The following is a 54,471-nucleotide window of genomic DNA, read 5'->3' as shown; positions in this document are numbered from 1 at the left end:
ACCAATGATTTCATGAATAAAAGAATAATGAAAGAAAATATCATCTGGTCGCACATAAGATCCTCGCAACGCCCCAAGCCCGGGGCCATCGAGAGGAAAGAACCATGTGTGGAATCGTCGGTGCGGTCGCGCAGCGGGACATCGTCCCGGACCTGGTCAATGGCCTGAAGCGGCTGGAGTACCGTGGCTATGACTCCTGCGGCGTGGCCGTGCACCAGGACCGGAGCCTGGCGCGGGCCCGCAGCGTGGGGCGCGTGGCGGGGCTGCAGCAGGACGTCGCCGCGCGCGCCCTGGCGGGCGCCACCGGCATCGCGCACACGCGCTGGGCCACCCACGGCAAGCCCGTCACCGACAACGCCCATCCCCACTTCTCGCCGCGCGAGACGGGCGCGCGCATCGCCCTGTCGCACAACGGCATCATCGAGAACTATGAGGAACTGCGCGCCGGCCTGGAGCGCAGCGGCTATGTGTTCGCCAGCCAGACCGACAGCGAGGCCATCGCCCACCTGATCGACCACCTCTACGAGGGCGACCTGTTCGAGGCCGTGCGCGCCGCGGTGGCACGCCTGCGCGGCAGCTTCGCCATCGCCGTGCTGTGCCGCGACGAGCCCCACCGGCTGGTCGGCGCGCGCGACGGCATGCCGCTGGTGGTCGGCGTCGGCGCCGGCGAGAACTTCCTCGCCTCCGACGCCATCGCCCTGGCCGGCGTGACCGACCGCATCGCCTACCTGGAGAACGGCGACGTGGTCGACGTGCAGCTGCACCGGCACTGGATCGTCGACGCCGCCGGGCAGCGCGTCGAGCGGCCGGTGCAGCAGGTAGCCGCGCACGGCGCCAGCGCTGAACTGGGCCCCTACCGCTACTACATGCAGAAGGAGATCTTCGAGCAGCCGCGCGCGGTCGCCGACACCCTGCAGGACGTCACCGCGGTGATGCCCGAACTGTTCGGCGACACCGCCTGGCGCGTCTTCGACGCCTGCGACCGCGTGCTGCTGCTGGCCTGCGGCGGCAGCTACCACGCCGCGCTGACGGCCAAGCACTGGATCGAAAGCCTGGCGGGCGTGCCTGCCGCCGTCGAGATCGCCAGCGAATTCCGCTACCGCGAAGGCGTGGCCGACCCGCGCACGCTGGTGGTGGCGGTGTCGCAGAGCGGCGAGACGGCCGACGTGCTGGGCGCGGTGGCCGAGGCCAGGCGGCAAGGCATGGCCCACACCCTGGCCATCTGCAACGTGCCCACCAGCGCCCTGGTGCGCGAATGCGCGCTGCAGTTCATCACGCGCGCCGGCGTGGAGATCGGCGTGGCCTCGACCAAGGCCTTCACCACGCAACTGGTCGCGCTCTTCCTGCTGGCCCTGGCGCTGGCCCAGCAGCGCGGCCGCCTCGACGAAGCCAGCGAGCAGGAACACCTGCGCGCGCTGCGCCACCTGCCCGACGCCATGCGCCAGGTGCTGGCGCTGGAACCGCAGATCATCGACTGGTCGGAGCGGCTGACACGCCGCGAGAACATCCTCTTCCTCGGACGCGGCATGCACTACCCGGTGGCGATGGAAGGCGCGCTGAAGATGAAGGAGATCTCCTACATCCACGCCGAAGCCTATGCCGCCGGCGAACTCAAGCACGGACCGCTGGCGCTGGTCAGCGACGCCATGCCGGTGGTGGCCGTCGCCCCCAACGACCGCCTGCTGGAAAAGCTCAAGAGCAATATGCACGAAGTCAGCGCGCGCGGCGGCCAGCTCTTCGTCTTCGCCGACAGCGACTGCGGCATCGCCCCCAGCGCGGGCGTGGAGGTGCTGCGCATGACCGAATACTACGGGCCGCTCTCGCCCATCCTGCACACGCTGCCGATGCAGTTGCTGGCCTACCACGCGGCGCTGGCGCGCGGCACGGACATCGACAAGCCGCGCAACCTAGCGAAGTCGGTGACGGTGGAGTAGGGGTGATCCCTGGGCGTGCCGCCGGCAGGTGCTTCACATGACGGGCGTCGCTTCGGCAAGGGTGGGGCAGAGACTGACGTTGCCGACCTACTGCCCTGTATGCGCTCGCCTCGCCGTGGGAACTCGATAGGAAGATGCCGTAGGGCGACTACTCCGAAAGCGGCGCATCGACGAGAACCCGGTTCCTCAGCCTGCGGATGCGCGGGTCGACGAAGTATCCTCCGCCTTCCACGTAGCGCAAGTACACCCGCCCGCAAGTGCGGCACTGCCACACGGTGCATCGATTGCAGGGATAGTAGCGCGGTGCAATCGGTGCCTCGACGGACCAGAGGCCGGTGTCCTGCGGGTGGTATTCCTCGAATGTCGCCTCGGTGTAGAGGTCGCGAACAAGGGTGCCGAGTTCGCTGAGCTGCTGCTCGGGGAAGGAAACCGGCAGGCTCGTCCAGGCATCCAAGGTGGGCGCGCTGCAGGCGCAGTCGGTGGTGACGGCATCCGTCTGACGGGCAAGGGCCTGCAATGCGTCAAACGAGAGGTAGGCGTTGTCTTCCATGGTGTTTCGAAGTCTTGGCGCGGGCTCGCGGCCGGATGTACCGCATCTTACAGAGGCGGCCGTGAGCCGGCCACCCGGAGCGCTGGCCACGCTCGGCGCGGTGACAAAGGTCTCGATCCGCCGCCACATTGCCACCGGATCGAGGTCCATCGGGGAGTGGGCGCAGTCGCTGGTTTCGGCGAGTTCCGTAACAGTGAACAACGGCGAAGAACGGCGAAGAACGAGCGGACGGTCATGGCCGAGACCGGTACCGGTACCGGCCCCGCTACACCTTGCCGGCATCGGCGAGCAATGCCACGAGATGGTCGCGGATGATGTTCGGCACGACGGGATCGCGCTGGATGCAGATATGCAGATGGCGCATCGACCAGGGTTCGTCGATGGTGACGGCCGCCAGCTCGCTGAGGTCGTCAGGCTGCAGTGCCGAGCGCGGCACGATGCCGATGCCTGCGCCGGAAGCCACCAGCCTGGCGATCGCGCGATAGCCCGAGACCTGGACCATGACATCCAGGCGGCCGCCCAGGGCCGTTGCATGGTTCATCAGGAAGGTATGCAAGGCCGCGCCGTGCCGGAGGCTGATGAAGGGCTGTTTGAGGCAGGCGGAAAAATGGGCACTTTTCTGCCTGGATAGCTCGGTGCCCAGCGGGGCGAGGATGATGAGTTCGTCATCGCGGTAGGGGATGAACTCGAGGGCCGTGTGCCGCGGTGCGTCCACCGCGACGATGCCGATATCCGCGCGTCCGGCGGCGACGGCTCCGATGATGTCATGGCTCATTCTTTCCTCGAGCGTCACCCGCGCGTTCGGATGTGCCTGGAAGAACCTGGACAGGTCATCGGGCAGGAAAGAGCTGATCGCATTGTTGTTCGCAAAGAGCGTGACGTGGCTCGGCAGGCCGTTGCCAAAGGGCAGCAGGTCCGCGTGCATCTGCTCAAGGTGTGCGAGACAGCGCCTGCAGTGTTCAAGCAAGACCTGCCCTGCGGGGGTGATTCCCACGCCACGCGCCTGGCGCGTCAAGAGCGGGGCGCCAATGGTGTCCTCGAGCGCCTTGATGCGCAGGCTGACGGACGACGGGGCGAGATGGACCCTGGCGGCGCCGCGGGTCAGGTTACCTTCCTCGGCCACCGCGAGAAAGACCCGAAGGTCGGTGAGGTCGTAGTGAAACATCGTTGCAGGTTGACAAAGTCTTGCTAATTCTAGCCCGCATCAGGGCCGGATTCCGGCCAGAAGTGCCGTCGCTCCCCGATCTTCGTTTGTAGCAGGCAAACGGTAAGTTCGGGACATCTCAATTCTCCAGGGGGCGCCCCTTGGCCATACTGCCCGGCATCGAAGGCAAGCAACGAAGGGCTATGGAAACGGTTGAAGAGACGAAAAAGCCGCTGGAGGGCATCCTGGTGGTGGCAATCGAGCAAGCGCTGGCCGCGCCGCTCTGCACGAACAGGCTCGCGGAGATGGGGGCCCGCGTCATCAAGGTGGAAAGGGCGGAGGGCGACTTTGCGCGAGGCTACGACAGCGCAGCGAACGGGGAGTCTTCCTATTTCGTCTGGACCAACCGTGGCAAGGAATCCATCGTCATCGATTTCAAGCAGCCAGACGATGCGGCGCTGCTCCATCGCATCATCGGCGCGGCCGACATCTTCATCCAGAATCTGGCGCCCGGGGCATTGAAACGTGCCGGATTCTCTAGTGCTTCGCTTCGCGAGCGCAATCCGCGCCTGATCACCTGCGACATCAGCGGCTACGGTGACGGGGCCGAGGTCAGCCATCTCAAGGCCTATGACATGCTGGTGCAGTGCGAGAGCGGGCTGGCGGCCATCAGTGGCGCCCCCGAAGCCTACGGCCGCATCGGCGTATCCATCTGCGATATCGGCGCCGGCATGAACGCCACGATCGGAGTATTGAGCGCTCTCGCGCAGCGTGACCGCACGGGCCAGGGACTGGGTATCGAGGTCTCGCTCTTCGACGGCGCCGCCGACTGGATGACGATTCCCTACCTGCACGAGACAGTTGGCGCGGGGGCTCCGACGCGGCAAGGCCTGCGCCATCCCTCGATTGCGCCCTACGGGGCCTTCGCCACGGCGGACGGCGGTGAGATTGTCATCAGTATCCAGAACGAGCGCGAGTGGACGGCTTTCTGCCGGGTCTTCCTGCGACAGCCCGAACTCGCAAGCCGCGCAGAGTTTTCCAGTAACAACGCGCGTGTCAGGAACCGGGACGCGTTGGAAAGCAGGATTGGCCAGGTTTTCGGTGCGCTCAGCACCGAGCAAGCGCTGCAACGGCTGGCCGAGGCCCAGACGGCTTTCGGACAGGTACGGAGCGTGGCTGAGTTCGGGGCGCATCCGGCGCTTCGCACCTGGCCGATGCCTGTGAACGGCAGGATGCTGGAGATGATTGCTCCTGCCGTACGCACGCCGTGGGACGAAGGATTCTTCCGCGGCGCCCCCGCACTCGGTAGCGATACCGCTCGCATTGCGGCCGAGTTTGCCGCTGCCACAGAGGAGACAGCATGACCCAGCTTGATCTGGCCCACCTGGAACAGTGGATTGGCAAAGTGCAGAAGGACCAGGACCTGCTGTCCGCTCGCCACGCGAGGTTGATGGCCGCCACGGTCGGCATTTCCGGCGAGGGGCTTGTCGGTGGCGCACCACTTCCCCCGTTGTGGCACTGGATTTTCTTCCTGGAAGGCCAGCCGCCACAATCGCTCGGCCGTGACGGTCATCCGGCCCGCGGTGGATTCTTGCCACCGGTGCCCCTGTCCAACCGGATGTGGGCGGGAGGGCGTCTCGAATTCCATGAGCCTTTGCGCATCGACAGCGTTGTCGAGAAGACGTCGCAGGTCGTCTCGATCCAGCACAAGCAAGGTCGCAGCGGTGACCTGGTCTTCGTCAGCGTTCTGCACGAACTGAGCGCGGGCGGCAAGCTGGCCATTCGTGAGATACACGACATTGTCTATAAAGAGGCGACCCCGCCCGGCGCGAAGAAGGAGAAGCTGATTGCGCCGGGAATCGCGACGCACAGCCGCCGGTTCAAGCCCGACTCCACGACACTGTTTCGCTATTCCGCATTGACCTTCAACGGTCACCGTATCCATTACGACGCCGACTACTGCCGGCAAGTCGAAGGCTATCCGGACCTGGTTATCCATGGGCCGCTTCACGCCACGCTTCTCGCGAACTACGCGGAGGAGGTGGCGGGCAAAGCGCTGAAGCGGTTCGAATACCGCGGGCTGCAGCCCAGTTTCCTGGGGGAGCAACTCTCCATCAACGCCCGACCTGGCGACGAGGGCCTGCTGCTCTGGACGGCGCTGGCCGACGGTCAACCGGCAATGAAAGCCGAGGCCAGCTTCTAAGCATCCGCGGAATATTCAGAACCAGGAGACATGCAATCAGGTCCAGCTCATGTTCTCCACCATTCCCACCGCATTGCCGTTCATCAAGGCCGGGAAGTTGCGCGCCATCGCGGTGACCGGCTCCGAGCGTTCGCCGGTCTTCCCGCAGCTTCCAACGGCCAAGGAGGCGGGTTATCCCGGGATGGTGGTCGACTCGTGGTTCGGTGTGTTCGGTCCGAGGGGCGTCCCCGCCGAAGTGCGAGCCCGGTTGGAAAAGGCCGTGAAGGACGTCGTCAACGACCCATCGGTGGCAGACCGGCTGCGCGCCCAGGGTGCGGAACCGAGGAGTTCCACCTCCGGCGAGCTTGGGGCAACGCTGGCGGCGGATCTGCGCAACTGGAACAAGGTGATCGCTGCCGCCAAGGTCAGCCTGGAGTAGGGCTTCCGGTTTCCGTTGCCTGCCGGCTCAGCGGCCCCCGAGTTTCCCGGTGTCGAATCCCGTCACGAAGAAGTCAATGAGGCCATAGCCGAAGATCCACTGGTTCCGCTCAAAGAAGAACTGCCGTGGCGCCTCGCCGCCTTTGACGCCCTTCGTCGTCTTCGCCTGTTCAATGAACGCGGGACCCCTCCAGAAACTACCGAAGGCCGCCGACTGCCCGCCGGTTGCCGCTTGAGGTAGCCGAGCGCAACGGCGTCTTCTTTTGAGATCTTCTGCCTGGCCTCGTGGCCCATGGCGCCGAGGGTGCGTTGCGTTGGCGCGCTCTCCAATGTGTGCCGGCCCCGTTCATCGACGAACGGGGCCAGCCTTGCGCCGGTGGGCGGTGCTCGCCGTTCAGGCCTGGATCGCCACAGGACTGCCAGTGCTCCCAGGCGGATCGCTCTGGCTTAGCGCGCCTGTCGCTGTGCCTTGCGCCGTGCCTTGCGCCGCAGTCAGCAATGCCGGTACCCACTCTTCAAGCCAGGCCAGGGCTGGCTCGTCAGGGAAGGACGTTCTGGATGCATCGATCTCCAGGCGGCTTCCGATTCGCACGGCCCTCTTCGCCGCCAGCGCTTCGTCGATCCTGCGGCCTCCCCCGCAGAACGTCTCAGCATAGGTCCGGTCGCCCAGCGCAATCACGCCGTAACGCATGTGGCCCAGCTCAATGGTGGCGTCCAGCAACTGTGCGTAGAAGCTGCGAATGGGATCCGGTACATCGCCCGCGCCGTGGGTGGCGCAACAGACGAGCAGGGCCGAGGCCTGGGCAAGGATAAGGGGGGTGTCCCGCTGGGGATCGACGAAGCGGCTGGCCAGGCCGAGCTCCTGTAGCCGCTCCGCGGCGAGGTCGGCAACGAGGGAAGCGTTGCCGGATTGAGAGCCTGCAAGGATGAGAACGCCTGCCATGGGTGAGGTTCCGTAGTTCACTGAGTTCTTGCAATGTAATACAAAAACGGATAACGTGGAACTTAAATATGTATTGCATTATCGGGTCGATCGATTGGGGGAGGCAGATGGAATCACGAAGCCATGCTGTGCCGGGGCTCGCGTTGTCGGCCGTCCTGCCATGCGTCGGTCGATCTCGGCATATGCGACGAATGGTACGGGAGTGCCGTGTGTGATCTATCTGCTAACGCATTGAGAAAGGAGCGCGTGCCTGTGTTGAAAGAAATCCTGGATGGGGTGGCTATCGTCGAGTTGGACAATCCGCCGATGAACAGTCTCAACCTTGCGTTGAGGCGCCGGCTGATCGAAACGATCGGGCGTATCGCCGGCATGCCGGAGGTGTCGGCAATCGTTCTGGTTGGCGCGGGAGGCGTGTTCAGTGCCGGCGCGGACATCGGCGAGTTCGATACGCAGCAGGCCTTCGTGGAGCCGTCGATCCATGCCGTGATGGCAGCTGTCGAGTCCAGCACCAAGCCTGTGATAGCGGGTATCGAAGGGCTGGCCATGGGCGGTGGGCTGGAACTGGCCATGGCCGCGCACTGCCGCGTGGCGATGGCGGGGAGCCGTATCGCGCTGCCGGAGATCAAGCTCGGTCTGATTCCCGGCGCCGGCGGCACGCAACGCCTTCCGCGTGCGATCGGCCTTGAGGCGGCCGCGCGGATGATCTGCAACGGGGATCCCGTCAGGGCCGATGCGCCGAGCCTGGCCGGCCTGTTCGACCTGGTGGTCGAGCAGGATCTGCTGGAGGCTTGCCTGGGCCTGGCGCAGCGGATCGTGCGCGATGGCATGAAAGCGTCTTTGTTGCGCGACCGCGCCATGCCGGCGCCGGCGTCGCCGCTGTTCTATCAGGAGTTGGAGCAGCGGGCCGGCAGCAAAGGACAGTGGCCCGCAGCCGTGAATGCGTGTATCGCCTGCCTGCGGGCGGCGGAGGCCATGCCTGTGGAGGCGGGCCTGGCATTCGAACGCGAAGCGTTCATGAAGCTGTTCGACAGCCCGGTTTCCGGCGCACTCAGGCATGCGTTCATCGCCCAGCGGACGGCCGCGAAGATTGCCGGCCTGCCGGCGCAGACCGGGATCCGCCCGCTTCGCGCGGCAGCCGTCGTGGGCGCCGGCACCATGGGCGCGGGTATTGCCATGACGTTTGCCAACGCCGGCATTCCGGTCCGTCTGCTGGAGATGAAGGAAGACGCGCTGGAGCGCGGATTGGCGGTGATCCGTGCGAACTATGAAGGGTCGGTACGGCGCGGCAAGCTCTCGCGGGCCGATTGCGACCAGCGCCTGGCGCTGATCCGGCCCACGCTGTCCTATGAAGAACTGCGCGATGCCGACGTGGTGGTGGAAGCTGTCTACGAAGACATGGATGCAAAAGCCGGTGTCTTCCGGCAGCTGGATACGTTTTGCAAGCCTGGTGCCATTCTTGCCAGCAATACTTCGACGCTGAACCTCGACAAGCTCGCCGCGGTAACGTCGCGGCCGGCCGACGTGGTGGGCATGCACTTCTTCGTGCCAGCGAACGTGATGCCCCTGTTGGAGGTAGTCAAGGCAAGGGAGACCTCGGCGGAGGTCCTGGCGTCAGTGATGAAGCTCGCCAAGCGTCTGAAGAAGACAGGGGTCGTGTCCGGCGTCTGCGACGGCTTCATTGGCAACCGGATGATCGACCCGTATCTGCGCCAAGCCTATTTCCTGCTGGAGGAAGGGGCGCTGCCCGAGCAGATTGACCGCGCGCTCGAAGCCTGGGGGATGGCAATGGGACCGTTCCGCGCAGGTGACCTGACCGGCTTGGACGTGTTGTGGAGTGTACGCAAGCGCCGCTACGTCGAGGTGCCCGGCGTGGTGTATTCCCGCTTGCCGGATCGCCTGTGCGAGCTGGGGCGTTTCGGCCAGAAGACCGGGGCTGGCTATTACCGCTACGAGCCGGGCGCCCGGGAAGGCAAGCCGGACGACGCTGTCCGCGCACTGGTGGAGGGTTACTCCGCGGAGATCGGCCGGGCCCGCAGGCAGATCTCCGACGAGGAGATCGTCTCGCGTTGCATGCTTGCGCTCGTCAATGAAGGCGCGGCGATCCTGGACGAACGCATCGCGCAGCGGGCTTCGGACATCGATGCCGTCTATCTGCTCGGATACGGATTCCCGGCATTCCGCGGTGGCCCCATGTACTACGCGGACACGCTGGGCCTGCGCGAAGTCATCGCATCGATGGCGCGATTCCAGGAACAGGCCGGCTCGGACCCGGCGTTCTGGCAGCCGCACCGCTTGCTGCTCGAATTGGCCGAAAGCAACGGCACTTTTAACTAAACGAAGGGAGACAGTGAACATGAAGGATGCAGTGATCGTTTCGACCGCACGCACGGGTTGGGGAAAGGCATGGCGCGGCGCTTTCAATATGACGCACGGCGCGACCATGGGCGGGCACGTGGTCAGGCACGCAGTGGAGCGCGCCGGTCTCGACCCGGAGGAAGTGGAAGACCTGGTTCTCGGATGCGGCAATCCGGAGGCTGCAAACGGCCTCAATATCGCACGGCAAAGCGCGCTGCGCGCGGGCTTGCCGGTCACGGCCAGCGGCGTCACGGTCAACCGCTTCTGCTCCTCCGGCTTGCAGGCCATTGCGATGGCCGCGCAGGGCATCGTGACCGATGGCGTACCGGTGATCGTGGCGGGGGGCGTCGAATCGATCTCTTGCGTGCAGAACCAGTTGAATACGCACATGCTGCACGAAGCGTGGATCGCGGAGCACAGGCCGTCGGCCTATCTCTCCATGCTGCAGACCGCGGAGATCGTGGCGAAGCGATACGGCATCTCGCGCCAGCGCCAGGATGAGTATGGTGTCAGCAGCCAGCTCCGCGCCGCCGCCGCGCAGCGGGCTGGAAAGTTCGCCGACGAGATTGTCCCCATGACAACCGTCAAGCAGCTGACCGACAAGGACACTGGAGAAACGGCGCAAGAGTCGGTCACGATCTCGGCCGACGAGGGCATCCGTCCGGATACCACCTATGCCAGCGTTTCCGGTATCAAGCCGGCCTTCGAGGGGGGCGTCGTGGCGGCGGGGAACGCCAGCCAGTTTTCCGATGGCGCCTCAGCGTGCGTGATGATGGACGGGGTGCTGGCGCAGAGAAAGGGCCTTGAACCGCTAGGTATCTACCGCGGCTTCGCAGTCGCGGGGTGCGAACCTGACGAAATGGGGATCGGGCCAGTGTTCGCCGTGCCGCGCCTGCTCCAGCGTGCGGGCCTCAAGATGGACGACATCGGCCTGTGGGAGTTGAACGAAGCGTTTGCGGTTCAGGTGCTGTATTGCCAGGATCGACTTGGCATTCCGGAGGAGCGCCTGAACGTCAATGGTGGCTCGATCGCCATCGGCCATCCCTATGGCGCCACGGGCGCGCGCCAGGTCGGGCATGCGCTGATTGAAGGCAAACGGCGTGGCGTGAAGTATGTCGTCGTCACCATGTGCGTCGGCATGGGCATGGGTGCCGCGGGTCTTTTCGAAGTCTGCTGACCGCGCAAGGCAAGGCACCGGGCCGGGCTCAGCACAGGAGACGTGGAGCGCCTCCGCAGGCTGATGGGACGGAAAGGCCGCTGCAATGCGAAAGAAAAGCCATGGGCCGCGGCAACGACGGATCGGCGGATTGCCGACTCGCACCGGCCGGAAGCGGAGGCATGAGTTTGCGCGTGGTCCCATGGCTTCATGAGAGCGGGAATGGAAGAGTAAAAAATGGAGACATCGCAAATGGAACAGAATGCCTGGAACAGGTACTATCCAGCCGGCGCCTTGGCGTCCTATCGGGAGGAAGCAGGATCGCCGGTGACATTGTTCACCCGTTCGGCGAGCCGGTATCCGGAGCGGAACTGCCTGAGCTTCGGCGGTCTCACCCTAAGCTATGCGCAAACGCTGGATCTCGTGCAGCGCGCGGCGGCAGGGCTGCAAGCGCATGGCCTGCGCAAGGCCGACCGGATCGCCCTGCTGCTGCCTAATCATCCAGGTTTTGTGATCGGATACTACGCCGCGCTTCAGATAGGGGCGGTAGCGGTAGCGATCAATCCGCTTTATCCCACGCGCATGATCGCTACGCAGCTGCACAATAGCGGCGCGCGCGTCCTGGTCGTGGCGGATCTTCCCGGCTTGCTAGAGACGGCCTCGGCGTGTCTGGAGCAGGGCGTGGTCGAATCGGTGATCGTTGTCCGCATGGATGCTTCGGATCTGCGGTCCGGTGCCGACTCGCCAGCGCCCGCCTTGGCGCCGCGCATGGTCTCGCTGGCTTCGATCCTGGCGAACGCAGGCCATCCGCAAGCCGTTGCGATCGATCCGCTGGAAGACCTTGCCGCCTTGCAGGCAACCGGAGGCACCACCGGAACGCCGAAGTTCGCGATGCTGACGCACAACAACTTCTGGATCAATACCCAGCAGGCCAGGCTGATGATGAGCGGGCTGAGAGAGGGCAAGGAGGTCTTCCTTGTCCCGCTGCCGCTTTTTCATATCACCGGCACGACCTTGCTGATGCATCTCGGCCTCGCGGTTGCCGCCGAGCTGGTGCTGATGCCGAAGTTCGATATCGGCGCGGCCATCACGCTATGCATCGAGCGCGGTGTGACCAATCTCGCGGCCGTCCCGACTATCTATACGGCTTTCCTGGATCACCCCGACGCGGACAAGGTCAACTGGCGCGGGATGACCCAGGTGATGGCGGGCGGTGGTCCGCTTCCGCCCGAAACAGGCGTGCGCTTCCTGGAGCGCTTCGGTGTGCGTATCCGCCAAGGTTACGGCCTGAGCGAATGCAGTCCAGGCCTGACGATGATGCCTGACTGCGCAGATGGCCCGGTGAACTCCATCGGGATTCCGATTCCGGGCACGCAGATCCAGATCCGCGATCCTGCCGATCCTGCGCGAGTGCTGCCAGCGGGGGAGGCGGGTGAGATCTGCGCCGCAGGGCCGCAGGTCATGAAGGGCTACTGGAATCGTCCGGAGGAGACGCAGGCAGTGATGACCGCGGACGGATTCCTGCGCACGGGCGACATCGGCAAGATGGATGCCAATGGATTCATCGAGATTGTCGACCGGTTGAAAGACGTCATTATCGCTAGCGGCTACAAGCTGTTTCCTACCGCGATCGAAGCCGCGGTCTGCGAGCATCCGGCGGTGAGCGAGGTGGCCGTGATCGGCGTTCCCGATCCCTATCGCGGCGAAACCGCAAAGGCGTTCTATAGCTTGCGTCCCGGGGCGGCGCTGGATGCCGACGAATTACGTATCTTCCTGTCCGGCCGCCTGTCGCCGATGGAGATGCCGAAGCTCTTCGAGATGCGGGAGGCCTTGCCGAAGACCGCCGCAGGAAAGATCTCCCGTCTTGCCCTGCGCGAGGAGGAGCGGGAGAAGGCCAGGTAAGCAGCCAGGTAAGCACGTTGCCCGTCAAGTGCAACGCCACGCAGGCGGCGACGGCGCGTTGTCGCCTGCTTTCCACGTTTGCCATCATTCGGGCGCGGCCGCGCGCTGCGGCATACGCGGTCGACCGGCAGGAAGCTGCGGGCCGGCAGCCGACGTCTGCGAACTGCTGAGCCGGTTAAACGTGCTCGGGCAGTTCTTGCCGTGGGCTCGCCGGGCGAGCCGGCGGGACCAAAGGCCGCACGCGCCTGACCGGGCCGGCGGCAGCGCTGCCGGCGGCAATCACCCAGGGCATGGCGGAGGAGCATTCTGGCTTCCAGGCCGCGGACGTGCGCCCTTTTTCCATCGATCCGTGCCATTTCCTGCGTGTCATTCCCTGTGTGCCATTCCCTGCGTGCCGATGGCGACGTCGTGAAGACAGGCTCTCCCAAGTAGCACGCTGCGCCCTCGGTCAGATGATGTGGGTGGCCGGTCCGCCGCAGCGTAGCGAATCCGGAGCCGGCACGCTTGCCGGATGACGGAAATGGCCACCCGAAAGGCTGCGCCGAGGACGGGCGCAGGCGAGTCGGGCAGCCATCCCTGCCGTCAGAATTGGTGCTTGATGCCGGCGTAGTACATGCGCACCCGTGCGCCGGCGTCCTGCAAGGGCAAGGGAGATGAGCCGTTGAGCCCGCCCAGCCAGAAGTTGTAACGGCCATTGCTCTGGTTGCGCAGCTCAACCGCTGTCACATCCAGCCAGGTGCGCTTGCTCAGGCTGTATTGATAGCTGACCGACAACATGCGCGCGCCGGTTTCGGCCAAGGTGCTGCCGTTCTGGTGCACCGGCAGCGCCTGTCCGTATGTCAGGGAGAACAGATGCGGGCCTGTCGCGTAGCTAAGCGGAACCGCGAAGGCAATGCGATCCTGCCTGCTGCCGGTCACTTTATCGTCGACGCGATTGCGATCCACCACGGCCCCGAGGCGCAAGCCGTTGTATGTGTAGCCAAAGGCGAGCTTGTCGGCCATCTGGTCGAGCGATCCCACGGTTTGCAAGGGCAGGATGCCCTGGCTGTTTCGCTGCATATGGTAGAAGCCGATATTCAAGGGGCCTTTGGTGTAGCTGGGGCTGAGGTACCAGGTACGATTGCGGCCCGCGCCGGGCTGCTCGGCATCGAACGAGTACGATGCCATCACCGCGAAGCCGCCGAAATCCGGCGTTTCGTAGCGTACGGTGTTGTTGAGGTAGTTGCCCGCGAAGTTGGCGCCATTGATGGAGCCGATCACATTCAATGAGTTGGCGGCGCTGGGCGCCGCGTCGAATGCGCCGTGGGTGTCGGTAATGAACCAGTGATGGCTGAAGTACACCGACTGCCGGCCTAACTGCAGACGTCCGAACGTTGCGCTATCCACGCCGACATAGAAGGCCCGGCCCGCGCCCTGCGCGCCGGTGTCGGCGGAGAAGTCCCATTCGAGATGGTAGAGCGCTCTCGCGCCGTTGCCGAGATCTTCCTTTCCGTCGAGAAAGAAGAAGCTGGTCTGGTTGCTTTCCCGGAATACGCGCGACGCCGTGCCGCCGGGATTTGCCGCTCCGCTTACCGACGTGGCATCCAGCCCCAATTTGATCTGACCGCCTAGCAGGACATTCTGGGCGTGGGCGAGGGCAGGGGTGCACAGCGCGGCCGACGCGCAGATTCGTGCAAGGATTCTCATGGTCTCCTCCGTCATTTGTATGATCGATTTCTGGTTGAAAGACTTGGAGCAAGGCGCGCACTCTGTTGTCAGGAAAGTGTTCGCGATGCGCCTGTGCGGATCCGTCGCCTGGTTGTCGCGAGCGTTCGGGGGCGCTCCGAAGCGGGTCTGCTGTGGAGGCTGATCGGTCATTCCCTGGTGGGGAACCGGCGTGTCTGCGCGGCGGTCGCAGCGCAGTGGACACATTGCATGACGAGCGCCGGCGGACCGCCGCAGGCGCTGCCCGAGAGAGCGGATCCGCGCGTGCCGAGTTGCGTCGGCTTATGACGCCAGCGCAATCGCGCCAGCGAGATACAGGGAAAAGGCGAGCAGTATGCCGAGCAGTGGCGTACGGAACCAGTAGCGCTGGGCGACGGCGGCATAGGCCGCCAAGGCCGATGCGCCGACCAGCTGGAGAAACAGGGATGCTGTCAGTAGCCCGGGAGCAGCCTGCGCCAGGTACAGGTAGAACAATCCGAACAGGATCGCGCCGAAGCTATGGCTGGCGTTGAATCCGATCCATGCATTCCACATGGTTGTCCGGCCGGAGATGACCGGAGAGGAAGCCTGCATCTTTGCGGCCGCGTCCTGTTCTTTGGGGTGGAGTTTACGTGAGGCGAAGGTGTATGCCAGGTGCACGGCGCCGAGCGCCAGCATGATCGATGCACTGACAGAGATCAGTATTGCTCCCAAGATGTCTCCTTTCAACGAATGGCTGGATTGCCGCAGTGCCGGATCTGACGCCGCGCCGGTGTCCTGATTCTTGAATTCGTGGAATCACTGAGTCTGTCGAGAAACCGAGCGGGGCGAGGCGCGAAGCCGGGCAGGGCTGGGGCCTTGCGAGCATTCGTGACGACGCGTCGCGCGGACCATCGGCGGACTCAGGACGGATCCAGGGCGGACTTGGTCCACGAACTCGTGATCCAGGACACTGGAGGGCTTCCGCTGCGGGACACCGAAAGCGTGTAGCGCATCAGGCCGTGCGGGCGCGTTGTTGAAAAGCGCGGAATCTGTCCTGTGCGTCCGCGCTTTGCATGAGGCGCTGGAACTCCTTTGCTTCCGCGGCGAGGGCTGCCTTGACAGCTGGTGCGGCATGGCTTTTAACGAGCTTCTTCGTGGCCATGGCGGCTTGCAGCGGGAGCGATGCCAGCCTGGCGGCCAATGCCTTCGCGGTTGCGAGCAAGGCGTCGTCATCCACCACCTTGTAAACCAGACCGGCTTCGGCCAGCTGCGTAGCGGACATGCTTTCACCAAGCAGAAAGCTCGCCATCGCTCGCTGGTGCCCCAGCGCTGCTGGCAGCAAATAGCTGGAGGCGGCTTCGGGGCAGAGACCAAGCTGCACAAAAGGCACGCTTGCCCGGATCGACGGCGCCGCCAGCACAAGGTCGCAATGCAGCAGGAAGGTCATGCCAACGCCAATCACATGTCCCTGCGCCGCGGCCAGCAATGGCTTCGGAAATGTGCTGATCGCGTCCAGGAAGGCAAATGCGGGTGAGGTGGCCAGGTCTTCCGGCGCGTCGATAAAGTCGGCGAGGTCATTGCCGGCAGAGAACGAGGCGCCGGCGCCGGTCACCAGCACCGCGGCTATCTCCGCGCTGTTTGCCGCGTGCTTCAGATGCTCTGCGATGGCGATGTACATCTGCCTTGTCAGCGCATTCTTCTTTTCCGGGCGATTCAAGGTGATGTGCATTACCCGATCCGATACCGCAACTGTGATGTGAGATGTCTCGACTGCCATGATTGCTAGCTCACCTTTGATGGTTGACCGCGGGGACGCATGCCCCTTCGGGTCGTTTCAGGAGGGAATGCCTGCTCAGGTCTGCTGTGCCACGCCTCCGCGTTGCCGGGCATCTGGAGCCGCGGATGGCGGTCAGGCCGGCGCAGAGAGTACGCAAAGTGCGCGTCCCCAGTATAATACGAATTCGACTTCGTAAAACAATCTATTTGTATTGCATGGAGACGGCATGAACCACCCAGACTGGAACGAACACGGACGTCGGCAGCAACTGGCGCGCTTCGGCTACCGCACCGATGCGCAGGCGCCGGCGCCACTCGCCTTCGACGCCGAATGGAGTCGCCTGCAGGCGGACTTCCCTTGCCCCCCCGGGCAGCGCGTGCCCACCTATGCGGCCCTCGACACCGCCGCCGCCGAACTCGCCAGGCAGTACATGCGCGACCGCTTCCAGCTCGACAGCCTGCTCAACCAATGCGACGCCATCCATGCCGACATCGTTGCCCTGGGGCCGCACCCGGAGGTGGTCGAACGCTACGCCAGCGCGCGCGACGCCTTCGAGGACGCGGTCGAGCGCTTCGGTGTGCTGCGCGGCCGGCTGCAGTCGGCTCTGGCCGCCGCAGCCACCGCCGGTGACGCGCCTGGCGCCGGTGCGCCGGCCGATATAATCCGCCCATCCAAGGAGGATTCGTGATGGCGAAGGCGGCAACGACCAAGGCCCGGCAAGTCAGCTGGGAAGAGTTGAGCGCAGGGCTGGCCGGGCAGGTTCCCTTCTCGCCGAAGGCGATCATCAGCACGGTGTTCGGTGACATGCTCTCGCCCGGGCGCGGGTCGGTCTGGCTGAGCAGCATCGTGCAGCTGGTGAGCGCGTTCGGACTGGAAGCGTCCCACGTGCGCACCGCCGCGCTCAGGCTGGTGTACGACGGCTGGCTCGATGCGGTACGCAGTGGCAAGTACAGCTACTACTCGCTCAGCAAGGAAACGTTCGAGAACACCCGGGACTACTTCGAACGCGTCTATGGTGAGCCCAGGTCCGCCTGGGACGGCAGCTGGCAGATCGTGCTGTTCGAACCCGACAACCTTGACAAGCGTGTCGTGGCCGATCTCAAGCTGCGACTGCAATGGCTCGGCTTCGGGCCGTTCGCGCCCAATCTCTACGCGGCGCCGGGTAACGACCCCGGCGCCTGCCAGCACCTGGTGCGCGAGCTGAAGATCGAGGGCAAGGTGCAGATACTGAGCGCGACGCCGGCAAGCCAGATGGCGCCGGCGCCCATGGAGGCCACCATCCGCAAGGCCTGGCGCCTGGACGCGGTGGAGGCCGGGTACCGGGACTTCATCGCGCTGTTCGGACCGGTGCAGGCGGCGCTGTCGGACGGGGCGATTCCCCCGGCAGCCGCCTTCCAGGTGCGCACCCTGCTGGTGCTGGCCTATCGCCGCATCGTCTTGCAGGATCCCAAGCTGCCGCTGCAGCTGCTGCCCTCCTCATGGGCCGGCACCGAAGCCCATGCGCTGTGCCGCGCGCTGTATTTCCAGCTCCTGCCGCCCTCCGAGGTGTTTCTCGCCGAGACGGTGCAGACCAGCGAAGGCGTTCTCGCCCCCGTCTCGGACGAGGTATTGCGGCGCTTCGGCGGCGCGCCGTCCGCGGCGCCGGCCTTGCCGGGCCGGCGCCGGGCCGCAAAGGCGCCTGCGGCGTAGCTGGCACAGTGGCAACTTCAGGTATTCAGCGCAATAGTGAAACGCTGGAGTTCATCCGCCAGTGCCGCGCTTGCCATCCACCCCGGAAAGTGTCCGCCAACCGGATGCTCGTTGCGATAGATCAGCCGGTGCGCCCGTTCGATCCAGCGGCTGGGCGGAGGCGGGAAGAAGCCGCCGCCGAAGCCGGAGTATCCGGTAGGGACCACGCAGCGCTCGCCGCCAGCCAGCGCTTGCGGCGCGTGGCGGTCGGCCCAGTAGATCCACGCGGCGGAGCCCAGGCTGCCGGTCAGCCAGTAGCTCGATGCAAGGGTCAGGATTGCCGACTGGAGACGCTCGGGATCCTGCTGCGCAGCGGGGCCGGACCACTGGTGCAGCTTTTCGGCGATCCATGCCAGCACGAATGCTGGCGAGTCGGCCAGCCCCACCGACAGCGTGGATGGCCGGCTGGCCTGCAGTTCGCGGTAACCGCCATCCACGGCAAGCCGTTTCTGGGTGTGGCGAATCCAGGAGCGCTCGGCGTCGTCAAGCGGGTCTGACGCGTCGATATCCGGCTTCAACCCCATCATCGTCAAGTGCAGGCCTGCAACCCGTTCCGGTGCATCGACCGCCAGCCAGCTGGAGACCACGGCACCCCAGTCGCCGCCGTGCGCAATCACGGGACCGAGTTCAAGCCCTTCGTCGATCAGCAGCCGCCATAGGCGAGCGATGTCCCGGGCATGCATCGGCCTGGACGGCGCAGACGACCAGCCGAACCCGGGCAGCGAGGGGGCCACCAGCGTAGGGCTTCCCCTGCCGCCGCCGTGGCGCTCCCGCGCCCGCAACTGCTCGATGACCGGGACGTACTCGACCGGCAGGCTTGGCCAGCCATGCGTCATCAGGATGGGCCGGGCATCACCGCTTCCGCCGGCAACGAAGGCATGGACGTGCAAGGTGCCGAATCCTTCCGTCTCGACCTCGAAGAACACGGAAGGCACGGCGTTCAGCGCCTTCTCCAGCAGGGCGAAGCCGTCCCCGGCTTCCCACCGGGCAGACAGGGCGCGCAACCACTCCTGGTCCACGCCGAAGGACCACCCCGCGCCCGGGCTGGCCACCGGCCAGCTGGTGGTGCGCAAGCGCGCCCGCAACGCCTCCAGGCGCGCTGCCGGCACGGTGAGCGCAGAGGCATACCGTCTGATGATTCTCACGACTCTCCTCCTGTCGCGCCATGCAGCCGCAGCAGTTGCTTGCCGGTGTTGCTGCCCTCGAACACGCGCGCGATCGCCTGCAGTGCATGCTCGATCCCGTCGACGATGTCGACACGCTGGCGTAGCGCTCCGGAACGATGCCAGTCCCAGAGCCGGTGCTCCGCCATGGCAAACTGAGACTCATAGTCGAAATAGACGAAGCCGCGCATGGTGGCGCGCTGCCCGATCAGTGCAAGGTAGTTGGCGGGTCCGACCGGCTTGCGTGCGTTGTATTGCGAAATGCCGCCGCACAGCACGACGCGCCCGCCGGTATTGATCCGCTTCAGCGCCGCGTCGAGCACCGCGCCACCGACGTTGTCGAAGTAGATATCGATGCCCTGCCTGCACAGGGCCTTCAGCCGCTGGTCGACATCGCCGCCGGTGTAGTCAACCACCTCGTGCGCGCCATCGCCGAGCACCGCTTCGCGGCGCCGGGAACTCGCCACTCCAATCACGTGGCATCCGGCCAGTCGCCCCAACTGCACGACGGCCGAGCCCACCGAGCCCGCCGCTGCCGACACCACCAGCGTATCCCCGGGGGCCGGGCGGCCGACGTCGAACAAACCGAAGTAGGCGGTCATTCCCGCCAGGCCGCAAGTGCCGAGCGCGACCTCATCCGGGATATCGTCCGGAATGCGGCGCACGCCGACACCTTCCATAAGCCCATCCGACAGCGCATGCTCGCGCAAGCCGAACAGGCCGGTAACCCGCGTGCCTTCCGGGAACTCCGCGTGGCGGGATGCGATGACGACGCCCGCCGAGATTGCCCGCATCGGCTGGCCGAGCGCCACCGGCGGGATGTAGGAGCGCAACGGGCTCATCCATCCCCGCATGGCAGGATCAATCGACACGGTGGTCACGCGAACAAGGAACTGCCCTCGGTCCGGCATGCCGATCTGGCTGTCGTGAAGCACGAGGTCTGTGGAGGAGACCGCTCCTTCCGGCCGACGCTCCAGGCGCCACTCTCTATTTCGCATCATGTTCACCGATGAAGGAAGACAGGTTTGCGCCGGTCAGCGAAAGCGCGCATGGCTTCCTTCTGGTCATCCAGAGCAAAGGTCGCGTGCAGAAGGCGGCGCTCGAAGCGAAGGCCGCCGCTGAGGCCCGTATCGAAGGCCGCGTTGACGCTTTCCTTGATCATCTCGACAATGGGCAGCGAGTATCCGGCGATACGCGCCGCCATTTCCAGGGCTGTGCGGATATGGTCCCCGGCTGGAACCAGGATCGAGACGATGCCGATGCGCTCCGCCTCATCCGCGCCAAGCAGGCGCCCCGTCAGGCAGAGCTCCATCGCTTTTGCCTTGCCAATGGAGCGGGCCAGGCGCTGAGTGCCACCGCCGCCGGGAATGGTGCCGACCGAGACCTCCGGCTGCCCGAAGCGCGCGCTAGCGTCGGCCACCACGATATCGCTCATCAGCGCGAACTCGCAGCCGCCACCAATGGCGTAGCCGGCAACCGCCGCGATGACGGGCTTGCGGCAATACGACAGCACTTCCCAATCACGGCTGACGAAATTCCGCACATAGGCTTCGGCGAATGTCTTCTCGGTCATCTCCTTGATATCGGCGCCCACGCTGAAGCAGGATTCGCCGCCGGTCACGACGATCGCACCGATTTCCGGGTCTTCGTCGAGGGCACTCACAATGCGGCTAAGCTCGAGCACCAGTGCTTCGTTCAGCGCGTTCTTTGCTTCGGGCCGGTTCAACGTGACCAGCCCGACGCGCCCGATGCGCTCAGACAATACCAATGACATCTTTGCTCCTTTCGGGTTCTCTCGTCTTACTCAGCGGCAAGCCGTGAATCGAGTTCCTGATCGTCCATCGCATAGCCCATGCGCTGGTCATAGTCCGGCTGAACGTCGTCGACCCACTCGAGGCCGGCCTCCTGAATGCGCTTTCTGACGAGTTCAAGGTACTGTGCCTGGCACGCTTCCGGCCGCAGGATCTTCAGACCCATGTCGTAGTAGCGCTCGAAATTGGCAGACTGCGTTTCCCCTGCCAGGGAAGGACGGCCGTACATGCCCATCCCCATCGCCAGGAACTTTGGCACGCGCCGTTGCAGCCGCTCCCACGCTTGCGAGCCGCCGAATTCGATCGCACGTTTGACGGCCCACAGGCCGAAGCCCATGTGCCCCACCTCCTCGCGCGCGATCCGTTCCGAGGCGCGGGCCCAGGGGAGGTAAGAGCATTTCGTGTACTGCCCCAGGAAGATCACCGCGCCAGGGGTTGCGACGCACGACATCATCGCCACGTCCTCCCAGCACTGGAACTGGTCGCGCCAGTAGGAGCGGCGAAACCCGTTGATCACGTTGACCCGCGCCGGGTCGGGGTTCTCAGGATGGTCGCGCAGTTCCGCAAGCCTGGGCTTTACGTCGATGCCAAGGTCCTCCAGCACGGTCCACAGATAGAAAGCATGGCCGTATTCCTCCATCGTCTTCTTGGCGAGCCGATAGGCCTCCTCCGGCCGCGGCGCGAAGCAGAGGTTCTCGCCGACCCGCTGGGCGCCGGCATACTCGGAATCCGCCTGGAAGCTGAGCAAATGGATCAAGGCTTTCCGATAGTCCGCAGGAAGGGTATCTCCCTTGTCGTAGTACTTCATGTTGTTCTCCTGTTGAAAAAAAGAAGGGGCAGATCGCAGGTCTACGGCGCGTTGTCTGCCGGTTTGGCAGACTGGGTTCGGCTTGGAGTCAAAGCGGATCGGCGCCAGGCTCGGACGCTCTGGCGTCATGCGGAAGATCGCTGGATCCCGGCGCGCATGCCACTTGCCGCGTCACGGTTGGTCCACCACCGGTATCCGGCAACCACCATGCACCTGCTGAAGAATCAGTTGGCGGGTACCGGTGTGCCTGCCTTGACCGAAGCCGAGGCGCGGACCGCCGGACGGATCGCGCCCCCTCGCATCGACCTCGACCAAGCCCAGACGCACGGCATTCGCGCTGGTGCTTCTCCAGGAAGCACCGATGCCGCTGAGAGCACCGTAGCCGCCCAGCGCAATCTCTTTGTCCGATACACCTCTTAACTGCGTCCTCCCAACGCATGGCAGCAATGCGCGGAACGCAGGCCACCGTGCGACCAGGCCTCGTGGTTTCATCTGGCTCCTCCAGTCGATGCGCTCGACTTGGTAATACAAATTTAAGATGTAAGTTAGATGATTTTGTATTACATTGCAAGAGCTCAGTGAGCGACGAAATCTCACTTCCGGCGGGCATCCGCATCCTCGCAGGCACCCGTTCCTGCATTGCGGGCTGGACAGCGCTGAGGGGTACCCGCCGAGTCAACCCAGAAAGGGAAGAAGAATGAAGAACGGAATGACACCCTATGTAGCCCCGCTTGAAGCGCTCGCCTTTGCCGTTGCCACCGCGACGAATGGCAACCCGCGATTGGCAGTAAAGGAAGACCTGGATTGGGAGACGTTCCAGGGCATCCTTGCCGCAAACGCCCGCCTGACCGAAGACATCCTGCTGCCGTTGAGCCGCCATTCGGACACCACGCATCCCGTACTGCACGCCGACGGGAAGGTCACCACCTCCGAAGCCGCGCGCAGCGCGTACAAGCAATTCATCGACGGTGGCTGGCCGGGCGCCCCGCTTCCCGTTGAGCTTGGCGGCTTGGGACTTATGCGCCTGGCGTGGGCGCCTCTTGCCGAAATGTGGAATGCAGCCAATCCCGCTTTCGCGCTGTGCCCGGTGGGCAACGTCGGCGCGGTCGACGCACTGCTTGCCTCGGCGTCGGCCACGATCATCGAACGGTATGCGTCGAAGATGGTGACGGGAACCTGGCCGGGCACCATGAACATCACGGAGCCGCAAGCGGGCTCGGATCTATCGCTGATCCGCGCGAGGGCCATCCCGGACCCCAGCCGGGGTCCCGGGCATTACAGGATTTCCGGGCAGAAGATCTTCATCACATTTGGCGAGCATGATCTCGCCGAGAACATCGTCCACCTTGTACTTGCCCGTTTGCCGGATGCGCCCGCCGGTGTGAAAGGCCTATCCTTGTTCCTCGTGCCGAAGTTCCTGGTCGGCGGCAGCGGGGAGATCGGCGAACGAAACGATGTCAGATGCGTAGCGCTGGAGAACAAACTCGGCATTCACGGCAGCCCTACGGCGGTGATGGTCTACGGCGAGATGGGCGGGGCCCAGGGCTTCTTGATCGGCGAAGAGAATCAGGGCCTCAATGCGATGTTCGTGATGATGAATCTGGCGCGCTTCAGTCTCGGCCTGCAGGGCACGGGCATAGCCGAACGTGCCAGCCAGGCGGCCTTCTCCTACGCCGCCACCCGCATCCAGGGGCGCCATAAGGCATCCGGCGGGAAAGCAGTCGCGATCATCCATCATCCGGGAGTCAGGCGCGCGCTGCTGAATCTACTGGCCAATACTCATGCCGCACGCAATCTGACCTACTACAGCGCTTCGCTGATCGATGCGCTCGGCTCCCCCGCGTCAACCGCTGAACGGCAGGAGGCACAGCGCTTGCTCGGTTTCCTGACCCCCATCGTAAAGGGCTGGATTTCGGAAATGGCGGTCGACTCCACCAATGCCGCGCTGCAGATCTTCGGCGGGGCCGGATATATCGAGGACACCGGCGTAGCACAGCTGGTACGCGATGCACGGATCACCACCATCTACGAGGGAACCACCACCATACAAGCGAACGATCTGGTGCATCGCAAGGTAATAGGAGATGGGGGAGCGGCATTCGCACTGATGGCCAGAAAGGTAATGGATACCGCCTCACGCCTGCAAGCTTCGCCAGCGCCGCGCCTGTGCCGTGCCGGCGCTCAGCTTGCCGCGGCGCTGTCGCAGGTCACCGCAGCCACGGACTGGATCGTCAGGCAGGGCGAAGACCGGAACGAGAGCGCGCTCGCGGTGGCCGAAGCCTATCTCGAGGCCTGCGGCAGGCTCTTCGGTGGTTGGCGCTTGCTTCATGCCGCGTTACTTGCCCAAAGCGGCACGGCTGCGTTCCGGTGCCCGCCCTCGCTGGCCGACGAACTGGAAGCCTGTTCGTCCTACTTTGCCGACTGGCAGCTGAGTCAGGTCGAAGGCCTGAGCTCGGCCGTCATGCGGGCCGGTGCCAGCGTGACCGATGCAGACTCCCTGTTCGAGGAAGCCGTCCGCAGACTCGGCCCTGCCGCATGAAGCCGACCGCAGCAGACCTCCAGCCTTGAAACCGTTGATATCGATCCTTCCCAAGGAAACAGAGCCCATGGCCCTTCCCTCAATCCTGCAGAATCTGGCGTTGCCCGTGATGGCCTCTCCCATGTTCATCGTCAGCTATCCGGAACTGGTTCTCGCACAATGCAAGGCGGGCATCGTCGGCGCCTTTCCGACGCTCAACGCACGCCACCCGGAGTTGCTCGACGAATGGTTGACCCGCATCGCCGAGGAACTGAGCGCCTTCAGAGCGGCTAACCCTGGCCAGCCCGTCGGGCCGCTCGCGGTCAATCAGATCGTGCACCAGTCGAATACCAGGCTGGAACGTGACGTGCGCGTCTGCATCGATCACAAAGTGCCGATCTTCATCACCAGCTTGCAGGCACCGGTAAAGGAGATCCTCGACGCGGTGCATGGCTACGGGGGCATCGTCCTGCACGATGTCATCAGCGTACGCCATGCGCGGAAGGCGCTGGAAGCCGGAGTGGATGGTCTCATCGTGGTGGCTGCCGGCGCAGGCGGCCACGCGGGGACCCTGTCCCCCTTCGCGCTGGTCGGCGAAGTCCGGAAATTCTTCGACGGCCCGCTGGTGCTGTCGGGCGCGATTGCCAACGGTGAAGCCATCCTCGCCGCGCGCGCCATGGGCGCCGATCTCGCGTACATCGGCACGCGTTTCATTGCCTCGCAGGAAAGCAATGCCGCCGAGGGCTACAAGCAGGCCATCGTGGGGGCCAATGCTGCCGATATCGTCTATACCAACCTGTTTTCCGGTGTCCACGGCAACTATATGCGGCAGAGCATTCTGAACGCCGGGCTGGATCCGGACAACCTGCCGCTATCCGACAAGAGCAAGATGGATCTCTCGGGCGGCGCGAGCAAGATCAAGGCGTGGAAGGATATCTGGGGGGCCGGACAGGGCGTCGGGTTGATGGATGAGATTCGGCCGACAGCGCGGATCGTTGCGCAACTGCAGGCCGAGTATCAGGCCGCGCGTCACCGGCTGCTGGCGCAAGACGCTTGACGAACCTTCCGGACTTTAGCGGATCGGCGCCAGTGCGGCCCGCGCATGGACCGCACTGGCGACGCCATATTGCGCTACGCCGCAGGCGCCTTTGCGGCCCGGCGCCGGCCCGGCAAGGCCGGCGCCGCGGACGGCGCGCCGCCGAAGCGCCGCAATACCTCGTCCGAGACGGGGGCGAGAACGCCTTCGCTGGTCTGCACCGTCTCGGCGAGAAACACTTCGGAGGGCGGCAGGAGCTGGAAATACAGCGCGCGGCACAGCGCATGGGCTTCGGTGCCGGCCCATGAGGAGGGCAGCAGCTGCAGCGGCAGCTTGGGATCCTGCAAGACGATGCGGCGATAGGCCAGTACCAGCAGGGTGCGCACCTGGAAGGCGGCTGCCGGGGGAATCGCCCCGTCCGACAGCGCCGCCTGCACCGGTCCGAACAGCGCGATGAAGTCCCGGTACCCGGCCTCCACCGCGTCCAGGCGCCAGGCCTTGCGGATGGTGGCCTCCATGGGCGCCGGCGCCATCTGGCTTGCCGGCGTCGCGCTCAGTATCTGCACCTTGCCCTCGATCTTCAGCTCGCGCACCAGGTGCTGGCAGGCGCCGGGGTCGTTACCCGGCGCCGCGTAGAGATTGGGCGCGAACGGCCCGAAGCCGAGCCATTGCAGTCGCAGCTTGAGATCGGCCACGACACGCTTGTCAAGGTTGTCGGGTTCGAACAGCACGATCTGCCAGCTGCCGTCCCAGGCGGACCTGGGCTCACCATAGACGCGTTCGAAGTAGTCCCGGGTGTTCTCGAACGTTTCCTTGCTGAGCGAGTAGTAGCTGTACTTGCCACTGCGTACCGCATCGAGCCAGCCGTCGTACACCAGCCTGAGCGCGGCGGTGCGCACGTGGGACGCTTCCAGTCCGAACGCGCTCACCAGCTGCACGATGCTGCTCAGCCAGACCGACCCGCGCCCGGGCGAGAGCATGTCGCCGAACACCGTGCTGATGATCGCCTTCGGCGAGAAGGGAACCTGCCCGGCCAGCCCTGCGCTCAACTCTTCCCAGCTGACTTGCCGGGCCTTGGTCGTTGCCGCCTTCGCCATCACGAATCCTCCTTGGATGGGCGGATTATATCGGCCGGCGCACCGGCGCCAGGCGCGTCACCGGCGGTGGCTGCGGCGGCCAGAGCCGACTGCAGCCGGCCGCGCAGCACACCGAAGCGCTCGACCGCGTCCTCGAAGGCGTCGCGCGCGCTGGCGTAGCGTTCGACCACCTCCGGGTGCGGCCCCAGGGCAACGATGTCGGCATGGATGGCGTCGCATTGGTTGAGCAGGCTGTCGAGCTGGAAGCGGTCGCGCATGTACTGCCTGGCGAGTTCGGCGGCGGCGGTGTCGAGGGCCGCATAGGTGGGCACGCGCTGCCCGGGGGGGCAAGGGAAGTCCGCCTGCAGGCGACTCCATTCGGCGTCGAAGGCGAGTGGCGCCGGCGCCTGCGCCTCGGTGCGGTAGCCGAAGCGCGCCAGTTGCTGCCGACGTCCGTGTTCGTTCCAGTCTGGGTGGTTCATGCCGTCTCCATGCAATACAAATAGATTGTTTTACGAAGTCGAATTAGTATTATACTGGGGACGCGCACTTTGCAGGACAGAGAACTACAGAGAACTACGGAGACGTGTGCGTAGAGGAAGGAGACAACTCATGTCGATCCGGTCCCGGTTCATCTTCGCGGGAAATTCGGTCGGCAGTATCCACGGCCTGATGGGGTTGCCGGGCTTGAGACTGGCCGCCACCTGTCTTGCCGTTACCGCGCTCGCCTTTGCAGGGATTGTCGAGCAGTTGATCAGCAAGATGGAGTCGGTGACGGGCAGATTCAACGGCCTTGTGGTGCTCCGGCGTCTGCATGGTTGTGCTCGCGGCCTTCGCTGGCTGGGTGTGGCCGGGTGTCGGCATCCTGCGCTCACCGCTTGGACGAGCACTACGCGCGAAGCGTGAACATATCGGGGATTTCTATCTGGGAGCGCAGGATGTCATGGCGAGGGAAGGCTGGGGCTGGAAACGCAGGCAGATATGGGGATAGCGAATTGAGCACTCTCACCTTAGTCCCCGGCGAGGGAACGCCGGAGAGACAGCGGCAGGACTACCGCCTCCAGAAGGAGGAGATTCGTCGGGACGCCAGCATCGGTTCGACGGTTGCCACGATGTTCCAGGCTCTGGTTGGCAAGTGGGGCGATCGCGTAGCGTTGCGCCGCAAGCAGGGCGGGACCTGGGAAGACATAAGCTGGCGGCAATTCGGCGACGCCGCACGCCAGGTTGCGGCGTCCCTGGCGGCTAGCGGATTCCGTGGCGGCGAGTCTGCCTGCATTCTCAGCAGCACGCGTCCGGAATGGATGTACTGCGACATGGGACTGCTCGGCATCGGGATGGTGGTCGCGGGCATCTATCCGACTGATTCCAGCAGCCAGGTGGCCTACCTGGCGGGAGACTGCAATGCCTCCATCATCTTTGTCGAGAACGACGCGCAACTCGACAAGGTACTGGCGATCAGGGAGACGTTGCCCGCATTGAGACTCATTGTTGTCTTCGACTTGGCAGGGCTGCGCGACCTTGCCGACGACATGGTCTGCAGCTTTGCCGATTTCCTGCTCCGCGGCGCCGCGTTCTCGCGTGCCCAGCCAGACTGGTTCGCGCGCCAGACAGGGAAGGTCCTTCCGGATTCGCTGGCAATTCTGGTGTACACCTCGGGCACCACAGGTCCGCCGAAAGGGGCAATGGTCAGCCATGCCAACCTGGTGTTCCAGGTGGTCAACAGCGCTCCGCTCTGGGAGATGCATGAGGGCGACGACCGTCTCGCGTTCCTTCCCCTGTGCCATATCGCAGAGCGGTATTTCACCTACTTTTCCATGTACCGCGGTGTTGTCTCCAACTTCGTGGAGAGTCCTGCGACGGTCCTTGATGATGTCCGTGAAGTTCAGCCGGAATTCATGCTGGCGGTTCCGCGCATCTGGGAGAAGCTGTACTCACAGGTAGACATGCGGTTGAAGGAAGGCACGCGCTTGCGGCGTTGGGCTTTTGGTTGTGCGATGGCGCTAGGCATGCGTCGGGAAAGGCTGGCTGCGAAGGGGGTTTCCCCTCCAGCGTGGCTGGAACTTGCGCTCTCCATTGCGGATCCGGTGGTGCTGCGTGGCGTCCGAACCAGCATGGGACTTGAGCGGGCGCGTTCGATTGCAAGCGGCGGCGCGCCCATCTCGCCGGAGCTCGTGCAGTGGTACGGGGCGCTTGGCATTGTCTTGCTCGAGCTTTACGGCATGACCGAATGCGGCACGATTTCGGCGAACCTGCGGCATGCCCGGCGCCTGGGCTCGGTAGGCCGCCCTGCGGGAGGCTGCCGGGTTCGCATTGCTGAGAATGGCGAGATTCTGGTTCGCGGGGCCAATGTCTTCGTGGGCTATCTGAATCAGGAGTCCAAGACAGCCGAGGTACTACGGGATGGCTGGCTCCATACAGGCGATGTGGGCCGCTTCGACGATGATGGCTATCTCTATATCACCGATCGTCTCAAGGACATCCTGATCACATCCGGCGGCAAGAATATTACGCCAAGCGAAATTCAGAACGCCCTCAAGTTCTCGTCGTATATCAGTGATGCGCTGGTCATCGGCGACCGGCGGAAGTACCTGACGGCCATCATCATGATCGACCGGGAGAACGTCGAGAAGTTTGCGCAAGAGGCGCAGCTTGCATATACGGATTTCGCCAGTCTTGTGGCCGTGCCTCAGATCCGCATGCTCATCGGCAAGGTGGTCGAAGCCGTCAATGCAAAGTTTGCCCGCGTCGAGTCGATCAAGGATTTTCGCATCCTGCCGGTCGAACTGACGCCGGCCCATGAGGAGGTCACGCCAACCATGAAGCTCAAGCGGCGCGTGATCGAGCGCAAGTGGGAATCCCTGATCGAGAGCATGTACGAAGGAGCATCATTGTGAGCGAGTTGGAAGTTGTCGAAGTCGGCGGGGTGCTGAGTGTTACCCTGGCCCGTCCTGCCAAGCGCAACGCCTTGACGACGCAGATGGTGCGGGCGCTGCGCACGGTTCTTGATGAAGCCGGCCGGAGCCGCTCCGTGCGAACGGTGCTGCTGCGCGCGCAGGGCGCCGCGTTTTGCGCGGGGCGTGATCTTTCGGACGCCGTGGCGGGCGAGGATGCTGCGGCCATCTTGCACGAAGAGATCAATCCGCTTATCGAATCCTTGAGCAAGGTTCCGCAGCCGACCATCGCTGCAGTGGGCGGCGCGGCGATGGGCGTGGGCCTCGGCCTGGCTCTCGCTTGCGATCTCGTGATGGCCAGTCCGTCTGCAGCCTTCGCTTCGCCATTCGCGCGCCTTGGCGGCATCCTGGATTCCGGTGGGCATTGGCTTCTGGCGCGGCGCATCGGCGGGAGCCGGACGTTTCGCTTGATTGCGACTGCCGAGCAGATCGGCGGGGAGGATGCCTATGACTGGGGGCTGGCCGATCTGCTCGTGCCCGACGAGGAACTCGATACGCGCGCGCGCGCGCTGGCGGAAGTGCTCGCCAACGGGCCGCAGGATGCGCTGCGCGAGGAGAAGCGGCTGCTTGCGGCAGCCATGACTTCGACGTTGGCGCAAACGCTGGCACTCGAGGCTACGGCCCAGGGCTGGGCGGCGGGTACTGCAGATTACCGCGAGGGGATCGCAGCGTTCAAGGAGAAGCGCCGACCGGCATTTCGCCTGGAGCGGCCATGAGCTATGCGGTAACGCTGGAGCCGGGCGGCGCTATGTTCTTCGCGGAGGCCGGAGAGATGTTGCTGGATGCCGCCCTGCGGCAGGGTGTAGCACTTGCGCACAGCTGCCGCCAGGGCATATGCGGGGCTTGCCGGGTCCAATTGATTTCCGGGCAGATCGATCGAAGCGCGGAGGAGCCTGTGGCAATGGATGGCGCCGAGTCCGGCGAGGTCCTGTGCTGCAGGGCGAGCGCGCGCAGTGACCTGGTGCTGTCGAGCACATTACCCACGGGCAGGCAACCACTGCCGGTCCGCAAGCTGCTCGGGCGCGTTGCCGGGATTCGGCGGACAGGGGCGGCGGATGTACTGATCCTCAGCATCAAGCTGCCGCGCGAGGCGGAGCTTGATTTCCGCCCGGGGCAGTACGTCGATCTGACGACCAGGGAGGGCGTTCGCCGCAGCTACTCCATCGCGCAGGCTTCAGGCAGGGGAGATTGCCTGGAGTTTCACATCCGGCATTGCCCAGGCGGCCGCTTTACCGATGGCCTGTTCAATGAGCGGGAGTCGCGGCCCGGCACCGGCCACATCGTGCAGGTGGAGGGGCCGTACGGCAGTATGTGGTTGCGGGAGGCGGACGCACCGGTCATCCTGCTGGCAAGTGGCACTGGATTCGCCCCTATCAAGGCCATGGTCGAGGAGGCCATGCGTCTTGGTATCCACCGGCCGATGCGCCTGTATTGGGGGGGGCGTCGACCCGCTGACCTGTACATGGATGCGCTTTGCCGGCATTGGGCAGCGGCATGGGACGGATTTTCCTATATCCCTGTCGTGTCGGACGCTTGCGATGCGGATGCCTGGCAGGGGCGAACCGGATGGGTCCATCGCGCAGTGATGGAGGACATCGCCGATCTGGCGGCCTACCACGTCTATGCTTGCGGTGCGCCGATCGTGGTGGAGAGCGCCCGACAGGACTTCTCCCGGATCTGCGGCCTGCCGCGCGGCAGCTTCTTTGCCGATGCATTCGTTACGGCGAAGGATCTGTCAAGCGGGGTATGCGCTGCGGCTTGATGGCGCGTGCTTGAAGCGGGTGGCTGGCAGCGGGCCGTCGCGGCGCCGTCGGTACCGCGTTCATCGGGAGTCGCCGCTCGCGTGAACAATCGCGTCGAGCTCATTCGTCAGCCGGCCGCGAACGGGGGCGGCGGCGCAGCAGCAGGAATGCAGCGGGAATCAAGAACAAGGAGAGCAGTGGCGCTGTGACCATGCCGCCGACCATGGGAGCGTCGATCGCCTCCAAGCCGGTGCCGCCTGTCCTCATGATGGGCAGCAGGCCCGCCAGGATGACGGCGTTCGAGTCGAGGCCACCCATCAGGCGTAGGCCGGCGCTGCCCGGCTGGTCGACTGGATGCAGGCATGGTGGACGTTGCTACGGTGGGAAGGTCAAGGGGAAATGTGCGGGGCCGCACTGTCGATCTCCTGGACGCTTGCCTCGCGGTGCGACTCCCTCTTATCGAGAGCCGCACCGGACCTGCCAGCGCCGCCCGCGCGTGCGGGCCGGCATCGCCCGCCTACATGCCGCAGAGGGTCTCGCGCAACGGCGCTGCCTTGCGCGTGAAGTGGCGCAGCGTCGCGGACGGGTTCCAATCGTCGCCGTCGATGCTGTAGCTCTCGTCGAACGGCTTGGCATTATTGGTCTGCGCGTACAGCGGCGTGGTGTACGGCGCCACCACCATCAGGTGCATGGTGCCGTCCGGGCCGAATGCCAGCCCTTCGGCTTCGGTGCGGTTCGGCTCGTCGTAGGTCAGCAGCTCGATCACGCTGCCGCTGACCGTGTCGACCTTGTAGATGCGCTTGCGCTTGAGGCCGTTGACGGTGTCCTTGGTATCGGCGGAGGCGTACAGCATGCCCTGGTAGATCTTCGCCCCTTGCACCCGCTTGCCATTGAACGAGGTCTGCAGCGGCACTGAGCGGATCAGCTTGAAGGTCTCCAGGTCGAAGACATTGAGCTTGTCGGCCGCCGCCGTGCTCCACGTGACGGTATAGAACTGCTTGCGTGGCGCGTCCACCGCCACCCAGGGCACGCCGTCGGCATGCTCGGCGAGCGGCAGCGCGTGCTTGACGCCGGTGTACTGCAGGGTCTTGGCGTCGAACACGGCGATATAGGATTGCTGGGACGAATCGTCTTCGTCTTCGATCGGTGCGTAGAGTTTGCCGTCGGCGATATCGATGTCGCCGATATGGCCCATGTGCGGCCCGCCGGGGGATGCGCCGTAGATGGCCTGGATATCGGCCGGCAGCGCCAGCGGCCGGTTCAGCGCGGGCGCATAGCCGGCGTCGGTGCGCTGCAGGCCGTAGCGCCAGGAGAACACCGGCGTGGCGCCGTCGAAGGCCAGGCCCTGGCTTTTCAGCGTGGCGGGGATGCTGGCCGCCTGCTCGTCGGTGAGGTAGGAGAATCCGGTCAAGGTCTTGGCGTCCAGCGCCAGCTGCGTCAGCACGCGGTCCAGGTATTGCTGCAGCACCGACATGTCGTTGACGAAGGAGGTGCGTTGCGCCGTGGCTTCCGACCAGGTTTCCTGGTCCAGTGCGCTGTTGACGGCGCGCAGGGCCGCCACGACCGGCATGCTGCGGCCGACCAGCCTGGTTTCCAGCGCCAGCAGATCGGCTTCGGACAGCGCGGCGAGCTTGACGCCCGCGGCCGATGCGGTGAGCGGTGGAATGGAAATACCGTTGCCGGGATCCTGGTCGGAGTCGAGGCTGAGCAGCAGGCTGGCCAGCTTGCCCAGAGCCGGCGTGCTCTGGCAGTTGCGCTCGGGCTGCAGGTCGAAGAGGGTGATGACGGGCTTGGGCTTGATCGCCGCCAGTTCGATGCCGGCGACTTCCAGCGTCAGTGTGCTGGCGCTGTTGACGGAGAAAGTGCCGTTGTCGGTCTTGACCGGCAGGCCGTCGGCCTTCACTGTCAGTCCGCTCAGCCCGGGCCAGCCGGCCAGCTTGACCTGCATGATGGTCGCGGCGGGCGACGTGGCCGGAGGCGGCTGCACAGAGCTGCCTGCTGCGGGAGTGGCGGGGCTTTCCGCGCCATCGCCACCGCAAGCGGCAAGGGAGCCGACGACGACGGCAAGCAGCGGGATGGCGTAGCGGTGGGTAACCGGCAGGGCGGGACGGCGAATCTTCATGATTCCGGAGCGGACGTACTGCGGTGGGCAGCCCGAGTGGGAGCACTCAGGGACGGGAGCGGGCGGTGATTTCCGCCCGCCGGAGCCCCGCATTGTTGGCCCGCCGTGTGGCACGCCTGTGACGCAATGTCATGACATCAAGGCATGGCAATGCGCCGTCGCCCGCCTGGCACCGGCGAGGCGCTCTTACGTCGACGTCAACGCATTCGCCGGCGGCCTGGCGCGCAACGCCGTCGGTTCGATGCCGAACATGCGCTTGTGTGTCCGGGTCAGGTGCGCGGAATCCGCGAAGCCCGCCAGATGCGCGGCCTCGGTCCAGGTCGCGCCGGACAGCGCGGCTTCGACGGCGAGGTTGATGCGCAGCCAGAGCACGTAGGCGCGGAAGGAGCTGCCGGTCTCGGCGACGAACAGGTGCCGGAAGCGGCTTTCCGACAGCGCGACCGCGGCCGCCACGTCACGCAGCTGGACGGTATCGGCGAGATGCGCGCGGATGTAGTCCAGCGCCGGGCCCAGGCGCGGGTCGGGCTGCCGTTCGAGGCCGGGCGTGCTGCCGCTCAGTTCCGCGATGGCGGCCGTGGCGGCACCGGCCAATGCCCTGGCGCCGTGGCCCGCCTGCAGGCCCTGGCGCAGCAGCCGCGCGGCGGCGCGGACAGCATCCGGCGGCAGTTCGGCCACGGCAGGGGTCGGATAGCGTGCCGTCAGCGCACGTCCGGCGCTGCTCTCGGGTTCGACGAAGAGGTGGGCCACGGTGGCGCTGCCGTCGATCTCGAACTGGTGCGTGCATTCGCTGGCGACGAAGGCTCCCGCGTAGCCGCACCAGTCGCCCTCGGGCTCGGTGCGGAAACCGAAGCGGCCCCGCAGGGCGATGGCGATCTGGTGCGCATGGTGGCGGTGCCACTGCGTGCGGCCCCGGCTTTCACCGATCCAGAGGCTGCCGCCATGCCAGAAACAAGGGTGGCCGATGGCCGCGATGGCCGAGAAGCCGGCGCGTGCGGCGGATGCTTGCGCGGATGTGCCTTGCTTCGCAGCCACTGCGTTCTCCTTCAGGTCAGCCGTTTCGTTCAAGTGCCGGATGCCGGCGGCCGGGACAATCGCGCCATCCTAACAGCCTCTTGATTCCGCATGATGTACCGCTCTGCTTTTGCCCGGCACGTCCGTCCCTGCCGCCAGGCGGAACCCGACGCCGCCCGCCACCAGCGCTGGTCCGCTGGATGATTGAAATGGCTGGCGCCGACCGATTTCAGTGATTCAGTGGACTCGCTGTCGCGCGCCGTGCCCTGTCGCAATGCGGTGCTCCCGGCCAGTGCTTCGGCCGGGGGCCCCCCCTCCGGGTCCCATCGACGCGGATTCGTTTCTCATCCCTCACCCAGGACACTATCCATGTTCAAGCCATTGGCGCAGACCGTGCTGGTCTCGCTCGCGACCGCTGGTCTCGCTGCCTGCGGGACGCCACCCGCCGATCTCGATCTTTCGCTCCAGCATCCGACTGCCGAGGGCAGGTTCATCGTCAGCATGGTGCCACCCGCCGCGGGCGCGGCCATCCGCCAGATGCATGCCTGGCAGGTGCGCGTGGAAATGCCCGACGGGCGGCCTGTGCAGCATGCCGCCATCGGCTTCGACGGCGGCATGCCGCAGCACGGCCATGGCTTTCCCACCGCGCCCCGCGTCACCGGCGAGCTTGCGCCGGGCGTCTATGCGCTGGAAGGCGTGAAGTTCAGCATGTCCGGCTGGTGGGACATGCGCCTGGCGATTCGCGCCGGTGACCTCAGCGATACCGCGGTGTTCAACGTCATCGTCGGCGATGACGGATTGCGCCGCTGAGCCGCATCGGCCAGGAGACCGTTTGATGGACCCGATTGTTGGAACCAAGGGGCTTGCGCTGCCGCGCGCGGGCCGGCGTGCGCGGCGGCTGCGGGCGCCGGCCGCGGTGCTCATCTGCCTCGCGGCGCTTGTGCGGATCGCGCCCGGCCTTGCCGGCGATGGTGCCGATGCTGGCGATCCCTGGACGAAGGGGGAGCGTGCCGTCCTGTCTACGATGCACTTGAGGCAGCTGCCGTCGCCGTCGCCCGATCCCTCGAATGCGGTGGCCGATGTGCCGGCGGCGGCGGCGTTCGGCAAGCGGCTCTTCTCGGATGCACGCCTGTCGCGCAACGGCGCGGTGTCGTGCGCCACCTGCCATGTGCCTGAGCGGCAGTTCCAGGATGGCCTGGCGGTCGGCAGGGGGATCGGCGACGGTCGCCGCCGCACCATGCCGGTTGCCGCGACGGCGCATAGTCCTTTCCTGTTCTGGGATGGCCGCAAGGACAGCCAGTGGTCCCAGGCCCTCGGCCCGCTGGAAGATGGCGTCGAGCATGGCGGCAACCGGCTGCAGCTGGCCCGGGTCGCGCTGGCCCACTACCGGCGTGAATACGAGTCCTTGTTCGGGCGCCCGCCGGAGCTGCCGTCATGGCCGGCCGATGCCTCGCCGCTGGGCAGCGAGCGCGAGAAGCAGGCGTGGTCGTCGCTCGCGCCCGCGCAACGGGATGCCATCAACCGCGTATTTGCCAATCTCGGCAAGGCCATCGCAGCCTACGAGCGGACCGTGGCCTACGGCGAATCGCGCTTCGACCGCTACGTCGAAGCCGTGCTCGCCGGAGACCGCGAGGGCAGGCGCATGCTTTCGGCGCAGGAGATCAAGGGCCTGCGCTTGTTCCTCGGCAAGGCGCAATGCGCGACATGCCACAACGGTCCGCTGCTGACCGACCAGGCTTTTCACAATACCGGTGTGCCGCCGGGAGCGCGGCGGCTTCCCGACCCCGGGCGCGCGGCGGCCACGGCAGGCGTGCTGGCCGACGAGTTCAATTGCCTGGGGCGCTATAGCGATGCGCCGCCGGAGCACTGCCGCGAACTGCGCTTCATGGCCGCAGGCGGGCCGGACCTGGCGGGCGCCTTCAAGACGCCGGGCCTGCGCAACGTGGCCTTGCGGGCCCCTTATATGCATGGCGGGCAGCTCGCCACCCTGGATGCCGTGATGGCGCACTACATGCGATCGCCGGCCGCGGCGGTGGGACATTCCGAGTTGTCGGCGGAGGAGGGGGGCCACGCCGGGCACCTGCGTATCCGCTTGACGGAGACCGAGGCAGGCGACGTGGTGGCGTTCCTGGGCAGCCTGTCGGGGCCCATCGTGGAGCGTCCCATCGGCGCGAGGCCGGCGGAGCCGGTGCGCTGAGCGGGCCGGGCACAGGCCGGGTTCCATGGCCGCGGAAGGCAGTGGACTAGCCTTCGACCTCGATCCGCCGGTAGACCCGGTAGCCCTGTCCGCGCACCGTGGCGATCGGCAGCCGCTGGCCGCTGGCCTGTTCGATCTTGCGGCGCAGCCGGTGCATCTGCGTATCCAGGCGGCGCTGGTCGTAGTGCAGGTAGTCCTCGCCGAGCGCCTTGACGATGCTCCTGCGGGTCACGTACTGCGCGCCGTGGGCGCCGTCGGCGAGCGCGCGCAGCACCGTGTAGTCCTGCGCCGACAGCGGCACGGGCGCGCAACCCGGCGGCATCAGCGCAGGCGGCGCGGCGGACAGGCGCCATGCCGCGGGCGCATCGGTCGGCGCGGCCTGCAGTGCTTCGTCGGGCAGCGCCTGCTGGCGCGCGGAGATGTCGCGCGCCACTGCCACGCGGTGTGTCTTGCACTCGGACAGGCGCGCCGACCACTCGATGGTGGCGAGGCTGCCGTCCTTGCGGACGTAGCGGTTCTCGAAGTGCCGCTGCTGGTAGCCGGCCTCGATGCGCGCGACCGCCTGCAGCGTTCGGTCGAGGTCCTCGGCGTAGAGGAAGTCGAGCATCGATCTGCCGACCATCTCTTCCGGCCGGTAGCCGAAGATGGCTTCGCAGGCGCCGCTGATGGACAGGAAGCGGCCTTGCCGGTCGACCACGCAGATCGCGTCGAGCAGCAGGTCCATGACGTGCTTGGGTGGCTGGATCGCCATCTTCGTTCTTGCAGGCATCTTGCAGACATCGGGTGCCACCACCGCCGGCGGCCCCGTTCCAGGCGCCGATTTTAACCGGCGGCGCGCAACCCCGCTGCCGGGTGGGGCGCCGCGGGCGCGGTTGTCTCGCTTGCTAGGCGCCGTCCCCGCCGTCCCCGCCGTCCCCGCCGCCCCCGTTGTCCCCGTTGTCCCCGTTGTCCCCGTCATCGTCGTCGCGCGCTCTGCGCCCGCCCGGCCTGGACGTGGGGCGCCCCTGGCGACCGAGCGGCAGTTGCGGGTATTGCATGGCGGCGTATTGCAGTGCGGCGTCCTCGGAGACGAACGGCAGCGGGCTGTCGGTGGAGTCGTCCTCGTAGACCGGAGTCAGGTAGACCTTGCCGCGGATCACCTTGCTGAGATTGAGTCGCTTGAGCGCTTTCATGCCGGACGGAATGGATTGGCCTGCCGCGCCGCAGGCAGCCCGCAGGCAGCCCGCAGGAGGCGCCGGGATGGCGTCATGCGGGTGAGGTGCCGGCGTTGGCGTGGACGTGGGCGTCGCAGCTTGAGCCTACGACGCAGTAGCGTGCGTCGCATGCCCCTTTCGGGGGGCGCGGGTGCGCTGGCGCACGCAGGTGGGCGGGCCGGCGGCGCCGGGTTCAGTCGGGCCGCGGCAGGTCGCCCGGGGCGGCGTGGCCGATGGCCGGAGACTTGATGTGGCGCAGGGCGTCGCGGAAATGCTCGTGCCGGGCGCTGCGCAGCCATTCGAAGGCCACCATCTCGACCGTGGCCGGCAGCGCGCCGGCGGCGGCCAGGCGTGCCACCGCGGTGTCGTGGTCGATGGCCTTGCGCGAGCCGGTGGCATCGACCAGCAGGGTGACCTCGCGCCCGTGCCCGAGCAGGCCGAGCGCGGTCTGCAGCACGCAGACGTGGGCTTCGCAGCCGGCCACGATGACGCGGCGGCGTGTCGCCGGCAGGATCTCGCACAGGCCGTCGGCGCAGGCATCGAAGCTGTCCTTGGCGAAGGTGCGGTCGCACAGCGCCGTGACTTCGGCGAGGTTGGCGCCCAGGCTGCCGGGGCTCTGTTCCGTGCCGACCACCGGCACGCCGAGGCGGCGCGCGATGGTGGCCAGGCGCACGCATTCCCTGACCACCTGCTCGCCATGGCGGATGGCCGGCATCAGGCGGGCCTGCAGGTCGACCAGGACCAGTATGGAATCGGCGGCATCGTGCAGCATCGTCATTCTCCTGTGGGGCCGGCATGGGCGCGAGGGCACAGCGCCAAGGCTGCCAGTGCCGCGCCGGGATGGCAAGCGCGCCGCCGCTCGTGCCGGCCGGGCGCCAGGCCCCTGGAAGGCGGATGCCGGACGTTGGGCGTTAGACATTCGGCGTTAGACGTTAGACTTGAGCCCTTCGAAGCCAAGCCAGACAGCGTTGTTCACCATGAGCCTGCAATCCGTCAGCGATTTCCTTGCCCGCCACGCCCCCGACATCCGCATCGTCGAGAAGGACACCAGTACCGCCACCGTGGCCGAGGCGGCGACGGCCCACGGGGTGGAGCCGGCTCAGATCGCCAAGACCCTGTCGTTATGGCTGAAGGACGAGGTGGTGCTGCTGGTGATGGGCGGCGATACCCGCATTGACAACCGCAAGTACAAGGATCGTTTCGGCGCCAAGGCCAAGATGCTGAACGCGGACGAGGTGCAGCAGTGGACCGGCCACCCGGTCGGCGGGGTCTGCCCTTTCGGCCTGCCGCGCGATCTCCGCATCTTTGCCGACGTGTCGCTGCAGAAGTTCGAGGAAGTGCTGCCAGCCGCGGGTGCCACCCATGCCGCGGTGCGGATCGCGCCGGCGCACCTGGCGCAGTTGGTCAAGGCCGAGTGGGTGGACGTGGCACAGGAGCAAGCGCAGGCGCCTGTGCCGGCCTGAAGCGCGGCCGAGGCCGCGCGCCCGCAGCGCGCCGGCCTAGCCGCGAGGCGTCGTGCGGGAGCTTCCGTCGTCCGCTCGCTTGCGCCCGTGGATCATCGCCGCCACGAGGTTCTCACCGTGCATCCGCCCCATGACGATGGCCGCCACGACGTGCACGCCCACCAGCACCATCAGGCAATCGGCCAGCGCGGCATGCAGGTCTACCGGCCAGTCTTCGCCCCAGAAGGCGTCGAGCCGGGACAGCCATCCGGTCGCGGCAAGAGCGAGGATCAGTGTCCACATCGTCACCATCATCAGGGCGCCCAGCGGCGTGTGGCTGAGATAGCGCGGCGCGCGCCCGGCGAGCAGGGCGCGGCTGTAGGCAAGCGCGCCCGATGGCGACGGCAGCCACGCCGAGAAGCGCGCCGGCGGGCTGCCGACAAAGCCCCACAACAGGCGCAGCAGCACCAGGCCAGCGGTGGCATAGCCGAGTGTGCGATGCAGCGGGCCGCCGGAGTTTTCCTCCAGTTCCCACAGCACCAGTGCTGCTACGCTCCAGTGAGTGAAGCGGACCACGGCATCCCAGACGCGCACCGTGGCCTGCGTGCCTGCCGGCATGCTCGGCTTCTTCATCGCTGCTTCATGTGAGGCTTCTTACTTGCCGATCTCCGACTTCACCACCTCCAGGGTCTTGGTGTCGTAGTAGATCTCGGCCTTCTTGCCGTCCTGGGTCGTGCCGTAGATCTCGTAGCAGTTGCCGTCGACCTTGAATTTCTTGATCTTGTAGCCTTCGGCTTCGATCTTCGCCCTGGCATCCGCTTCCTTCATCCACTCGGCTTTCGGGTGGGCGGTGCATTTGGCACTGGCGAAGGCGCCAGTGGAAAACAGGCCGGCCAGGACAAACAGGGTAATACGCTGCATGGGTTGTCTCCCTATCGGATAGATCAGTGGCGGAGAGGCTAATGCAAGCGAGAACGATTTGCAATTCGGGAATGTTCCTGCGCGGCCTCAGCCGGGAGCTCGCAGGGCCGCGTCGAGTCGATCCACTACCTCGGCCCAGTCCGCGTCTTCGAGAATCTCGTCGCGCAGCAGGGCGGCCTGCGCCGGGGTCCAGAAGGGCGCGTCGGCGAGGGCGATGCCAGCCGCCAGCGGTGCATGGGTAGCCAGGAAGGCACGGATGCCGGCGTCGTCGGCGGGCAGTCCCAGTTGGGCGAACAGTTCGGAAAAGCGGTGGAACGAGGCGTCCATGATCGGCTTGGCTTGGCCGCCCGGCGGGCGGCGGGTGGAAAGGAAGGGCCGTCTGCCGCAGGCGCGGCCCATGCCCTCGGAACTATAGCCTACCGAGATGGCCGCAGGCCCGGCGACGGGTCGGCAGGCGTTCAGTCCTGGCCGCTGCGGTACTGCTGGTAGACCGCCTGCGCCAGCGCCAGCAGGCGCGCGCGTTCGAGCGTGCCGGCCAGCGCGAAGCCGAGATCGCGGTCGACCCAGTAGAAGGCCATCGGACGGGCCGCCGCCGCGGGCCGGCCGAGAGGGGCGTTGCCAGCCTGTTCCAGGCGGAAGCCGGTTTCCGGCGTGCCGGCGGCCATGCGGCGCAACTGCAGCGAGACACGCGCGCCGTCCTCGGATTCGTACATCAGGATGGCCGAGGGGCCGCCCACGGCCACGCCCAGCCGTCCGCCGATCAGCCGGAAGCCCTCGGCGCGCAGGTCCGGCACGCGCAGCGGCGCGCCCAGGCGCTTGGACAGCCAGGCCACGAGATGGGCCTCGTCGGCGGCGTCCACCTCGACCACGTGGCGGACTTCGGGGGCATAGACCGCATGGCTGAGCAAGGCATCGCGCGCGAAGCGCTCCGCCGCCGCTTCACGCGGCGGGGGGCCGGCGTCGCCGCGGGCCAGCCAGCCGAGCGAGGCGCCGACCGCCAGGCAGCACAGGCCCACCGGCAGGGCCAGCCGCCAGGCGGGCGTGCCCGGCCCACGCCGTCCCGCCGGCCGGCCATGCAGCGCGGCGGGCAGCGCCGCCAGCGGCACGGCGTCGTTGAGCACCGGGTCGAAGGCATGGTGCAGCGCGCGCGCCTGGGTGCGCCAGGCGGCCACGCGCGCGGCATCGTCCGGGTGCGAGGCCAGCCAGGCCTCGATCTCGGCGCGCCGATCGTGGGGCAGTTCGCCGTCGGCGTAGGCGTGCAGGTCGGTTTCTTGGACGGAGGCCATCATTTCACTCGCTGCAGGCTGGTGTCGGAGGCCGCGCCCGTGCCGGGCGCCGTGCCGAGCAGCGCGCGCATGCGCTCGCGCGCGCGCGACAGGCGCGACATCACGGTACCCGGCGGGATGCCCAGCACGCGGGCCGTTTCCGCATAGGACAGTTGTTCCAGGCTGACCATCAGCAGGACCGCCCGCTGCGCCTCGGGCAACTGCGCCAGGGCCTGTTCCAGGTCGAGGCGCAGTCCGGGTTCGGTCTCGGGCGCGGCTACCTCGGGCGGGGTGTCCGTGTAGGCGACCAGATCCTTGCGGCGCAGGGTGTTCAGGCGCAGGCGATGCATGATGGTCAGCAGCCAGGGGAACAGGCCGTCGGCGCCGTCTCCCCACCACGTGCCGGGACGCAGGTGGAAACGCCAGCGGAAGCGCAGGGCCCGCTCCAGCGTGTCCTGCACCAGGTCGTCGGCCAGCGCGCCGTCGCCGGTCAGGCCGCGCGCATGGCGGCGCAGGCGCGGCGCCAGCCGGATCAATTGCTGCTCGAATGCGTCCACGGACGGGCGGCTCCGGTATGGGGAGGGCGGATGCGGGCGGCACGCAGGTGGCGTGCCGCCCGCGCGGCGGACTCGGGCATGGATTCGGTCTCTTTCGGTGCGGGATGCCGGGGGGCGGGATGCCGGCGGCGTCCTTCCACACGTCTAACACGCCACTGCCGCCGATTATTCCAGTCCATTCCCGTGCCCGGGCGGCACCCTGGGCGACCAGGGGCGGGGGACTAGGGCCCCTCGCAGACGATGGCGGTCATGAAGGGCGCGGCATGTTCGACGCCGGCCTTGCTGCCGGCCGCCTGCAGGGCCTTGCGGACCGTCTCCATGCGGGCCACCACGACGGCGCCGTAGACCGGCTTGCCGTGGGGCGTGCCCTTGCCGGCGCGGAAGGCGGGATTGCCGGCTTCGTAGGCGAAGATGGCGAAGACATTGAGGTCGAAGGCGCTCAGGGTGGCGTCGCGGGCCGGCCAGAATGCATTGACCGAATCGGGTTCCACATGCATCGGCTCCGGGTCGATCAGGTGCTGGTTGCGCAGCATGGCGAAGAACTGGCCCGGGGTCTGGCCGCACGCCAGCGCGGTATCGAGGGGCGCGGCGTGGACCAGGGCGGGGGCCGCCGCCAGCAGCAGGCCGAGGATGGGGTATTTCATGGGGCGTTACTCTACCCGACGCCGTGCGCCGCCGGCCGGCGGCGCCGCCGGTCAGGGCAGCACCAGTCCGTCGCCCGCTTCGGCGGCCAGGTCCCGCGCGACCGCCGCGAGCCGCTCGGGCGCCAGCACCAGTGCCTGGTCGACGGCTTCGGCAAGCTGCGCGGCCGTGACTGCGCCGGGGGCGCCGGCGCTCTCCCAGCATTCGGCGAAGGCGGCCGCCTTGCTGGCGGCGGGTGCCTGTCCCGGAAAGGCCAGGTTCAGGCGCGGCAGGCCGAATGCCATGGCCACGATGCGTCCGTGCAGGCTGCTGCCGGCATAGGCGCGGGCGTGGGCGATCACGGCGCAGATGTCCCAGATGTCGAGCGAGCGCAGCAGCAGTGGTGGCGCGGACAAGCGCTGGGCCAGGCGCGCGTAGACGCGCGGGTCGTCGTGCCAGGGTGCCGCGCCGGCACGGAACAGCACGATGCCGCAGCCGCTCGCGCGCGCGGCGCGGTCGAGGCCGGCGGCGAGGGTGTCGAGAGTGGTGTCGTCGCCGAAGTCGGCGCTGAACTGCACCGCGAGATAGCCGTGCGCGAACGCCGCCAGCGCACGCGCCGGTTCGCCCCGGCGCGCGCGCTGGCGGATGGCGTCGCCGAACAGCGCTGCCACCAGCGCGGCCGCGTCCGGCACCAGCCGTGCGGCGATGCCGTTGGCGGCGAGGATGGCGCGGGTGCGCGCATCGCGTACGCTGACGCCGGCCGCGGCGCGCAACTTGTCCAGCACCTCGGCGCGCAGGCCGGCCTCGCGCCGGTCCAGGTCGATGCCGCCGATCGCGTGGTAGAGGATGGCAGTCGATGCGGGGAACAGCGCGGGCGGGGCGGTGTAGGGCGCCAGCGCATCGGTGCCGAGCTGCGCACGCGCCCAGGCGCGGCGCGCCTCCGCATGCACGCCGAGCTTGGTGGCGGCCTGGGCGGCCGGCACCGGCGGCAACAGCATCACCGCCGCTTCCCAGCCCTCGCAGCAGAGGATCTCGCCGCCGACGTGGATCAGGTGCGCCGGTGGCGGCCCGGGCTGCGCGGCGATACGGGCGAGGGTGTCCACGCGGTGACCGCCGAACGGCGTCAGGTCCCGCTCGGCCAGGCCGGCGTGGCGCAACGGCCGGCCTGCCAGCAGGCGGTCCAGCACGTGGGGCAGCAGCATGTCGCCGAAGTTGTGGCGGTCGAAGGCGCCGAACAGGACGTCGGGCGGCCCGGCGGGAAGGAGGTCGGACACAAGGTCGGACACGGGGTCGGACAAGGGATGGGAGCACCGTGGAACTGCCTACAGCATACCCGCGCCGCGGCCGCGGCGCTGGCTCTCGTCCCTCCGCGCCTGCGCCGCCGCGGGCACTTCGGCGCGGCGGCTGCCGCGGGCCTACAATGATCCGCTTTCCGCCCGCGCCTTCGGTCTTCCGCTTTCCGCCCGATGAACCCGCACGATGTGACCCCGCCTCCCAGCGACGATGTCGTCGCCGACCCGGCCGCACGGACCACGCGCCCTTCGCCGGTGCAGCGCGCCCTGTCCATCCTGCGCGCGCTGTCCGACCCGCAGGTGCGCCGCCTGTCCGACGTGGCGCGCACCACGGGGCTGGATCCGGCCACCGCCTCGCGCCTGCTCGACATGCTGGTGCAGGAGGGCTTCGCCACCCGCGACGACAAGCGCCGCTACGGCATCGGACCCGAGGTGTTCCAGCTCGCCGACGTGGCGCAGCGCCGCGTCGACCTGCGCACGCTGGCGCGGCCGAGCCTGGAGCGGCTGGCGGACGAGTTCGAGGACACCGCCATCCTGACCGAAGCCAGCCGCGGCGAGGCGGTGTGCTCCGACATCGAGCTGGGTACCTATCCGATCCGCGCCAATTATGTCGAGATCGGCACGCGGCGCCCGCTCGGCGTGGGGGCGGGCAGCCTCGCGGTGCTGGCCTGGTTGCCGGCACTGGAGCGGGCGCGGCGCCTGCAACAGGGGGCGCGCAAGCTGGCCGCCTTTCCGCGCCTGACGCCGCAGGGCCTCGCCGCCGAGATCGAGGCCGCGCGGGCGCGCGGCCATGTGCTGTTCCTCGACTGGGTGGTGGAGCAGATGGGGGGCATCGCAGTGCCGCTGCTGGACTATGAAGGCCGCCCGTTGGGCGCGCTCAGCATCGCCGCCCTCAGCGAGCGCATCCGCGCACGCGAGGCGCGCCTGGCCCGGCGCCTGAAGGAGGAAGCGCGGCGCGTCACCAGTGCCTGGACGCGGCGGGCGGGGCCGCGCTAGCGTCCGCGCAGCAGCGGGGCCAGCGCATCCGGGATTTCCACTTCGAAGCGCAGCACGGCGCTGGCGAGCGCCTTGCCGTAGTTGTCGAGCGCGAGGCTGCGCGACACGCCGCCGCCCAGCGCGCCCTCGGCGACGAAATTGAGCACCTGCAGCCCGTCGACCGCGTAGCGCGTCACCGCGCCGGTGATCACGCCGCCGTAGAGCGCGCGGAAGGCATCTGCGCTGAGCTGCGCCTTCAGGTGGGGATAGAAGGCCGGGTCGTAGGCGATCACGGCCGTGTTGGAGGTATTGCCTTTGTCGCCGGAGCGGGTGTGCGCCAGGCGCCGGAGCGGGACACGCATGGGGGACCTCGGGGTTCGGAGGGTCAGAGGAAATGGATGCGGGACGTCACCAGGCCGCGCGGCACCAGCGCGGACCACACGCCGATGATCTCGCGCGTGCGGTCCTGGTGCGGCACGCGCTTGCCGGTGGAGGCGAGGCCGCACACCGCCATGCTGTCGATCTCGCGGCCGACCTTGGCGGCCTCCTCGCGGGTGCGGGTGCGCGCGGCCACGCGCACCGCGATCTCGTTGGGCTCGCAGGCGGGCGCGGGCGAGGCGGCGCCATGGATGGCGTTGACGCCGAGGAAGTCGATGCGCAGTTCGTCGGCCTGCAGGCCGGCCATGGCGAAGCGGTGCTCGAGGATGGTCTTGGCCAGGCGCGCCTTGTCGAGGCAGCCGGGCCCGGCGTAGAAGAACATGTCCTCGCCGATGAAGCCCTCGGTGCAGCCCAGCGAGACCTTGAGCGTATCGGTGCACGGGCTGCCGGAGACGCCGTGGATGCGGACCCGGTCGGGCCCGGCCTGCTCCAGCACGGCGGTGGAGAAGTCGACCACCACGTCGGGTGTGATGTAGCGGCCGGGATCGTGGACCTCGTAGAACATCTGCTCCTTGACCGTCTGCAGGTCGATGCGCCCGCCGGTGCCGTCGACCTTGCCGATCACGGCGCTGCCGTCGGCATCGACCTCGGCGATGGGGAAGGCCAGGTTCCAGGGCTCCGGCACATCCTTGTAGCCGGGATCGCCGAAATAGCCGCCGGTGACCTGGGCGCCGCACTCCAGCAGGTGGCCGATGGCGCTGCCGCGGGCCAGCCGTGCGGTGTCGGCGGGATCCCAGCCGAAATGGTGGATCATCGGCGCCAGGAACAGCGAAGGGTCGGCGACACGGCCGGTGACCACGATCTGCGCGCCGGCGCGCAGCGCCGCCACGATCGGCGCGGCGCCCTCGTAAGGCTCGGCGCTGATCAGCGTGCCGCGCAGGCTCGCTACCGGTGCGCCGCTTTCCAGCAGCGTCAGCGGCAGGTCGCAGATGGTGCCGGTCAGGTCGGTGGTGGTGATGGCGGCGATCTTCACGCCGCGCAGCCCGAGTTCCTCGCACAGCTCGGCGATGCGCCGCGCCGCGCCGAGCGGGTTGATCCAGCCCTGGTTGGAGATGATGCGCGTGCCGCGGGCGATGCAGTCCGGCAGCACCGCGCGCATGCGCTCGTCCAGGTAGCTGTCGTAGCCGGCGAAGGCGGGGTCGCGCCGCTTGCGCACCTGTGCCGCGGAGACCGTGGCCTCGGCCATGGTCTCGAAGCACAGGTAGTCGAGCCGGCCGTGGCGCGCGCTGAGCGCGGCGGGTTCGACGCGGTCGCCCCACCAGCCCGAGCCCGAGCCGATGCGCAATGGTTGGGTGGAGGTCATGGTCTGGTACGGAATCCGAGGGTTGCAGGGAAGATGGCGCGCGCTGGCGCGGCGGAGCCGGCCGGCCTCACTGCACCGTGATGCCGGCCTGGCGGATCACGGCCGACCACTTGGCGGTATCGGCCCGCAGGATGGCGGCGAAGGCCGCCGGACTATCGCCGCCCGGCTCGGCGCCGAGCTGCTGGATACGCTGGCGCACCTCGGGCAGCGCCAGCACCTTGGCCACGGCCTGCTGCAGCTTGCCGACGCGCTCGGCGGGCGTGCCGGCCGGCGCCAGCAGGCCGAACCAGGAATTGACTTCGTAGCCTGGCAGGCCCGACTCGGCGAAGGTCGGCACCTCGGGCAGCACGGCCGAGCGCTGCTTGCCGGTCACGGCCAGCGCGCGCACCTTGCCGGCCTGGATCTGCGCCAGCGCCGACGGCAGGTTGTCGAACATCAGGTTGACCTGGCCGGCGAGCAGGTCCGTCATGGCCGGGGCCGCGCCCTTGTAGGGGACGTGCTGCATGGTGATGCCGGCCATGCGGTCGAGCAGTTCGCCGGACAGGTGGGGCGAGCCGCCGGTGCTGGTGGATGCGTAGTTGATCTTGCCCGGCTCGCGGCGGGCCAGCGCGATCACATCGGCGACCGAGCCCACCGGCAGGGTCGCGTTGGTCATCAGCACATTGGGGGAGTTGGCCACCAGCGTGACCGGGGCGAAATCGCGCGCGCTGTCGTAGGGCATGCGCGCGTACAGGAACTGGTTGGTGACCTGGGTGCCGAGCGTGCCCATCAGCAGCGTATAGCCGTCGGGCGCCGCCTTGGCCACCACCTCGGCGCCGATGTTGCCGCCCGCGCCGGGGCGGTTGTCGATCACCACCGGCTGGCCCAGCGCATCGCCCAGTTTCTGCCCGACCACGCGCGCCAGGATGTCGGTGGTGCCGCCGGGCGTGAACGGCACCACCAGCCGCAGCGGCTTGTCGGGGAAGGTTTCGGCACGGGCGCCGGTGCCGGCCAGCGTGACGAGGACGAGCGCTGCCAGCAGCGCTGGCGCGCGGCGCGGGAGGTTCTGCATGGTTGTCTCCTTGCCGGAGTGTCCGCGGCGCCTGGGCCGGGTCTCCGGTCTGTTTCGATCAATGAAATCGTTGCCGGAGATGGTAGGCAGAGTCCTGCCGCCAGGTCAAAAAAGGCGCGGCTTTTTTCACTGAACGAAAAAAAGCCGCGCCGATCGGGGAGCGGATCGGCGCGGCGGGGGATCGAAGCGGGAAGGTTGCCTGCCGCAGGTGGCGGCAGGGACGGAGCAGGCCGGGTCGGCAGAGCCCTGGCTGTCGCCGGCGCCATGCCGGCGGGGCAAGGCGTTCAGTAGCCGTAGGAGACGGGGGCCGGATAGTAGCCCTGCGCTTGCGGCGCGCAGGGGACGTAGGCGCCCTGGTAGCCGTTGTAGCAATAGCCCGGGGGCACCTGTGGCGCGGCGTAGGCGACCGGCGCCGGCGGCGGCGCGTAGGCCGGCGCGTAGGCGACCGGAGCGGGCGCGATCACGGCCGGCGCGGCGACGGCCGCGCCGACTGCCAGGCCGACCAGGGCACCCACGGCCAGCGCGATGCCGGCGCCGCCGCCACCACCACGATAGCGCTCGTGGGCCGACGCCGGACCGGCGGCGAGCAGGGAGGTGCAGACCAGGGCGGCGGCGGTGATACGGATCAGGTTGCGCATGGCAGGCTCCTTCAAGAGCGGTGGGGCGATGATTGAATGATGGCCCAGGAACCGGCCGCGAGATGTTTCCGCCGCGTGAGCAGGTGTAAGGCTTGTAACGGCAGCCTGCAAGACGGCGGGAGCGGGCCGGGCCGCCGCGCGCGCTCGCCGTCACCGGCCATCGTCAGTTCTCAGTTGCCATTGACGTACGGCGACGGCGCGCCGTAGTACGTCGCCGGCTGGGCCGGGCAGGGCACGTAGTTGGACATCGCATTGCTGTAGCAGTAGCCGTAGGGCGCTTGCGGCCCGGCGTAGTTGGCCGAGGCCGGGGCGGGCTCCGGCTTCGACGGCGCGGTCACCGCGGACAGCACTGCCGCGCCGACCAGCAGGCCCAGGCCGATGCCCAGCACGGCACCGAGGCTGGGACCGTCGCCACGGCGGTGCTGGCCGTGGCGATCACGATCACGGTCGTGGTCGCGGTCGCGGCTCCAGTCACGGCCACGGTCGCGGTTCCAGTCGCGGTCGCGGTCGTAGGCCGAGGCCGATCCCGCGGCCATCATCGCCGCGCAGGCCAGGACAGTGGCAGTGATGCGGAACGGGTGCGACATGGCGGTCTCCTCGGGGTCGGCCAGGCTTTGTCTTGTTCAAGTGCTGGATGGATCATGGGCCACGCTTCGGGTGTCAGGTGTTACCGACATGCGAATAGATGTAAGCAGGGCGGCCATGTCTGTAACAGATTGCTAGTACCTCACCCGGACGAGGGGAATGAAGCAGGGGAAAAGCGCCGGAGAGTGGCTGCAGAGGGGGGGCGATGCGGAGCGCAAGCGGCAGCGGAAGCGGGTCGACGGGGCGCGACGCAGCCAGGATTCAGCGCAGCGGGCCGCGCGCCTGCCGCCAGTCGCCCGCGGGTGCGGCGCCCGCCTGCCGTCCGCCGCCGTGCCGTTCGTGCCGGCGGCCCAGCCACCAGCCCAGTGCGGCCCAGGCGAGGGCCAGGCCGGCACCGGTCAGCGCCACCACGGCGGGGTGGCCGGAGATGGCGTCGATGGCGGTCTTGGCCCAGGCGCTGACCGCATCGCCGGCACGGTAGATGGTGGTGTCGATGACGTTCTTGGCCTTGTACTTGGTCTCGGCATCGACCACCGTGAACAGCATTTCGCGGCCGGGCCGCAGCAAGGCGTACTCGCCGACGCGGCGCAGCACCATGGCCCCGGCCAGCACGCCGAAGGTGGGCCACCAGGCCAGCACCAGGAAGCCGGCGGCGACGGCCAGCGGCACCGCTGTCAGCAGCACGCCCACGCCGTAGCGGCGGGCGATGCGGCCGGAGAGGAAGAGCTGCACGGCGATGGTCAGCGCCTGCACGGTGGCGTCGATGGCACTGAATACCTGGGTCTGCCGCACGCGGCTGGGGAAGGCCTGCGCCACCAGCCGGGCCTGCTCGAAGTAGAGGAAGGTGCTGGCGGTGGCCAGCAGGATCACGAACAGGCTGATGCCCAGCAGATAGGGCGAGCGCGCGACCAGCGTCAGGCCGCCCCACAGGCCGCCGCCGATCGGCCGGCCCGGATCCTGGGGCGCGGCACCGGCATCGCCCGCCACGGCACCGGCACCGGCACCGGCACCGGCACCGGCGCGCCCGCGCCAGCGGAACAGCCAGCCGGTCGCCGGCACGGTGGCGGCCAGCAGGGCCGCGCAGCACAGCATCAGTCCGGTCAGGCCGATGCGCGGCACCAGCCAGGCGCCGGCCAGCGGGCCGGCCAGCCCGCCGGCGCTGGCGCCGGCCGCGAGCAGGCCGAACAGGCGCCTGGCCTGTTGCGGGCGGAACACGTCGGCCATCAGGCTCCAGCCGACCGAGACTACGAACAGGTTGAAGACCGACAGCCAGACGTAGAAGGCGCGCGCCAGCCGGACATCGTCCGGCGCCAGCCGCGTGGCCAGGGCGAAACCCAGCAGGTTGGCGACGAAGAAGGCATTGACCCAGGGCACGAAGCGCTGCCGCGGCAAGTGCGCGCTGCAGGCGCCATAGAGCGGGATGGCCGCCAGCATCACCGCGAAGGTGGCGGTGAACAGCCACTGCAGGTTCTGCACGCCGCCGGCGATACCCATGGTCTCGCGCACCGGCCGCAGCATGAAGTAGCCGGCGAACAGGCAGAAGAAGAACAGGAATCCGGCTGCCACCGCCGCGCCTTCGCCCGGCGCGATGCCGAGGCCGCGCCCGCGGCGCGGCGATGGCGCGGGAGCCGGCGGGCCCTCGGGTGCGCCGGCGCCGGCAGGAGAAGCGGGGTCGCGCATGGCGGGGGCGGGGAGCTGGCGCTTCAGCCCAGCAGGGCCGCGATGCGCGCGCGCTCGCGCGCGTCCGGCATGCGGCCGCTGCCGGCGCCCAGGTTGTCCGCCATATTGCGCGCCTTGCCGGTGGCGGGCACGGCCGCCGTGACCGCCGGATGGCCGACCACGAACTTGAGGAAAAGCTGGGCCCAGGAGGCGCAGTCGATCTCGGCCGCCCACGGCGGCAGCGGCCTGTCCTTGACCGCGGCGAACAGGCGGCCGTCCTGGAAGGGGCGGTTGACCAGTACCGCCACGCCGCGCTCCTGGCACAGGGGCAGCAGGGTCCTCTCCGCGCCGCGCTCGCCCAGCGAATAATTGCATTGGACGAAGTCGACGGGCTCGCTGCGCACGATGTCGGCGAGCGCGTCCTGCGCGTCGTCCCGGTAGTGGGTGACGCCGGTGTAGCGGATGCTGCCCTGCTCCTTGAGCTGGCGCAGCCAGCGCAGGTTGTTGCGCCAGTCGATCAGGTTGTGCACCTGCAGCAGGTCGATCTTGTCGGTGCGCAGGTCGCGGCGCGACTGCGCCCACTGCGCTTGCGCGGGCTCGCCGGCCGGCGCCGAGATCTTGGTGGCCAGGAAGACCTTGCCGCGGCCGTGGGCGGCCTGCAGCAGGTCCCCGATGACCGCTTCGGCGTTGCCGTAGCTGGGCGCCGTGTCGAGCACGGAGCCGGCCTGTGCCAGCAGCAGCGCCATGACCTCGGCCAGCGGTGCGCGCTCGGCGGCGCTGCCGCCGACATCGAAGGTGCGTGCGCTGCCCATGCCGATCACCGGCAGCCGTTCGCCGCTGGCCGGGATGGCGCGCCGCAGGGGCCCGGCCGCTGCCGCGCGGCGCGGCAGGGCCGCGCCCAGGCCGCCGCCCAGGGCGGTGGCGAGGCCGGTGCAGAGGCCGAGGAAGCGGCGGCGGTCGACGGGCATGGTCTCCCTTGGCGCGGCGGCGATGCTCTGACCATAGCGGCTGCCGGCAGGCAAGTAAACCTGGGCGGGCGGGTGGCTCCGGGTCAACTCTCGATTGCCAAACCGGTTATCCAGTAGAACAATCGCGATCCAGAACGAGGCGAGGCCGGCACCACCCGGCGGGCCGGACGGAACGGGAGAGATGGATGGAATATTGCCAGCGGTCAGGAGCCCTGCCGCCCCGGCTTGACAACGGCCGTCGGCGCGCCGGGCCAGCGACCCGGTCCGCGCGGAGGGCCGGGCCGTGATACTGACCCGCATGCTCGGCGTGCTGTTCGACGGGATCGCCTACGGCAGCCTGCTGTTCCTCGTCAGCGTGGGACTGTCGGTCACCATGGGCCTGATGAACGTCGTCAACCTCGCCCACGGTGCTTTCGCCATGGCCGGCGGCTACCTGGCGGTGGTGCTGATGAGCCGGGCCGGGGTGCCGTTCCTGGCGGCGCTGCCGCTGGCCTTCGCCGGCGCCGCCGTGCTGGGCTGGGTGCTGGAGCGCACCCTCTACCGCCGCCTCTACCAGGCCAGCCACCTCGACCAGGTGCTGTTCTCGATCGGCCTGACCTTCGTCGCCATGGCCGGCGCCACCTACCTGTTCGGGCCGGGCCAGCAGCCGGTCGAGCTGCCTGCCATGCTGCGCGGGCAGGTGCGGCTGGGCGCGCTCGAGCTGGGTGTGTACCGGCTGTTCCTGATCGCACTGGTGGTGGTCATCACGGTGCTGCTCGGCTGGCTGGTGGCGCGCACGCGCTTCGGCGCCCAGGTGCGCGCCGCGGTCGACAACCAGCAGGCCGCGCGCGGGCTGGGCATCGACGTGGGCCGGGTGTTCAGCCTGACCTTCGCGCTGGGCTCGGGGCTGGCCGGGCTGGGCGGCGCGCTCGGCATCGACGTGCTGGGGCTCGATCCGGCCTTCCCGCTCAAGTACATGGTGTATTTCCTGCTGGTGGTGGCGGTCGGCGGCGCGGGCACGATCCGCGGGCCGCTGCTGGCCGCGCTGGTGCTGGGTGTGGCCGACGTGGCCGGCAAGTACTACGTGCCGGAGATCGGCGCCTTCGTGATCTACGCGATGATGGTGCTGCTGCTGGTGCTGTTCCCGGCCGGCCTGTATGGGAGGCGGGCATGAGTCCTATCGATGGAGGGCAGGAAACCGCCGCCTCCGTGGGCGGGCGCCGTGGCGCCGGCGCGGCGCCGGAGCTGCCGGATGGCCGCTGGCATCCCGCGGAAGCCGTGTTCTGGCTGCTGCCGGTGGCGGCCTTCTTCCTGCTGCCCGACTACCTGATGCTGGGCAGCCAGGTCCTGATCACCGGCCTGTTCGCGCTGTCGCTCGACCTGATCCTCGGTTATGCGGGCATCGTCTCGCTCGGCCATGCGGCCTTCTTCGGCCTGGGCGCCTATACCGCCGGCCTGCTGGCGGCGCATGGCTGGGGCGAGCCCTTGAGCGGCCTGCTGGCGGCGGCGCTGGCGGGCGCCGCGGCGGGTTGGGGCAGCAGCTTCCTGGTGGTGCGCGGCGGCGACCTGACGCGGCTGATGGTGACGCTGGGCATCGGCCTGATGCTGTTCGAGGCGGCCAACAAAGCGGCTTTCCTCACCGGCGGCGTCGACGGCCTGTCCGGTGTCAGCATGGGCAAGCTGTTCGGCCTGTTCGAGTTCGACCTGTTCGGCAAGACCGCCTACCTGTACAGCCTGGCAGTCACCTTCGGCTTGTTCCTGCTGCTGCGCCGGCTGACCCGGTCTCCCTTCGGGCTGTCGCTGCGCGGGCTGCGCGAAGGCGCGCGGCGCATGCCGGCGCTGGGCGTGGACGTGCCGGCGCGGCTGCGCGCCGTCTATACGCTGGCGGCGGCCATCGCAGCGGTGGCCGGCGGACTGCTGGCGCAGACCACGCAATTCGTCGGCATGGATGCGCTGGGCTTTCCGCGTTCGGCCGAATTGCTGGTGATGCTGGTGCTGGGCGGCACCGGCCGCCTCTACGGTGCCCTCGCCGGGGCGGCGCTGTTCATGATCGCGCAGGACCTGCTGGCCGGCATCAACCCGGTCTACTGGCAGTTCTGGATCGGCCTGCTGCTGATGGCGATGGTGCTGTTCGCGCGCGGCGGCCTGATGGGCGCGCTGGACGCCTGGCGCGCGCGTGCACGGGCCGGCAAGGAGCAGGCATGACGCGCGAACTGCGGACCGAAGGCCTGTCGAAGTCCTGGGGCGGCTTCCTCGCCAACAGCGAGGTCACGCTGCGCTTTCCGCCCGGCGCGCGCCATGCCCTGATCGGACCCAACGGTGCCGGCAAGACCACCTTCATCAACCTGCTGACCGGGGTGCTGGCGCCCAGTGCCGGCCGCATCTGGCTCGGCGACGAAGAGATCACGCGCCTGCCCCAGCACGCGCGCGTGCGGCGCGGCATGACGCGCACCTTCCAGATCAATACGCTGTTTCCTGGGCTGACCGTGCTCGAATCGGTGGTGCTGGCGGTCGCCGAGCGCACCGGTGCCTCGCGCATCTGGTCGCGCACGGTGGCCTCGCAGCGCGCGCTGGCGGACGAGGCGATGGCGGTGCTGGCGGCGCTGGGCCTGGAGCGCGAGGCGGACACTGTGACCCGCGCCTTGCCCTATGGCAAGCAGCGGCTGGTGGAGATCGCACTGGCGCTGGCCACGCGGCCGTCCATCCTGCTGCTGGACGAGCCGGCCGCGGGCATCCCGGCGGGAGAGAGCGCCGAGCTGTTCGCCGTCATCGACGCGCTGCCGGCCGATATCACGGTGCTGTTCATCGAGCACGACATGAACCTGGTATTCCGTTTCGCGCGCCGCATCACGGTGCTGGTCGGCGGGCGCGTGCTGACCGAGGGCACGCCGGCCGAGATCGCCGCCGATCCGCGCGTGCGCGAGGTCTACCTGGGGGAGGCGGCCCATGGCTGAACTGCTGCGCGTCGAAGGGCTGGCTGCCGGCTACGGCGAGGCCACCGTGCTGGAAGGAATCGACCTGGCATTGCAGGCCGGCGACAGCCTGGCGCTGCTGGGCCGCAATGGCGTCGGCAAGAGCACGCTGCTGGCCACGCTGATGGGCTTCACGCGCCAGCGCGCGGGCATGCTGCGCTGGCGCGGCGCCGACCTGGCGCGGCTGGCCCCGCACCAGCGTGCCCGCGCCGGCCTGGGCTGGGTGCCGCAGGAACGCTGGATGTTCCCCTCGCTGAGCGTCGAGGAGCACCTGAGCGCGGTGGCGCGCCCCGGCTACTGGAGCGTGGCGCGCGTGTACGAGTTGTTCCCACGCCTGCAGGAGCGCCGCGCCAACCTGGGCCACCAGCTGTCCGGCGGCGAACAGCAGATGGTGGCGATCGCG

General features: G+C 67.6%; 56 protein-coding genes (1 of these 56 running past the window's edge). 24 read left to right on the top strand and 32 right to left on the bottom strand.

The annotated features are described in order from the left end of the window. Positions 1-104 precede the first annotated feature (104 nt). Entirely contained in the window at positions 105-1,934 is a 1,830-nt protein-coding gene (gene glmS, locus BKK81_RS30870; protein WP_071020924.1) for a glutamine--fructose-6-phosphate transaminase (isomerizing), read from the top strand. 148 nt (positions 1,935-2,082) lie between these two features. Here glmS and BKK81_RS30865 read toward each other — a convergent pair whose 3' ends face one another. Next, entirely contained in the window at positions 2,083-2,484 is a 402-nt protein-coding gene (locus BKK81_RS30865; RefSeq protein WP_071020922.1) for a hypothetical protein, read from the bottom strand. 265 nt (positions 2,485-2,749) lie between these two features. Continuing rightward, on the bottom strand, positions 2,750-3,649 hold the full coding sequence (locus BKK81_RS30860; RefSeq protein ID WP_071020919.1) for a LysR substrate-binding domain-containing protein: 900 nt from the start codon (positions 3,647-3,649) through the stop codon (positions 2,750-2,752). A 182-nt stretch (positions 3,650-3,831) separates the two neighbouring features. On the opposite strand from BKK81_RS30860, the gene BKK81_RS30855 reads away from it, so the two are divergent. Genes BKK81_RS30855 through BKK81_RS30845 form a run of 3 tightly spaced genes read left to right on the top strand, consistent with a single transcriptional unit; the run spans position 3,832 to position 6,249 of the window. Next, on the top strand, positions 3,832-4,992 hold the full coding sequence (locus tag BKK81_RS30855; protein ID WP_071020916.1) for a CaiB/BaiF CoA transferase family protein: 1,161 nt from the start codon (positions 3,832-3,834) through the stop codon (positions 4,990-4,992). After that, complete coding sequence (locus BKK81_RS30850) at positions 4,989-5,831, top strand: FAS1-like dehydratase domain-containing protein (RefSeq protein WP_071020913.1); 843 nt, start codon at positions 4,989-4,991, stop codon at positions 5,829-5,831. The genes BKK81_RS30855 and BKK81_RS30850 overlap by 4 nt, the downstream gene beginning before the upstream one ends. Before the next feature lie 49 nt (positions 5,832-5,880). After that, on the top strand, positions 5,881-6,249 hold the full coding sequence (locus tag BKK81_RS30845; protein ID WP_071020910.1) for a Bug family tripartite tricarboxylate transporter substrate binding protein: 369 nt from the start codon (positions 5,881-5,883) through the stop codon (positions 6,247-6,249). A 393-nt stretch (positions 6,250-6,642) separates the two neighbouring features. Here BKK81_RS30845 and BKK81_RS30840 read toward each other — a convergent pair whose 3' ends face one another. Then, complete coding sequence (locus BKK81_RS30840; protein WP_071020907.1) at positions 6,643-7,191, bottom strand: flavodoxin domain-containing protein; 549 nt, start codon at positions 7,189-7,191, stop codon at positions 6,643-6,645. 306 nt (positions 7,192-7,497) lie between these two features. Between BKK81_RS30840 and BKK81_RS30835 the strand changes: the two genes are divergently transcribed. The 3 genes from BKK81_RS30835 (at position 7,498) to BKK81_RS30825 (ending at position 12,604) form a co-directional block, all read left to right on the top strand. Continuing rightward, entirely contained in the window at positions 7,498-9,525 is a 2,028-nt protein-coding gene (locus tag BKK81_RS30835) for a 3-hydroxyacyl-CoA dehydrogenase NAD-binding domain-containing protein (RefSeq protein ID WP_071022707.1), read from the top strand. A gap of 19 nt (positions 9,526-9,544) precedes the next feature. Further along, on the top strand, positions 9,545-10,723 hold the full coding sequence (locus BKK81_RS30830) for an acetyl-CoA C-acyltransferase (protein WP_071020904.1): 1,179 nt from the start codon (positions 9,545-9,547) through the stop codon (positions 10,721-10,723). A 231-nt stretch (positions 10,724-10,954) separates the two neighbouring features. Then, positions 10,955-12,604, top strand: coding sequence for an AMP-binding protein (locus BKK81_RS30825; RefSeq protein WP_197524006.1), 1,650 nt, complete (start codon positions 10,955-10,957; stop codon positions 12,602-12,604). Between the two features lie 582 nt (positions 12,605-13,186). Here BKK81_RS30825 and BKK81_RS30820 read toward each other — a convergent pair. The 3 genes from BKK81_RS30820 to BKK81_RS30810 form a co-directional block, all read right to left on the bottom strand. Further along, positions 13,187-14,290 (bottom strand): porin, encoded by a 1,104-nt coding sequence (locus BKK81_RS30820; protein WP_071020901.1) that lies wholly within the window; start codon positions 14,288-14,290, stop codon positions 13,187-13,189. Positions 14,291-14,590: 300 nt separating this feature from the next. Next, entirely contained in the window at positions 14,591-15,001 is a 411-nt protein-coding gene (locus BKK81_RS30815; protein WP_197524005.1) for an LIC_13387 family protein, read from the bottom strand. Positions 15,002-15,281: 280 nt separating this feature from the next. Next, positions 15,282-15,998: an enoyl-CoA hydratase-related protein gene (locus BKK81_RS30810; RefSeq protein ID WP_197524004.1), complete on the bottom strand. Its 717-nt coding sequence runs from the start codon at positions 15,996-15,998 to the stop codon at positions 15,282-15,284. A 274-nt stretch (positions 15,999-16,272) separates the two neighbouring features. Between BKK81_RS30810 and BKK81_RS30805 the strand changes: the two genes are divergently transcribed. Next, a complete protein-coding gene (locus BKK81_RS30805; protein WP_071020895.1) occupies positions 16,273-16,734 on the top strand; it encodes a hypothetical protein in 462 nt (153 codons plus the stop codon). Then, the gene (locus tag BKK81_RS30800; protein ID WP_071020878.1) at positions 16,734-17,735 is read left to right on the top strand and encodes a PaaX family transcriptional regulator; all 1,002 of its coding nucleotides are present in this window, start codon (positions 16,734-16,736) and stop codon (positions 17,733-17,735) included. The genes BKK81_RS30805 and BKK81_RS30800 overlap by 1 nt, the downstream gene beginning before the upstream one ends. Before the next feature lie 17 nt (positions 17,736-17,752). On the opposite strand, the gene BKK81_RS30795 is transcribed toward BKK81_RS30800, so the two are convergent. The 4 genes from BKK81_RS30795 to BKK81_RS30780 all read right to left on the bottom strand — a co-directional run bounded on the left by BKK81_RS30795 (position 17,753) and on the right by BKK81_RS30780 (position 21,556). Further along, a complete protein-coding gene (locus BKK81_RS30795) occupies positions 17,753-18,919 on the bottom strand; it encodes an epoxide hydrolase family protein (RefSeq protein ID WP_071071828.1) in 1,167 nt (388 codons plus the stop codon). Then, the gene (locus BKK81_RS30790) at positions 18,916-19,872 is read right to left on the bottom strand and encodes an NADP-dependent oxidoreductase (RefSeq protein ID WP_231908149.1); all 957 of its coding nucleotides are present in this window, start codon (positions 19,870-19,872) and stop codon (positions 18,916-18,918) included. The genes BKK81_RS30795 and BKK81_RS30790 overlap by 4 nt, the downstream gene beginning before the upstream one ends. 68 nt (positions 19,873-19,940) lie before the next feature. Further along, a complete protein-coding gene (locus BKK81_RS30785) occupies positions 19,941-20,711 on the bottom strand; it encodes an enoyl-CoA hydratase-related protein (protein ID WP_071020889.1) in 771 nt (256 codons plus the stop codon). 26 nt (positions 20,712-20,737) lie between these two features. Then, a complete protein-coding gene (locus BKK81_RS30780) occupies positions 20,738-21,556 on the bottom strand; it encodes a Phenylacetic acid catabolic protein (protein WP_071020886.1) in 819 nt (272 codons plus the stop codon). Between the two features lie 207 nt (positions 21,557-21,763). On the opposite strand from BKK81_RS30780, the gene BKK81_RS35775 reads away from it, so the two are divergent. The 3 genes from BKK81_RS35775 to BKK81_RS30770 all read left to right on the top strand — a co-directional run bounded on the left by BKK81_RS35775 (position 21,764) and on the right by BKK81_RS30770 (position 25,131). Beyond that, positions 21,764-21,976: a hypothetical protein gene (locus BKK81_RS35775; protein WP_156811500.1), complete on the top strand. Its 213-nt coding sequence runs from the start codon at positions 21,764-21,766 to the stop codon at positions 21,974-21,976. Between the two features lie 277 nt (positions 21,977-22,253). Next, positions 22,254-24,095, top strand: a complete 1,842-nt coding sequence (locus BKK81_RS30775) for an acyl-CoA dehydrogenase (protein ID WP_083384595.1) — start codon at positions 22,254-22,256, stop codon at positions 24,093-24,095. A gap of 67 nt (positions 24,096-24,162) precedes the next feature. Beyond that, positions 24,163-25,131, top strand: a complete 969-nt coding sequence (locus tag BKK81_RS30770) for an NAD(P)H-dependent flavin oxidoreductase (protein ID WP_071020881.1) — start codon at positions 24,163-24,165, stop codon at positions 25,129-25,131. A 74-nt stretch (positions 25,132-25,205) separates the two neighbouring features. Here BKK81_RS30770 and BKK81_RS30765 read toward each other — a convergent pair whose 3' ends face one another. Both BKK81_RS30765 and BKK81_RS30760 read right to left on the bottom strand, forming a co-directional pair. Next, positions 25,206-26,207, bottom strand: coding sequence for a PaaX family transcriptional regulator (locus BKK81_RS30765; protein ID WP_071020878.1), 1,002 nt, complete (start codon positions 26,205-26,207; stop codon positions 25,206-25,208). Further along, positions 26,207-26,668, bottom strand: coding sequence for a hypothetical protein (locus tag BKK81_RS30760; protein WP_071020876.1), 462 nt, complete (start codon positions 26,666-26,668; stop codon positions 26,207-26,209). Before BKK81_RS30760 ends, BKK81_RS30765 begins: the two co-directional genes overlap by 1 nt. Positions 26,669-26,798: 130 nt before the next feature. Here BKK81_RS30760 and BKK81_RS30755 point away from each other — a divergent pair, with 130 nt between their 5' ends. From BKK81_RS30755 to BKK81_RS30740, 4 genes are all read left to right on the top strand, one after another. Continuing rightward, a complete protein-coding gene (locus BKK81_RS30755; protein ID WP_071020874.1) occupies positions 26,799-27,092 on the top strand; it encodes a hypothetical protein in 294 nt (97 codons plus the stop codon). An 89-nt stretch (positions 27,093-27,181) separates the two neighbouring features. Further along, positions 27,182-29,080 carry an AMP-dependent synthetase/ligase gene (locus BKK81_RS30750; RefSeq protein WP_197524003.1) on the top strand — a complete coding sequence of 633 codons (1,899 nt, stop codon included), beginning with the start codon at positions 27,182-27,184 and terminating at the stop codon, positions 29,078-29,080. Continuing rightward, a complete protein-coding gene (locus BKK81_RS30745; RefSeq protein ID WP_157903342.1) occupies positions 29,077-29,853 on the top strand; it encodes an enoyl-CoA hydratase/isomerase family protein in 777 nt (258 codons plus the stop codon). The genes BKK81_RS30750 and BKK81_RS30745 overlap by 4 nt, the downstream gene beginning before the upstream one ends. After that, on the top strand, positions 29,850-30,899 hold the full coding sequence (locus BKK81_RS30740) for a 2Fe-2S iron-sulfur cluster-binding protein (protein ID WP_071020871.1): 1,050 nt from the start codon (positions 29,850-29,852) through the stop codon (positions 30,897-30,899). The genes BKK81_RS30745 and BKK81_RS30740 overlap by 4 nt, the downstream gene beginning before the upstream one ends. Before the next feature lie 100 nt (positions 30,900-30,999). On the opposite strand, the gene BKK81_RS30735 is transcribed toward BKK81_RS30740, so the two are convergent. From BKK81_RS30735 to BKK81_RS30725, 3 genes are all read right to left on the bottom strand, one after another. Continuing rightward, positions 31,000-31,197, bottom strand: a complete 198-nt coding sequence (locus BKK81_RS30735; protein WP_071020868.1) for a hypothetical protein — start codon at positions 31,195-31,197, stop codon at positions 31,000-31,002. 199 nt (positions 31,198-31,396) lie between these two features. Further along, positions 31,397-33,001 (bottom strand): hypothetical protein, encoded by a 1,605-nt coding sequence (locus BKK81_RS30730; protein WP_156811499.1) that lies wholly within the window; start codon positions 32,999-33,001, stop codon positions 31,397-31,399. 186 nt (positions 33,002-33,187) lie between these two features. Continuing rightward, positions 33,188-34,033, bottom strand: a complete 846-nt coding sequence (locus BKK81_RS30725; protein ID WP_197524002.1) for a helix-turn-helix transcriptional regulator — start codon at positions 34,031-34,033, stop codon at positions 33,188-33,190. A gap of 348 nt (positions 34,034-34,381) precedes the next feature. Here BKK81_RS30725 and BKK81_RS30720 point away from each other — a divergent pair, with 348 nt between their 5' ends. Both BKK81_RS30720 and BKK81_RS30715 read left to right on the top strand, forming a co-directional pair. Further along, the gene (locus BKK81_RS30720) at positions 34,382-34,822 is read left to right on the top strand and encodes a FixH family protein (RefSeq protein WP_071020858.1); all 441 of its coding nucleotides are present in this window, start codon (positions 34,382-34,384) and stop codon (positions 34,820-34,822) included. Beyond that, positions 34,803-36,209: a cytochrome-c peroxidase gene (locus BKK81_RS30715; RefSeq protein WP_231908148.1), complete on the top strand. Its 1,407-nt coding sequence runs from the start codon at positions 34,803-34,805 to the stop codon at positions 36,207-36,209. Before BKK81_RS30720 ends, BKK81_RS30715 begins: the two co-directional genes overlap by 20 nt. Positions 36,210-36,255: 46 nt before the next feature. Here BKK81_RS30715 and BKK81_RS30710 read toward each other — a convergent pair whose 3' ends face one another. The 3 genes from BKK81_RS30710 to BKK81_RS30700 form a co-directional block, all read right to left on the bottom strand. Continuing rightward, positions 36,256-36,960 (bottom strand): PAS domain S-box protein, encoded by a 705-nt coding sequence (locus BKK81_RS30710; protein ID WP_071020856.1) that lies wholly within the window; start codon positions 36,958-36,960, stop codon positions 36,256-36,258. Between the two features lie 133 nt (positions 36,961-37,093). After that, positions 37,094-37,381 (bottom strand): hypothetical protein, encoded by a 288-nt coding sequence (locus tag BKK81_RS30705; RefSeq protein ID WP_071020853.1) that lies wholly within the window; start codon positions 37,379-37,381, stop codon positions 37,094-37,096. A gap of 214 nt (positions 37,382-37,595) precedes the next feature. Further along, complete coding sequence (locus BKK81_RS30700) at positions 37,596-38,174, bottom strand: isochorismatase family protein (RefSeq protein WP_071020850.1); 579 nt, start codon at positions 38,172-38,174, stop codon at positions 37,596-37,598. Positions 38,175-38,379: 205 nt separating this feature from the next. Here BKK81_RS30700 and BKK81_RS30695 point away from each other — a divergent pair, with 205 nt between their 5' ends. Continuing rightward, on the top strand, positions 38,380-38,865 hold the full coding sequence (locus tag BKK81_RS30695) for a YbaK/EbsC family protein (RefSeq protein WP_071020848.1): 486 nt from the start codon (positions 38,380-38,382) through the stop codon (positions 38,863-38,865). A gap of 36 nt (positions 38,866-38,901) precedes the next feature. Here the strand turns inward: BKK81_RS30695 and BKK81_RS30690 are convergent, their stop codons facing one another. The 7 genes from BKK81_RS30690 to BKK81_RS30660 all read right to left on the bottom strand — a co-directional run bounded on the left by BKK81_RS30690 (position 38,902) and on the right by BKK81_RS30660 (position 43,482). Then, positions 38,902-39,477: a cytochrome b/b6 domain-containing protein gene (locus BKK81_RS30690; protein ID WP_231908147.1), complete on the bottom strand. Its 576-nt coding sequence runs from the start codon at positions 39,475-39,477 to the stop codon at positions 38,902-38,904. Between the two features lie 21 nt (positions 39,478-39,498). Continuing rightward, the gene (locus tag BKK81_RS30685) at positions 39,499-39,765 is read right to left on the bottom strand and encodes a PepSY domain-containing protein (protein WP_071020845.1); all 267 of its coding nucleotides are present in this window, start codon (positions 39,763-39,765) and stop codon (positions 39,499-39,501) included. Between the two features lie 87 nt (positions 39,766-39,852). Beyond that, positions 39,853-40,092, bottom strand: coding sequence for a DUF2789 domain-containing protein (locus tag BKK81_RS30680; protein ID WP_071022686.1), 240 nt, complete (start codon positions 40,090-40,092; stop codon positions 39,853-39,855). A 131-nt stretch (positions 40,093-40,223) separates the two neighbouring features. Next, a complete protein-coding gene (locus BKK81_RS30675; RefSeq protein WP_071020843.1) occupies positions 40,224-41,054 on the bottom strand; it encodes an anti-sigma factor in 831 nt (276 codons plus the stop codon). Further along, positions 41,051-41,587 carry an RNA polymerase sigma factor gene (locus tag BKK81_RS30670; RefSeq protein ID WP_071020840.1) on the bottom strand — a complete coding sequence of 179 codons (537 nt, stop codon included), beginning with the start codon at positions 41,585-41,587 and terminating at the stop codon, positions 41,051-41,053. The genes BKK81_RS30675 and BKK81_RS30670 overlap by 4 nt, the downstream gene beginning before the upstream one ends. Positions 41,588-41,808: 221 nt before the next feature. Continuing rightward, complete coding sequence (locus tag BKK81_RS30665; RefSeq protein WP_071020837.1) at positions 41,809-42,231, bottom strand: hypothetical protein; 423 nt, start codon at positions 42,229-42,231, stop codon at positions 41,809-41,811. Between the two features lie 51 nt (positions 42,232-42,282). Beyond that, on the bottom strand, positions 42,283-43,482 hold the full coding sequence (locus BKK81_RS30660) for a polysaccharide pyruvyl transferase family protein (protein WP_071022684.1): 1,200 nt from the start codon (positions 43,480-43,482) through the stop codon (positions 42,283-42,285). A 207-nt stretch (positions 43,483-43,689) separates the two neighbouring features. On the opposite strand from BKK81_RS30660, the gene BKK81_RS30655 reads away from it, so the two are divergent. Next, positions 43,690-44,496 carry an IclR family transcriptional regulator gene (locus BKK81_RS30655; RefSeq protein ID WP_071022681.1) on the top strand — a complete coding sequence of 269 codons (807 nt, stop codon included), beginning with the start codon at positions 43,690-43,692 and terminating at the stop codon, positions 44,494-44,496. On the opposite strand, the gene BKK81_RS30650 is transcribed toward BKK81_RS30655, so the two are convergent. The 7 genes from BKK81_RS30650 to BKK81_RS30620 all read right to left on the bottom strand — a co-directional run bounded on the left by BKK81_RS30650 (position 44,493) and on the right by BKK81_RS30620 (position 51,117). Then, the gene (locus BKK81_RS30650) at positions 44,493-44,837 is read right to left on the bottom strand and encodes an AtuA-related protein (protein ID WP_071020834.1); all 345 of its coding nucleotides are present in this window, start codon (positions 44,835-44,837) and stop codon (positions 44,493-44,495) included. The genes BKK81_RS30655 and BKK81_RS30650 overlap by 4 nt on opposite strands. Positions 44,838-44,860: 23 nt before the next feature. After that, complete coding sequence (locus BKK81_RS30645) at positions 44,861-46,216, bottom strand: acyclic terpene utilization AtuA family protein (protein WP_071020832.1); 1,356 nt, start codon at positions 46,214-46,216, stop codon at positions 44,861-44,863. Positions 46,217-46,283: 67 nt separating this feature from the next. After that, positions 46,284-47,267, bottom strand: coding sequence for a Bug family tripartite tricarboxylate transporter substrate binding protein (locus BKK81_RS30640; protein WP_071020829.1), 984 nt, complete (start codon positions 47,265-47,267; stop codon positions 46,284-46,286). A 284-nt stretch (positions 47,268-47,551) separates the two neighbouring features. Next, positions 47,552-47,905: a mechanosensitive ion channel protein MscS gene (locus BKK81_RS30635; RefSeq protein WP_071020826.1), complete on the bottom strand. Its 354-nt coding sequence runs from the start codon at positions 47,903-47,905 to the stop codon at positions 47,552-47,554. A gap of 170 nt (positions 47,906-48,075) precedes the next feature. Further along, positions 48,076-48,492 (bottom strand): hypothetical protein, encoded by a 417-nt coding sequence (locus tag BKK81_RS30630; RefSeq protein WP_083384581.1) that lies wholly within the window; start codon positions 48,490-48,492, stop codon positions 48,076-48,078. Positions 48,493-48,751: 259 nt separating this feature from the next. Next, a complete protein-coding gene (locus tag BKK81_RS30625; RefSeq protein WP_071020823.1) occupies positions 48,752-50,170 on the bottom strand; it encodes an NTP/NDP exchange transporter in 1,419 nt (472 codons plus the stop codon). 23 nt (positions 50,171-50,193) lie between these two features. After that, positions 50,194-51,117, bottom strand: coding sequence for an aldo/keto reductase (locus BKK81_RS30620; RefSeq protein WP_071020820.1), 924 nt, complete (start codon positions 51,115-51,117; stop codon positions 50,194-50,196). Between the two features lie 289 nt (positions 51,118-51,406). On the opposite strand from BKK81_RS30620, the gene BKK81_RS30615 reads away from it, so the two are divergent. The 4 genes in view from BKK81_RS30615 to BKK81_RS30600 are tightly spaced (each overlapping or abutting the next) and all read left to right on the top strand, a layout consistent with a single transcriptional unit that may run on beyond the window. Further along, positions 51,407-52,270 (top strand): branched-chain amino acid ABC transporter permease, encoded by an 864-nt coding sequence (locus tag BKK81_RS30615; protein ID WP_197524079.1) that lies wholly within the window; start codon positions 51,407-51,409, stop codon positions 52,268-52,270. Next, entirely contained in the window at positions 52,267-53,301 is a 1,035-nt protein-coding gene (locus BKK81_RS30610) for a branched-chain amino acid ABC transporter permease (protein WP_071020816.1), read from the top strand. The genes BKK81_RS30615 and BKK81_RS30610 overlap by 4 nt, the downstream gene beginning before the upstream one ends. Then, positions 53,298-54,050, top strand: a complete 753-nt coding sequence (locus tag BKK81_RS30605) for an ABC transporter ATP-binding protein (RefSeq protein WP_071020813.1) — start codon at positions 53,298-53,300, stop codon at positions 54,048-54,050. Before BKK81_RS30610 ends, BKK81_RS30605 begins: the two co-directional genes overlap by 4 nt. After that, a protein-coding gene (locus BKK81_RS30600) for an ABC transporter ATP-binding protein (RefSeq protein ID WP_071020811.1) crosses the window boundary here: on the top strand, positions 54,043-54,471 show its 5' portion. The gene runs 288 nt beyond the window's last position; the window shows 429 of its 717 coding nt (coding positions 1-429); it begins with the start codon at positions 54,043-54,045; the stop codon falls past the right edge of the window. The genes BKK81_RS30605 and BKK81_RS30600 overlap by 8 nt, the downstream gene beginning before the upstream one ends.

Source organism: Cupriavidus sp. USMAHM13 (assembly GCF_001854285.1).
GTDB classification, from domain to species: Bacteria; Pseudomonadota; Gammaproteobacteria; order Burkholderiales; family Burkholderiaceae; genus Cupriavidus; species Cupriavidus malaysiensis.
The sequence above is the reverse complement of the archived record's forward strand: the minus strand, read 5'-3'. Positions and strand labels throughout refer to the sequence as shown.

What these genes read in the sequence shown, in the direction of transcription:
- BKK81_RS30650 (WP_071020834.1), bottom strand. Translation starts at nt 44,837, where the DNA reads ATGCGTGTCCCGCTCCGGCGCCTGGCGCACACCCGCTCCGGCGACAAA.
- BKK81_RS30705 (WP_071020853.1), bottom strand. Translation starts at nt 37,381, where the DNA reads ATGAAAGCGCTCAAGCGACTCAATCTCAGCAAGGTGATCCGCGGCAAG.
- BKK81_RS30780 (WP_071020886.1), bottom strand. Translation starts at nt 21,556, where the DNA reads ATGAAGTACTACGACAAGGGAGATACCCTTCCTGCGGACTATCGGAAA.
- BKK81_RS30710 (WP_071020856.1), bottom strand. Translation starts at nt 36,960, where the DNA reads ATGGCGATCCAGCCACCCAAGCACGTCATGGACCTGCTGCTCGACGCG.
- BKK81_RS30830 (WP_071020904.1), top strand. Translation starts at nt 9,545, where the DNA reads ATGAAGGATGCAGTGATCGTTTCGACCGCACGCACGGGTTGGGGAAAG.
- BKK81_RS30640 (WP_071020829.1), bottom strand. Translation starts at nt 47,267, where the DNA reads ATGCAGAACCTCCCGCGCCGCGCGCCAGCGCTGCTGGCAGCGCTCGTC.
- BKK81_RS30630 (WP_083384581.1), bottom strand. Translation starts at nt 48,492, where the DNA reads ATGTCGCACCCGTTCCGCATCACTGCCACTGTCCTGGCCTGCGCGGCG.
- BKK81_RS30625 (WP_071020823.1), bottom strand. Translation starts at nt 50,170, where the DNA reads ATGCGCGACCCCGCTTCTCCTGCCGGCGCCGGCGCACCCGAGGGCCCG.
- BKK81_RS30720 (WP_071020858.1), top strand. Translation starts at nt 34,382, where the DNA reads ATGTTCAAGCCATTGGCGCAGACCGTGCTGGTCTCGCTCGCGACCGCT.
- BKK81_RS30835 (WP_071022707.1), top strand. Translation starts at nt 7,498, where the DNA reads ATGAACAGTCTCAACCTTGCGTTGAGGCGCCGGCTGATCGAAACGATC.
- BKK81_RS30800 (WP_071020878.1), top strand. Translation starts at nt 16,734, where the DNA reads ATGGCGAAGGCGGCAACGACCAAGGCCCGGCAAGTCAGCTGGGAAGAG.
- BKK81_RS30820 (WP_071020901.1), bottom strand. Translation starts at nt 14,290, where the DNA reads ATGAGAATCCTTGCACGAATCTGCGCGTCGGCCGCGCTGTGCACCCCT.
- BKK81_RS30730 (WP_156811499.1), bottom strand. Translation starts at nt 33,001, where the DNA reads ATGAAGATTCGCCGTCCCGCCCTGCCGGTTACCCACCGCTACGCCATC.
- BKK81_RS30845 (WP_071020910.1), top strand. Translation starts at nt 5,881, where the DNA reads ATGTTCTCCACCATTCCCACCGCATTGCCGTTCATCAAGGCCGGGAAG.
- BKK81_RS30620 (WP_071020820.1), bottom strand. Translation starts at nt 51,117, where the DNA reads ATGCCCGTCGACCGCCGCCGCTTCCTCGGCCTCTGCACCGGCCTCGCC.
- BKK81_RS30785 (WP_071020889.1), bottom strand. Translation starts at nt 20,711, where the DNA reads ATGTCATTGGTATTGTCTGAGCGCATCGGGCGCGTCGGGCTGGTCACG.
- BKK81_RS30765 (WP_071020878.1), bottom strand. Translation starts at nt 26,207, where the DNA reads ATGGCGAAGGCGGCAACGACCAAGGCCCGGCAAGTCAGCTGGGAAGAG.
- BKK81_RS30735 (WP_071020868.1), bottom strand. Translation starts at nt 31,197, where the DNA reads ATGGGTGGCCTCGACTCGAACGCCGTCATCCTGGCGGGCCTGCTGCCC.
- BKK81_RS30825 (WP_197524006.1), top strand. Translation starts at nt 10,955, where the DNA reads ATGGAACAGAATGCCTGGAACAGGTACTATCCAGCCGGCGCCTTGGCG.
- BKK81_RS30690 (WP_231908147.1), bottom strand. Translation starts at nt 39,477, where the DNA reads ATGAAGAAGCCGAGCATGCCGGCAGGCACGCAGGCCACGGTGCGCGTC.
- BKK81_RS30685 (WP_071020845.1), bottom strand. Translation starts at nt 39,765, where the DNA reads ATGCAGCGTATTACCCTGTTTGTCCTGGCCGGCCTGTTTTCCACTGGC.
- BKK81_RS30675 (WP_071020843.1), bottom strand. Translation starts at nt 41,054, where the DNA reads ATGATGGCCTCCGTCCAAGAAACCGACCTGCACGCCTACGCCGACGGC.
- BKK81_RS30755 (WP_071020874.1), top strand. Translation starts at nt 26,799, where the DNA reads ATGTCGATCCGGTCCCGGTTCATCTTCGCGGGAAATTCGGTCGGCAGT.
- BKK81_RS30605 (WP_071020813.1), top strand. Translation starts at nt 53,298, where the DNA reads ATGACGCGCGAACTGCGGACCGAAGGCCTGTCGAAGTCCTGGGGCGGC.
- BKK81_RS30810 (WP_197524004.1), bottom strand. Translation starts at nt 15,998, where the DNA reads ATGCACATCACCTTGAATCGCCCGGAAAAGAAGAATGCGCTGACAAGG.
- BKK81_RS30775 (WP_083384595.1), top strand. Translation starts at nt 22,254, where the DNA reads ATGAAGAACGGAATGACACCCTATGTAGCCCCGCTTGAAGCGCTCGCC.
- BKK81_RS30700 (WP_071020850.1), bottom strand. Translation starts at nt 38,174, where the DNA reads ATGCTGCACGATGCCGCCGATTCCATACTGGTCCTGGTCGACCTGCAG.
- BKK81_RS30610 (WP_071020816.1), top strand. Translation starts at nt 52,267, where the DNA reads ATGAGTCCTATCGATGGAGGGCAGGAAACCGCCGCCTCCGTGGGCGGG.
- BKK81_RS30665 (WP_071020837.1), bottom strand. Translation starts at nt 42,231, where the DNA reads ATGAAATACCCCATCCTCGGCCTGCTGCTGGCGGCGGCCCCCGCCCTG.
- BKK81_RS30645 (WP_071020832.1), bottom strand. Translation starts at nt 46,216, where the DNA reads ATGACCTCCACCCAACCATTGCGCATCGGCTCGGGCTCGGGCTGGTGG.
- BKK81_RS35775 (WP_156811500.1), top strand. Translation starts at nt 21,764, where the DNA reads ATGCACCTGCTGAAGAATCAGTTGGCGGGTACCGGTGTGCCTGCCTTG.
- BKK81_RS30860 (WP_071020919.1), bottom strand. Translation starts at nt 3,649, where the DNA reads ATGTTTCACTACGACCTCACCGACCTTCGGGTCTTTCTCGCGGTGGCC.
- BKK81_RS30740 (WP_071020871.1), top strand. Translation starts at nt 29,850, where the DNA reads ATGAGCTATGCGGTAACGCTGGAGCCGGGCGGCGCTATGTTCTTCGCG.
- BKK81_RS30695 (WP_071020848.1), top strand. Translation starts at nt 38,380, where the DNA reads ATGAGCCTGCAATCCGTCAGCGATTTCCTTGCCCGCCACGCCCCCGAC.
- BKK81_RS30865 (WP_071020922.1), bottom strand. Translation starts at nt 2,484, where the DNA reads ATGGAAGACAACGCCTACCTCTCGTTTGACGCATTGCAGGCCCTTGCC.
- BKK81_RS30840 (WP_071020907.1), bottom strand. Translation starts at nt 7,191, where the DNA reads ATGGCAGGCGTTCTCATCCTTGCAGGCTCTCAATCCGGCAACGCTTCC.
- BKK81_RS30680 (WP_071022686.1), bottom strand. Translation starts at nt 40,092, where the DNA reads ATGGACGCCTCGTTCCACCGCTTTTCCGAACTGTTCGCCCAACTGGGA.
- glmS (WP_071020924.1), top strand. Translation starts at nt 105, where the DNA reads ATGTGTGGAATCGTCGGTGCGGTCGCGCAGCGGGACATCGTCCCGGAC.
- BKK81_RS30760 (WP_071020876.1), bottom strand. Translation starts at nt 26,668, where the DNA reads ATGAACCACCCAGACTGGAACGAACACGGACGTCGGCAGCAACTGGCG.
- BKK81_RS30805 (WP_071020895.1), top strand. Translation starts at nt 16,273, where the DNA reads ATGAACCACCCAGACTGGAACGAACACGGACGTCGGCAGCAACTGGCG.
- BKK81_RS30770 (WP_071020881.1), top strand. Translation starts at nt 24,163, where the DNA reads ATGGCCCTTCCCTCAATCCTGCAGAATCTGGCGTTGCCCGTGATGGCC.
- BKK81_RS30715 (WP_231908148.1), top strand. Translation starts at nt 34,803, where the DNA reads ATGACGGATTGCGCCGCTGAGCCGCATCGGCCAGGAGACCGTTTGATG.
- BKK81_RS30850 (WP_071020913.1), top strand. Translation starts at nt 4,989, where the DNA reads ATGACCCAGCTTGATCTGGCCCACCTGGAACAGTGGATTGGCAAAGTG.
- BKK81_RS30635 (WP_071020826.1), bottom strand. Translation starts at nt 47,905, where the DNA reads ATGCGCAACCTGATCCGTATCACCGCCGCCGCCCTGGTCTGCACCTCC.
- BKK81_RS30855 (WP_071020916.1), top strand. Translation starts at nt 3,832, where the DNA reads ATGGAAACGGTTGAAGAGACGAAAAAGCCGCTGGAGGGCATCCTGGTG.